Origin of the sequence: Corynebacterium limaceinasi, assembly GCF_046717465.1 — a bacterium.
Lineage (GTDB): Bacteria > Actinomycetota > Actinomycetes > Mycobacteriales > Mycobacteriaceae > Corynebacterium.
In genome coordinates this window covers 2,169,417-2,227,087 of record NZ_CP177100.1, presented here as the reverse complement: position 1 = coordinate 2,227,087, position 57,671 = coordinate 2,169,417, and the positions used below count along the sequence as shown (strand labels likewise).

Below are 57,671 nucleotides of genomic sequence, written 5' to 3'. Positions count from 1 at the left end.
TACAAGGATTTGGTCCCAGGGAAGCAATACACCCTGAATGCGGAATTGGTTAATAAGGCAGACGAGTCTGTAATTGGTAAGGGTGAGACGACCTTTACTCCGGAGAAGTCTGCTGGCAACGTTGACGTGGAAATCACTGTTGATAGTGATGTGACGGAGCCGGTTGAGGCTGCGGTTGCCTTTGAGGAGTTGACTTCTACTGAGGTTGACGCTGAGGGTGAGGGCACTCCGGATGCTGAGAAGCCAAATAAGGTTGCTGAGCACAAGGACATTAACGACGAAGACCAGACCGTAAACACTAAGAAGGACAACCAGCCTTCGGAGTCGTCTTCGTCGGAGACTTCAACGACTAGCTCGAAGCCAAGCGCCTCGGAGTCCAAGAGCTCTGAACCATCGACGGAGAGCAGTTCGGAATCTGAAACCTCGGAGCCGTCGGACTCGGAGACGTCCACTTCGAAGACTACGACCAGCACTGAGCCTTCGAGCACGACTTCTTCGGAAAAGCCGGAAGAGCCTGCTGATACTTCGGCAAAGCCGGAGATTTCGACGAATGCTGATTTTGCTCAGGGTTCGCATGAGGTTGTTGCTGGTGCTGAGATTGTTGATGAGGTCAGCTATGAGGGCTTGGTTCCTGGTAAGGAATACACGCTGCAGGCTGAGTTGATTAGCAAGGCCGATAAAGAGACTGTTTTGGGTAAGGGTGAGACGACCTTTACTCCGGAGAAGTCTGCTGGCAAGGTTGATGTGAAGATCACTGTTGATAGTGATGTGACGGAGCCGGTTGAGGCTGCGGTTGCCTTTGAGGAGTTGACTTCTACTGAGGTTGACGCTGAGGGTGAGGACACTCCGGATGCTGAGAAGCCGAATAAGGTTGCTGAGCACAAGGACATCAATGATGAGGATCAGACGGTAATCTCTGAGGATTCTAAGAAGGTTCTGAAGCCGGAGATTTCGACGAATGCTGATTTTGCTCAGGGTTCGCATGAGGTTGTTGCTGGTGCTGAGATTGTTGATGAGGTCAGCTATGAGGGCTTGGTTCCTGGTAAGGAATACACGCTGCAGGCTGAGTTGATTAGCAAGGCCGATAAAGAGACTGTTTTGGGTAAGGGTGAGACGACCTTTACTCCGGAGAAGTCTGCTGGCAAGGTTGATGTGAAGATCACTGTTGATAGTGATGTGACGGAGCCGGTTGAGGCTGCGGTTGCCTTTGAGGAGTTGACTTCTACTGAGGTTGACGCTGAGGGTGAGGACACTCCGGATGCTGAGAAGCCGAATAAGGTTGCTGAGCACAAGGACATCAATGATGAGGATCAGACGGTAATCTCTGAGGATTCTAAGAAGGTTCTGAAGCCGGAGATTTCGACGAATGCTGATTTTGCTCAGGGTTCGCATGAGGTTGTTGCTGGTGCTGAGATTGTTGATGAGGTCAGCTATGAGGGCTTGGTTCCTGGTAAGGAATACACGCTGCAGGCTGAGTTGATTAGCAAGGCCGATAAAGAGACTGTTTTGGGTAAGGGTGAGACGACCTTTACTCCGGAGAAGTCTGCTGGCAAGGTTGATGTGAAGATCACTGTTGATAGTGATGTGACGGAGCCGGTTGAGGCTGCGGTTGCCTTTGAGGAGTTGACTTCTACTGAGGTTGACGCTGAGGGTGAGGACACTCCGGATGCTGAGAAGCCGAATAAGGTTGCTGAGCACAAGGACATCAATGATGAGGATCAGACCGTAACCTCTGATGACTCCGATGTCCCAGGCAAGCCGTCCAAGGGCAAGATTCCTAAGTGGGCCATCCTGATTCCGGGCATTGGCTTGGGAATCGGCTTGGGCAAGATTATCTTCGGCCACCACGATCACGACCACGGCCACCATGATCACGACAAGCCGAAGGATCGTCCTGAGAAGGACACCGAGGGCCACGGTGAGCACCCAAGCACCGAGGTGAAGGGCCAGGATACGCCGGATAAGGTTGACCAGAACTCCAGCGAAGAGCCTCGCCCCACCGAGGTGAAGGGTCAGGATACGCCGGATAAGGTTGACCAGGGTACCGACAAGGACGATCGTCCGGTCGAGGTTATGGGCCAGGAGCCTGGAAAGACTGGTAAACCGCTACCGTCCGACGCAGGACGTACGAAGATCAAGTCCGTACCGTCCGGTGCGACCGAGCTTGACCCAGGTATGCAGGACTACATTAAGTAGTGTGAGCGTACTGGTCAGGTAACAGGCGATAGCGCCTGGGCACAACATGTCCCCCTTCAGGGTGTCACCGCACACGCTGGAGGGGGGCAACCCATCTGATAAACCATCGAGAAGACCACAATGAGGAGATTGGGCAATGTCTGAGGAGACAGGCCGCGAGGAACCCGTAAGCCGGGGTAAGAAGATCGGCTTTATCGTGCTGGTAGTGGCCGTAATTCTGATGTTGATCCAGCTGGCTCTCTACCTCACCACCGGTGGGGAAGATGATGAGGCTAGTGAGGGGGCATCGGAAAGCGTCTCGGCCGTTGACCCCCCGGACGATAAGGGCGATGCCTACGTCGATGATTCCGGTGCGCAGGAGCACGAATTCGAGCCGGCCCCGGGCCAATTCGAAGGCTTCGAAGGCATGTCCGTGGGCATCGACGGCGAGTACGCCGCCGTGGACCCAGTGCAGGTAACTGACCAGGGCGTGTTGCTGCCGCCACACGATGTCTCCCGCTTGGGCTGGTATTCCGCCTCGGCCGTGCCTGGCGATGCCGGCAATGTTGGCTCCAGCGTGATCACCGGCCACGTGAATTACCAGGGCCAGGGCACCGGCTATGCGGAGAAATTCACCCGGCTGCAGGAAAACCAGGAATTCACCGTGGTCATCGATGGTGAGGAGCGCACCTTCCGTGTGACGGAAAAGCCGTACCGCCTGCCCAAGGGCGGGGATTTCCCGGACGTGGTTAATGACACGGACGGTACCAACCGCCTGGTCCTTATCACCTGCGGCGGCAAGTTCGTCGGCGGTGCGCTGGGGTATGAGGACAACATTATTACCGTGGCAGAGCCAGTCGATGCCCCGGTTCCACCAGAGGCACCCCAGGCCTAGTAGCACGCTCTAGAGTCCAACGAGCGCCCGGTTCGAGGATGAAAATCCTTGGCCGGGCGCTTGCGTTTATGCACTTCACGCATGTGCGCCCGGGGTGCGCCGGGCATCTATGAAATAATTTGGGGAAGTATCTGCTGCTCGGAGCGGAATCAAAGGAGCAAAGTCATGGATATTCCAGGCAAAATCGCCGGTCATATCGGCACGCCGCTGACGGGCAATGCCACGAAGGTATTGCTGCTCGGCGCGGGCGAGTTGGGAAAGCAGCTGGCTATTTCCTTCCAGTCCCTGGGCCTTGAGGTCCACGCGGTGGATAAGTACCAGGGGGCGCCGGCGCATCAAGTGGCGCACTATAGCTATATCGCGGATATTACTGACTCCGCGCAGGTATCAGAATTGGTGCAGCAGATTCAGCCGCACTACGTGGTGCCGGAGGTGGAAATCGTTGCGGTGGAGGCCCTGGAGCAGGTTGAGCAGTCCACCGATGCCGTCGTCGTGCCCACGGCGCGTGCCTGCGCCCTTACCCAAGACCGCGAACGGGTGCGCGCGGTGGCAGAAGATATTGGGCTGCCGACCTCGGCCTACCGCTTTGCCTCTTCGGTGGAGGAGCTGGAGGAAGCGGCGACGGAGCTGGGGTTTCCGTGCATTGTGAAGCCGGACGTGTCCACCTCGGGCAAGGGCCACATGCTGGCACGGGACGTAGAAGACGTGCGCGAGGCGTGGGAGACGGTGCGCCGCGTTTCTTCGGATTCGCAGCGCGTGGTGGCGGAGCGCTTCGTGGACTTTGACCTTGAGGTCACGCTGCTGGCCATCCGGTCCATCGATCCGGCCACGGGCAAGCTGGCCACGTGGTTTAGCGAGCCCATTGGTCACCGCCACGAGAAGGGCGATCTGATTGAGGAGTGGCAGCCTACCGGCATGAGCGAGATTGCGCTGGAGAACGCGCGATCGGTTGCGGCGCGCATCTCCAATGAGCTAGGCGGGCGCGGCGTGTACGGCGTGGAGCTTTTCGTCGCCGGCGATGATGTTTACTTTTCTTCGGTCTCCCCGCGGCCTTCGGATACGGCGATGCTTACCGCCTATACGCAGCGCTTTTCCCAGTTTGATCTGCACGCCCGCGCCATTTTGGGCTATCCCATCGACGCCACGTTGATAACCCCGGGCGCCAGCATGTTCTTGCACGCGCAGGAGCCGCTTGCCGATGTCGCCTTTACCGGCATTGCCTCCGCCCTCCACTACGCCGAGACGGACGTGAAGCTCTTTGGCAAGCCCGATGCCTATAAGGGCCGGCGCATGGGGCTTGTGACCACGACGGCGGAAACGGTAGAAGAGGCCCGCGATCGCGCCGCACTGGCGGCGCATAAGGTGAGCGTGACCTCGACTCCTGGCCTGCTCGCGCAGGGCGGTGCGCGCGGCATCGACCCGCAAGCGGACAATGTGCCCGATATCGAGGTTGTTGAATACGAGGGTGGGGTCGAGCTCGACCCCAAGCTGACCTCAGGGGTGGACGATACCGACTAGCGCAGCGCTGGTTAGCGCTGCGGGGCACTGCCGACCGTGCCAGTCGGTGCCTAGTCAGGCCCGCAGTGCAGCGCTGGTTAGCGCTGTGGGCCGGCGTGCTTGACCATCTCGTCCCACTCGACGATCTTGATGCGCTCGCGGCCGTGCGGCTCGCCGGCGGCCTGCTCGGCGGAGTTGAGGCGGTGCCAGCCGTCCCAGGTGGTGACGGCGATATCGCGGCTGCTGAGCAGATCGAGGATATCCTGCGGATCGCGCTTGGTGGCGGACTCGAGCTCGCCTGCCTTGTAATCCTCTAGCAGCATGCCGGTGGTGTCCTTGGCGTCGGATTTAGTATTGCCAATCAAGCCCACCGGGCCGCGCTTGATCCAGCCGGTGGTGTAGAGGCCGGGAAGCTTTTCGCCGTCCACATCGGTCAGGACGTGGCCGCCGTCGTTGGGCATGGTGGCCGTGTCGTCATTGAAAGGAATGCCCTCGACGGACTGCGGGTGGTAGCCCACAGCGCGGTAGACCGATTGCACGGGCCACTCGGTGAACTTGCCGGTGCCGCTTACGGAACCATCGCCATTGAGCTCGGTGCGCTCGGTTTTGATGGCGGTGACGTGGCCGGCATCGCCAAGCACTTCTACTGGGGATTCAAAGAAGTGGATGTAGAGCTTGTGCGGGGCATCGCCAGGCTCGCGCATGGCGTAGGACTCTAGGGTCTGGCAGACCAAGTCGGTGGACTTGGCGGCGCGGCGGGCCTCCTCGGAAGCCTCGTCGTAGATGATGTCTTCTGGGTCCACGATGACCTCGATGGTGGGGGACTCATCGAGCTCCTTGAGCTCCTTCGGCGTGTACTTAGCCTGCGCCGGGCCGCGGCGACCAAAGACGTGGACCTCCTTGGCGCGGTTTTCCTTCAGGGAAGCGTAGACATTATCCGGGATCTCCGTCACCAGCAGCTCGTCTGCGGTCTTGGCCAAGATGCGGGATACGTCGAGCGAAACGTTGCCCACGCCCACGACGGCGACGGACTCCGCGGATAGGTCCCAATCGCGCTCGAAGTTGGGGTTGCCGTCATAAAAGCCCACGAATTCGCCGGCGCCGTAGTTGCCCTCGAGGTCCTCGCCGGGGATGCCCATTTCCTTATCGGCGGTGGCGCCGGTGGCGAAGATGATGGCGTCGTAGTACTCGCGCATCTCTTCGACGGTGATGTCCTTGCCCACTTCGATATTGCCCAGGAAGCGGATGTCTTCCTTCTCCATGATGTTGTGCAGCGACTGCACGATGCCCTTAATGCGTGGGTGATCCGGGGCGACGCCGTAGCGAATCAAGCCAAAGGGCGCAGGCATCTTTTCAAAGAGATCGATCTGCACGTCCACATCGGACTTTACGAGGAGGTCAGAGGCGTAAATGCCGGCCGGTCCGGAGCCGACCACGGCGACACGCATGGGGCTAGTCATCTGTTTAGGGTGTCCTTTCTTTAGGTTTTTCTCACATTCTACGCGGTGGCAGTGCGATAAATGCCACACTGCTCTGAGTTATCTACCCCCAGTTTAGGAGGTTGCGGAAGGGCGGGGGAGGGGGTGATTCACGTACAGTGGAGTCGTCACCACGTGCTAGTAACTGTGATGTACGGCATAATGTTACGGCGCGTGTTCCAAGTGTTCCCGTGACGGCAAAGGAAAGGTAATCCGCATGTCTGCATCCCAGTCCACAGTGTTAAGCTCCATCGGCCGCGGCTTCGACGGCCTCGATATTCCCGCCTTGGCGGATAGCCTTGGCGCTGAACTGCTCCGCTTAGAAGATTTCGACCCCACCGTGGCGGATGTATTGGCCAACGCGCCCACCGCCACTGCCGATGCCCTCCTGGTCCAAGGCACCGGCGAAATCTCCTTCGATGCGGAGGTCGCCGCCGCGCTGGGCCTGCCGCTGGTTATCATCTCCGGCGCCCCAGAGCGCGCGGCGGAGCTGGCACAGCGCAAGGCAGAATCCCTCGGCGCCACCGTGGCAGGCGTCTTCACCGACCTGGAGGCCGTGCCAGGTGCGTTAAGCGCGGCAGAGGAGACCGCGCCCGTCATGTCCGCAGACCTCTTCCAGAAGCAGCTCATTGACCAAGCCAAGACGACTGGATCTCACATCGTCTTGCCGGAGGGCGATGATGACCGCATCCTTGAAGCCGCCGATGCCCTGCTCCGCGATGAGGTCGCCCGGCTGACCATCCTGGGCAAGGAATCCGATATTAAGGCCCGCGCCAAGGATCTGGGGCTGGATATTTCGGGAGCCGATATCATCGACCACCTGGAATCGCCGCTTGCGGAGGAATTCGCCGCCGATTTCGCGGAACTGCGTAAGAAGAAGGGCGTGACCCTGGAGCAGGCCCGCGAGACCATGCAGGACATCTCCTACTTTGGCACCATGATGGTGCACAAGGGGCTTGCCGATGGCATGGTTTCCGGCGCCGCCCACACCACCGCCCACACCATTAAGCCGTCCTTCCAGATCATCAAGACCAAGCCGAATGCTTCGGTGGTCTCCTCCATCTTCTTGATGGTTATGCGCGGGCGCCTGTGGGCCTTCGGCGACTGCGCCGTGAACCCGAACCCAACTGCGGAACAGCTGGGCGAAATCGCCGTGGTGTCCGCGCAGACCGCGTCCCAGTTCGGCATCGACCCGCGCGTGGCCATGCTGTCCTACTCCACCGGCGCTTCCGGCACCGGCCCGGACGTCGAGCGCGCCATCGAGGCCGTCGAGGCCGCCAAGAAGCTGGACTCCTCGGTGAAGGTGGATGGCCCGCTGCAGTTCGACGCCGCCTGCGATCCCGGCGTTGCCGCGAAGAAGATGCCGGATTCTGATGTCGCGGGTAAGGCCAATGTCTTCGTCTTCCCCGATCTGGACGCCGGCAATATTGGCTATAAGACCGCACAGCGCACCGGCGGCGCCTTGGCCGTGGGCCCCATCCTGCAGGGCCTGAACAAGCCGGTCAATGACCTATCCCGCGGCGCTACCGTTCCAGACATCATCAATACCGTTGCCATTACCGCTATCCAGGCTGGAGAGAAATAAATGTCATACGTACTGGTCCTTAACTCGGGATCCTCGTCCATCAAGTTTCAGCTGGTGGACCCAACCGCTACTGCCACCGATGATCCACTCGTCTCCGGCCTGGTGGAACAGGTTGGCGAGCCGAGCGGTGCCATTACCATCAAGGTTGGCGGGGGAAAGGTCACCGAGGAACTGGAAGTTCCCGATCACTCCTTTGGCCTAAAACGCGCCTTTGACCTCATGGATGATCATCAGGTGGGCCCGAAGGACGTCGATATCATCGCCGTGGGACACCGCGTCGTACACGGCGGCCGCCTCTTCTCGGAACCGCAGCTCATCGAGGATCAAATTGAATCGATGATCGAGGACCTCATCCCGCTGGCCCCACTTCACAATCCCGCCAACCTGGACGGCATCCGCGTGGCGCGCAAGATCCTGCCGGATATTCCGCACGTGGCGGTCTTCGATACCGCGTTCTTCAATACCCTGCCGCCGGCCGCAGCGCTCTATGCCATCAATAGCGAGGTTGCTTCCAAGTACGATATCCGCCGCTACGGCTTCCACGGCACCTCCCACGAGTTCGTCTCCCAGCAGGTGCCGAAGATTTTGGACCGCGATCCGGAGCACACCCACCAGATCACGCTGCACCTGGGCAATGGTGCCTCCGCGGCCGCCATCCGCAATGGACGTGCCATCGATACCTCGATGGGCCTGACCCCGCTGGCCGGCCTCGCCATGGGTACGCGTACCGGCGATATCGATCCAGGCATCATCTTCCACCTGGTGCGCCAGGCGGGCATGAGCATCGACGAGATCGATAAGCTGCTCAATAAGCAATCCGGTGTCAAGGGCATTGCGGGCGTCAATGACTTCCGTACGCTGCGCGAGCACATCGATAACGGCGATGAAGACGCATGGCTGGCGTATAACATCTACATCCACCAGCTGCGCCGCTTCATCGGCTCCTACATGATTGCTCTGGGCCGCGTGGACGCCATTACCTTCACCGCCGGCGTGGGTGAAAACGACACCGAGGTGCGCCAGGACGCGCTGTACAACCTGGATATGTACGGCATCGACTTTGATAAGGAGCGCAACCTCGTCCGCTCCGATGAGCCGCGGGTCATCTCCACCGACGATTCCCCGGTCAAGGTCCTAGTGGTTCCCACCAATGAGGAGCTGGCTATTGCGCAGAAGTCTGCAGACGTTGCCGCCAAGGCGCGCGAGGAAGGCCTATTTAAGTAGGCCATGTAAGTAGGCCCTAGAAGGTGGTGATGGGCCGGACCTGGTTGGCCAAGTCCACCAGCGCGTAGCGGTGGCGGCTAAACGGGGCCTGGCGGGCAAGGGCCCGCAGGGTCTCGGCCAGGCCGGTGCGCAGGCCGCGCTGGGTAAAGGCGTACTCAAAGAGATCATTCGGCGAGGACGCCCGCGCGAGATCGGCGTTGCGCAGGAAGTTCAGGCCCGCGGAGATGACGGCGATCTTGATTTGGAGAAAGCGCGGCTCGTTGGTGGGGACTTCTTCGAGGCGTCGGGCAGCGCGACGAATGCGCGATTCCGATAGATCGTGCACGATGAGCTGCAGCACGGTGGTCAGCAGCGCCATGCGGAAGTGGCGCGAGGCATTGGGGACCTTATCCAAGGTGGCTACGGATAGCTCCACTTGGCTCTCCGCGCGCAATTGGCGTGCGAGCCCAAAGGCGGAGGACACCGTCGTGGGGTTGGTGGCCCAGACGATGCCGTATAGGCGCATGGAATTAAAGCGTAGCGCGCCCGGGTCTTGGGTGACGTGGGACCAGATTTCCGGCTGGCCCTCAAAGGCAGAAGAGGGGAGATCCGCCAAGGTGGTGTAGAGGTTGGAGCAGGCGCGGGCAACGGTGGCATCAATAAGCGATGTTTCACTGTAATCAATCTGCTGCAGGATGAGCTCATTGATGGCCGCGATGGCGAGCTTCGGGGCGGCCTCGCCGGGCAATAAATCGAGGACGGTGGCGAAGTACTCCTGGGCATCGACGTAATCATCGTGCAAGAGCTCCGTAATGCCGGCATACCACTGGTAACGCCAGTCGCGGCCGAGGCGGTCCTCGATGGAGCCTAGCCACTGGCGGGCCTCGTCGGTATAGCCCAAGTCGATCATGGAACGCACCACGCCGAGGGGAATCTCGGCGGAATGTTCGTATTCAGGGGTGCGCATGGCCTGGCGCAGGGTCTCGAGGGCTTCCTGCGGCTCGGCGTAGGATGTACCTTGCAGCAGGCTGGCGCCGACGTCATCGCGGTCTACCAGGGGCGTCGGCAAGGCGGAGACCACCTCGGGGGCGGTGATTTGGATGGTGCGGTCGATGCCATCGATAAGCTGATCCGTGCGAAAGACCAGGTGTTTGGTGCCAAAGGTGGTACGTTGCGGCGAGAAGAGCGAGTGCTGGGAGGGGTACTGGCGGCCGTCGCGGATGGCGAGCACCTCGCGCAGCACGCCGTAGAGCTGGGTGCGCAGCTCCTTGATGGAGCTAAACCGGCGCTGCGGGTCGCGGTGGGTCGCGCGCAGCAGCAGGCGGTAGAGGGAGAGGAAGCGGCGCAGCTCCGGCTCCTTGGAGGGGTTGGGGATGCCGGGAAGGAAGACGCCGTCCTCGCTGGGCAGCTTGAGGCACAGCGCCGCCAGGGTGCGGCCGATGGTATAGATATCGCTGGCGATGGACGGCCCCTTGGAGGCAACCTCCGGGGCCTGAAAGCCTTGGGTGCCGTAGATAAACCCGAAGGCTCCGATGCCGGAGACCGCGCCCAAGTCAATGAGCTTGACCTGGTCCTCGGTGACGATGATGTTATCGGGCTTCAGGTCGTTATAGACCACGCCGCGCGAGTGCAGGTACTCCAGCGCCGGCAGGATTTCCAGGATATAGCCAATGGCAATGTCAACGGGAAGCAGCTCGTTGGGCTGCTTGTTCCGCCTGCTTCTTAGCGATGGCCCGCCCACGTACTCCATGACGATGAATCCACCCGGCACGCGGTCATCGTCGATGAAGTTAAAAATCTTGACGATGCCCGGGTGGGTAATGTCTGCCAGAAACTCGCGCTCGGCTTCGGCAGCGGCCGTCTCATCGGCTGACTTTTGGGCCTGCATGCCCTTGAGCACGACCACGCGCCCGGAGACGTAATGGTCATTGGCCAGGTAAATCCAGCCCATGCCGCCGTGGGCGATGACGCCGAGGATTTCGTATTGCTCCGCGACCATATCGCCCGGTTCTAGCTGCGGCGGCGGGACCTTCTTGCCCTTGATCTTCTCTGAGGGATCGATGAGGGCAGCGGTGGGATTGGCCGGGGTGATAAACGGCAGGCGCACCATGCCATCAGCAACCGGCCGCTCGGTGCGCTGCGTGCCGCGGCGCTCGCGGAAGGTATCGATCGCCTGCCGGCGCGAACGCTCCGAGGATTTTTCCTGGGCCGTTTTTTCATCGCGTTCGCTCTCGCGCTGGGCGCGGATATTCTCTAGGTCCGCGAGCAGGCTGGAGAGGTGATCCGGGTCGATGGATCCATCGTCGTCTTCATCGTCATCGGCGAAGGGATCGAAGGCCACCGCCGAGGTTCCCGGATCCTCCCGGTGCTCGATGGGCTCGCTGGCGAACGGGTCATACGCCACGGCCGCCGTGCCCACTCCGCCGGTTTCGCTGGCATCGTCGCTCTCATCGGCGTCGTTGCCATTTCGTACGCCCTGAGCCGCGGTGCCCTGGCCCTCTGCGCCCGGGCCAGTCGTGCGCTGGCCAGCAGCGTTTTGGCCAGCCGTGCTGCCGCCCGCTGTGCGCCTACCCGTGGCCTCCGTATCCGGGAAGGCAGCCGCGGGAGCCGTGCCGGAAACCTGCGCCGCGGCGGTATCAACATCAGCTTCGCTAGCGCCTTTATTGCTAGTGCCAGCGTTATGAGTGGTGGCCGCCGTATCGGCGCCGACGTTGCTGTTTGCAGAGTTGGGGCGAGCAGCGGCGGTATCCGGACCAGCGGGGTCGGCGGCGTCACCTGTGTTGGCTGCGTCAGGGGAGTCGGCAGCGCCGAGGTTGCGGTCTTGGTCAGGGTCTTGGCCGTGGTCAGCGTCGCGGTAGGAAGCCTTGGTAGGCTTTCGGAATTGGCGCTGGGTATCGAGGTTTTCGGGCTCTAGGTATTCGAGCTCGTCTTCGCTGAAATTCGGGTTATGCTTCATGACTTATCTTCCTCGATGTATGTACCCGACGGCAGGGTGGGCTCGTCCAGGTAAGCACCTAGCCACCTGTCAAAGATGTCGGACCACGTCCCGTCGCGGCGGATGCGCTCCAAGGTGGAATTGACCTGGCGCAGCAGCGGGCGGGAGTCATGATCCTTGCTAGGGCGGCGCGCGGCAACGCCGTAGTTCTCGGTCTTTAGGGGCTCGCCCACGATGGAGGTATAGGAATCCTGCGCGGCCATGCCGGAAAGCAGGGCATCATCAACCACCACGCCATCGGCCTGGTTGAGCTGCAGCGCCATGAGGCAATCGCCCCAGGAGCGAGTGATGAGGATATCGGACTTGGGGGCGCGCTCGCGGATGGTATCCAGCGCGGTGGATCCGCGCACCCCGCACAGTCTTTTGTCTTCCGCATCATCGATGGAATTCATCCCGGAGCTGGTGAGCACCAGCATGCGGGTCTGCGTGGTCATATAGGGGATGGAAAAGGCCACTTCCTTCTCGCGTTCGGGGCTAATGGTCATGGTGCGCACGATGATATCGACGGTGCCATTATCCAGCGCGGCGGTGCGGTCAGAGGATTCAACGAAGCGGAAATCCACCTTATTGGGATCGCCGAAGATATCGCGGGCAATCTCGTGAGCGATATCGACCTCGAAGCCGCGGACATCGCCGGAGGCGGCATCGCGGTAGCTCAGCAGGTTATTGGAGCGGTCCACGCCCACGATAAGGCGCCCGCGCTTGACGATGTCCGGCACCCGCTCCTTCGCCGTTTCGCCATCCGGCCGGTAGGTGCCTCTGAGTTCGGTATCGTCTTCCTTCTTGGGCGCGGTGCTACCGGCTTCTTCTATGGTGGAGCCCTCCGGCAGCGGCGGGCCGGGGCTGGCATCGAGCGCCTGCTGTTCGGGCGATTCCAGCGGCGGGGCGGAGCGAATATCGCAGCCGGCCAGCGCGAGGACACTGCAGGTGGCAACGATGGCGGTCAGCGGTGCGGTAAGCCGTGCTCGGTAGCGCATTAGAGGTACTCCTGCAGTCGGGGACGAATGCCCAGCCACACCGCGAAGATGGCGCACAGGGTGAGCAGGAAGACGGCGGAGGAGACCGCGGTCATGGCGGTCAGCCCGCGCTCTAGGTAGGTGCGCATGGCGATGCGCGCCTGGCCAATGAGCTCCGAAAGCTCGCTATCGAGCTCGTTGAAGGACTGCGCGGCGGTGGTCTCGCCATTCTCGGGATCGGTGATGGTGGCCTGGTAGACCGCCTCATCGTAGTCGCCCTCGCTCAGCGCCTCCATGAGCTTTTCGTGCGAGTCTTGCCACTTTTCGGTGGCGGCGCGGGCGCTGTGGATGAGCTCGGGATCGTTGACCTCGACGTCATCATCATGCAGCGCGCTTTCATAGTCCCCCAGCGCCTTTTCAATGGAATCTACCGAGCCGGAAAAGCGCTCGAGCGTATCTTCCTCAGACGAGCGCAGCACCAGCGCGAGGGTTTCTGAGGTGCGCGCCTGCTGCGCCTCAATGCGCGAGGCCGTTAGCGAATCCCACGGGCGCGAGGCGGTTTCAAAGCCCTGATGGCCGGTGGACCAGGTGGCCAAGTTAGACAGGGCCACCCAAAAAATGGCCAAGAAGAGCAGCACCGTTGCGGTTAAAAAGCCGCGGTTAAACCGGCGGCGCGTCTGGCGCCACAGCCACCATTGCGCGACGATGAGGAAGAAGACCGCGGCCAAAAGGCCAGAGAGCGGCACCCACTGAGGCGAGGTGAGCTTTTGCTGTTGCTGGTTGACCTTTGCGGTGGTCAGCTGGAAGAGCTCGGAGGCCGCCGGCAGGATGTGCTCGCGCATGAGCGAGGAGGCATTGGACATATAGGAGTTAGCCACGGCATTGCCGGCGCGGTGGTTCGAGCGCGCCTTTTCAATCATCGCGGTATAAATGGGCAGCTCGCGCTGGATGAAGGTGACGAGATCGCGCACGCGGGCATCGTCAGGCGTGGTGCCCAGCACGGATTCGGTCGCGGCGATGGAGGCGGCATCGATGGCATCGTTATAGCGCTCGCGATTGCCCTCTGATTCCACGCCGGCCTGCACGAACCCGGTGGTGGCGATGGTATCGGCCACCGATAGCGAGCTATAGAGGTGGTGGGCCGCATTGGACATCGGCTCGGTGGTATTAAGCAGCTCGTCGAGGTCGGAGTGGCGGGCGGCGGAAGACTGGGACATCGATAAGCCGGCGGCTCCTAATGCCACCGTGAGGATCAGGGTGACGGTAAAAAGCTTGCCCGGGGTGGTGGAAGCGAAGTAATAAAATCGCCGCAGCAGGCGCGCCGGGCCCGCAAACCATTCCATGGCCCGGTGGGTCAGCCCGCTTAGGGCCGGGCGAGAGGGCGCGGTAACCTCATCCAGCCAGTGATCGCTGGGGTGAGCGTCCTCATCGCGCTCTGACTCTACCCGCACTGCCTGCTCAGTCATTTACTTAGAATAACGCCCGCAGTGTGCTGGGCGCCACCATTTACCCGCGTGTGTGGCTAGGATAGGAAATATGCATAACCCTCACAGTGGAGACGGCTGGGCGGCGGGCCCCAGTGGCATTCGCGTATGGGGAAAATTCGGTGCCGCCGGCCTCTTCCTCGTTGCCGGGCGCGAGGTGCTGCTGCAACACCGCGCTGCGTGGACCAATAATGGCAATACCTGGGGGATTCCCGGCGGCGCGCGGGACCTACAAGAAAGCCCCACTCAGGCCGCGCTGAGGGAAACGCACGAGGAATGCGCCATCGCGCCTGCCGATGTCGAGGTGCTCGACACCCAAGTAACGGCCGGGCCCTATCCTCCGGCGGGGGATTTGCCGGGGGAGTGGACCTATACCACCGTGTTAGCGCGCACCCGCAGCGGCCTGCGCCTGCCCACCACCGCTAACGAGGAATCTCACGAGCTGCGCTGGGTGGGGCTGGATGAAGTGGAAAACCTGCCGCTTATCGCGCCATTTCGCCACGCCTTTCCCGCCCTGCGGCAGCGGGTGGAAAAACTGTACCGGTAAAGTATTCAAAATTATGGCACTGTAGTGCTCATGATTGAAGTACAGGGACTGACTAAGGATTACGGGTCTGTCCGCGCCGTTGAGGATCTCACCTTTCAGGTAAAGCCCGGTGTGGTCACCGGCTTCTTGGGGCCCAATGGTGCCGGCAAATCCACTACCATGCGGATGATCGTGGGCTTGGACGAGCCCACGGCGGGTGAGATTCGCGTTAACGGCAAGCACTACCGCGACTTGGAGCACCCGCTGCGTGAGGTGGGCGCGCTTTTGGATGCGAAGGCGGTACACCCCAACCGCACGGCCGCGAATCACTTGAAGTGGATGGCGGCGTCCAATGGTATTCCCGCCTCCCGCGTGGATGAGGTGCTAGGGCTGGTGGGGCTTTCCGATGTCGCCGGTAAGAAAGCCGGCGGCTTTTCCCTCGGTATGGGCCAGCGCTTGGGCCTTGCTGGTGCTCTATTGGGTGATCCCGGAATCCTCATCCTGGATGAGCCGGTCAATGGCCTGGATCCAGAGGGCATCCGCTGGGTGCGTCAGCTCGTGCGCGCGCTGGCTGCAGAAGGCCGCACCATTTTGATTTCTTCCCACCTCTTGTCCGAGATGGCCCAGACCGCAGACCACCTCGTGGTCATTGGCAAGGGGAAGATGGTTGCGGATAAGCCCACCCACGAGTTCGTCCGCGGCCACTCGCAGTCCTTGGTGTATGTGCGCTCGAACCACCTCCCGGAATTCGGTGAGGCCCTAAAGAAGGAGGGCGTTTCCTTTACCGAATCCAAGGATGAGGAGGGCCGCCCGCGGCTAGAGGTCATCAACCAGACCACCGAGTTCGTAGGCGAGCTGGCCTATTCTACCGGGGTGCCGCTGCACGAGCTCACCCTGAAAAGCGCTTCGCTGGAGGATGCCTTCATGGATCTCACTGGCGATGCCGTGCAGTATCACGCAGGCACGCCTGGCGTGTCGGGTGCGCAGGTAGGTCAGTCAGGCCAATCCGGCCAGCCAGGCCAATCCGGTGGGTTCGCCCGCCCCAACGAGCAGGAGGTTTAATCCGCCATGTTGAATATCTTGAAATCCGAGTGGATTAAGCTGCGCACCACCCGCTCCTTCTGGTGGACCACCGCGCTATTCCTTCTATTTTCGTGGGGGTGGGCCGGTGTCACCGCTGCGTTTACTGAGCCGCTCGATCCGGAAGCCGTTGATATGGGCTTTCAGCCTATTGGAGCCGAGTTCACCGTCGTATTCCTGGTATCCCTGGGCCTGCCGGTGCTGATGATTCAGGCCATCATGCTGGTGACCACGGAATACCGCTTCGGCACCCAAGCCATTACCTTCATGGCCTCCCCGCGGCGTTGGAGCGTGGCCGTGGCCAAGCTGGTCTTATATGCGGTCATCGCGGCCGTACTGACCTTCATCGGTGTGGTGGGCGCGTACCTGCTTACGGAACTGCTTGCCGATAGCTCCATTTCCGCCACCTTTGACCCCTGGAACGATGAAGTCGGCCGCGAGCAGCTGTGGAAGTACCCACTGGCCGCGGTCCTCGTGGTGGCCTTTGCCCAAGGCATCGGCATGCTCATTCGCCAGACTGCGGGCTCTGTGGCGCTAGGCCTTATTTTGTACTTGGGCGTGGATCAAATCGTCAGCATGATGCCCGTGGTAGGCGATAAGATCGGTAGCTTTATGCCCTTTACCGCTTTCCAGAACTGGCTATTCAATGTCCCAGTGGATAACGCACTGTGGACGGAATCCGCAGGCAGCGGCATCGTATTCTTCATCTGGGCCGCAGTGCTGTGGGCCCTTGGCGTGCTGGTGCTGCACAAGCGCGATGCTTAGGCGAGGGTAGGTCTATTGTTTGAGACATGACTGGTAACCGGCTGATTGTGATCAGCCGGTTATTTTTATTGGTGGTTAATGGCTGCCTCAGCAAACAGCCTTTCCAGATGGGAGAATATTTGAGAGCCCTATGGATGCGCGCATATCGTAAGTTAAACTCTAAACGCCTTTAAATATAATTATATTTTATCGGAAATGCAGTTTAAATATTATTTATGTACTGACAATATTTTTCTTTTGCGTTAGGGTTGGGGGTGAAGAAAAAGAAATTGTGTAGAGTAATGTAGTCAAGTTTATCCGAGGGAGTGGTAAGTGTGTCCAATGAAATGCTTCCAGATTCTGTTGAAAAGTTTGTAGCCCCGACTATCGCGGGTGCCGCATTAGTGGGAGGTGGGGTAGCCGCAACTACCCCTCCAGCTAAGGCACAAGGACCTATCGGTAACGCTGCTGAAGTAGTTAGCCACATGAAGCCCGATGGGGCCCGTGCGCACTCTATTGTTAACGAAGTCAATGCAGCAAGGGCGGATCATGGTTTAAATCCCGTGACAGAAAACCCTGCGTTAAACAATATCGCTCAAGACTGGGCCGACCATTTGGTGGGAACAGGGGATTTGCAGCATCGGCCAAATCACTGGGAAACCTATCCGGATAGTATTCCTGCCGGTGGCGAAAACGTCCTTCAAGCATGGGACGATTTCGCAGATGCGAAGCTGGTAAATATGTGGCTGAATTCACCCAGCCACAGGAAGATTTTGCTGGACCCAGAAGCGAAAACGGTTGGCACGGGCATTGCCGTTGGCGCGAACGGTGAGCTTTTTGCCGTACAGAATTTTGGGCGTTAAAGAAGCGCCTTTTAATAATCCTCTTCGGAATAGCCGCGATATGATCACTCTTGTATTCCCTAAGCTTTTGATACGCTCTCGCGCATAAGCAATATCAAAGTCAGAATCAGGGTTTATAGTAAAAGCAATAGACAAGAGAGAAATCTGCGGAGGATTCGGCGTATCTTTCGCAATTAGTTCCAATAATTAACGCCGATCCGGAGTCAATTAAGTGGACTACACACTCATCTCTGCGGTGATACCGTGCGCGGTTCAACGCGGGAAGTTCTACTCTGGTTCTGCAAAAGAAAGCTTGTGTTTAGGTAGCCTATGAGCGGGCTATTGGGGCATCGGCAAGCAATGCTTATTGTAGGGCCGAAGTTAGCCGCATGACGTTATCGACGTAGCGGCGGACAAAACCGCGCTGGTTCCACTCCTCGAGGGTGAGCTCGTGGCACACCGCGCGGTAATTGGCGGCGAGCTGGTTGAACTGGGCGAGGAGATCGCCTTTGGCCACGAGCATGGTGGTCTCATAGTTGAGGCCGAAGGAGCGCGGATCCATATTGGACGAGCCGAACATGCACAGCGGATTGAACTCCTGGTCATCTGGATCCGTGATGATGAACTTGGAGTGCAAAACGTAGGGGTAGGGGAATTGGTAGATATGCACCCCGGCCTCAAGCAGCGCCTGGTAATACGAGGACTGGGCATGGTTGACCATGAATTGGTCTGCGGTATCGGAGACATAAAGCTCCACATCCACCCCGCGGTAGCAGGCGGTGGTCACGGCCTCTAAGAGGGATTCATCCGGCACGAAATACGGCGAGCACAGCACGAGGCGCTGCTTGGCGTGGTGCACCAGGGAGTTAAACATGCGCAGGTTCGGCTCGGTGGTATAGCCGGGGCCGGAGGGAATCATCTGCAGGTAGTTGGCATCGACGGTTTGGGCATCGTCATAGGGTAGCTCATCTAGCGGGAGATTCTCGCCGGATTCGGTGTACCAATCCACCGCGAAGACCGCGTTCATGGCGGTGACAATGGGGCCGGATAACTCCACCATGTAATCGATCCAAAAGCGGTCAGTGGTTTTATATTGGCGCTTGATCAAGTTGATGGAACCGATAAAACCTACCTCGCCATCGATAATGACGAGCTTTCGGTGGTTGCGCAGATCCGGGCGGCGGAAGCGGCCCTTGTGCAGCTGGATGGGCAGCATGAGGCGCCAATCCACGCCGATTTCTGTGAGCCTATTTCCCAGCGAGGAATAGCCCTTGTACTTAAAACTGCCGATCTGATCCAACAAAAGGCGGACCTTGACGCCGCGGGCGGTGGCGCGGGCAAGGGCCTGGAAAAATACATCCGTGGTCTCGTCCCAGGATTGGATATAGACCTCGATGGAGACGTACTTTTCGGCGCGGTCCACGGCGGCGGCGATGGCGCGAATGCATTCATCGTAATCCGCATGCAGGCCCAGGTTGTGGCCAATGAGCGCCGGAAAACCGGTCAGCTCGCGGTTGAGCTTGATGACGGATTCCACCTCCGCCGACAGGATGCCCTTCGGGTGATCCGGGGTGCGGGCGGAAATATCCTCGAGGCGCTCATTAGCCTCTTGCTGGATGCGGTGGCGGCGCCGGTTGATATACGGCGAGCCCATGAGCAAAAACAGCGGCAGGCCGATGACAGGCAGCACCAGAATGGCCAGCAACCACGCGGTGGAATTGGAGGGCCGACGGCCTTCTGGCACGAAGCCGACGGCGATGATCTTGATGGAATAATCAATGATGAGGAAGAACAGCTGCCAGAAGCTGAGATCGAGCGACCAGGTCATTTAACGCACGGAATCGAAATCGGGCAGATCGAAATCTGCATGAAGCGGGCAGTGATCGGAGGTCTTTTCGCCAGCGCGTTCTTCCATGTCTACGCGCGCGCCGGTGACGTGCTTGGCCAGCGGCGCCGAGGTGAGCTGGAAATCGATGCGCATGCCCTCGTTCTTGTGAAAGCGCATCCCCTTGTAATCAAAGTAGGTATAGCGCTGATCCTCGGTAAAACGGCGCGTGACCTCTTCGAGGCCGACCTCCTCGAGCATCTGGAAGGCGGCGCGCTCGGGCTCGGTGACATGCGTTTTGCCGCGGAAGGCCTCGATATCCCAGACGTCTTCATCGCGCGGGGCGATATTGAAATCGCCGGTTAATAGCAGCTTGGATTGGGCGCGGCCGGCGGCGTGGCGGGCGAGCTGGTAGAGAAAATCCAGCTTGTAGTCATAGTGACGGTCCGTGATCTCGCGGCCGTTGGGGATATACAGCGACCAGATTTCTACCCCGCGGATGCGCGCACCAAGCGCCCGGGCCTCGCGGTCCTGGGGCTTTTCTGGGTCCTTGGCAAAGCCGGGCTGGTGGGGGAATCCGGTAAAGACTTCTTCCGGTTCCTCCTTGGAAATGATGGCCACGCCATTCCACTGGTTCAGGCCATGGCAGGTGACGTGGTAGCCGGCGTCCTCGAAGGCCTCGCGGGGGAATTTATCGTCCTTGACCTTCGTCTCTTGTAAGCACAGCACGTCGATGTCGTGCGTGTGGAGAAGGTCCAGCGCCCGCTGGGCGCGGGTGCGAACGGAGTTGATATTCCACGTGGTGATGCGCATGGATAATACAGTACCGCGCGGGTATTGGCGCGGACTAGTCCAGGCAGTGGCCGGCGGGCTAGCTTAGCGGGGGCTAGTCGCGCAGCCGGGCGTAGATTTGGCGGTGCTGCTCGATGAACCCCAGCTTTTCGTACAGGCGAATGCCGGCGGTATTAGAAGCCAGGACATCGAGGTAGGCGTGCTTCGCGCCCTGCTCGCGCCCCCAGCGCAGCATGTGCTGGCCCAAAAGCGCTCCTAAGCCCTGGCGGCGGTGCGCGGGCGCTACCTCCACGGCGGAGTATCCCAGCCAGGCGGTGCCGTCGCCGGATTCGGTGATGGTGCCGCGGGTGATGGCGACGGTCTCGCCGTCAATAACGAGCCGCCCAAAGCCCATCGTGCCCTCGATGCGGGCGCGCAGGTACTCCAGGGCCTCGGCGGGCAGCGCCTGGCCGCGGAAGTGGTACATCTGCAGCCATGCGTCATCGGGCTGGGCATCGATGCGAAACTCCGCGCCGCTGGGGTGGGACCCCGGGGCCTCGGCGGAAAGGTCTGCGAGATCGCGCAGGACCATGACGAGGATTTCGGGTTCGGTGTGCCAGGTGGCATCGGCAAGCAGGCGCTCTGCAGGCTTGCCAATGCGCTCCGGGATAAGCAGGCGCACCGGGAGATCGTGGCGGCGGTAGAACTCCGTGATTTCCTCGACGGGCACCGGATTGAAGCCCGCGGAAGGCCCGAGCGGGACGGCGGAATTGGACCGGCCCGTCACACCATCGCCGGCGCGCATGAGCCAGGAACCGTCCGCGGTCCACGTGTGCTCCTTGCCGGGAAAGGCCTGGGCGGTGGCGTATTCGACGGCGCGAATATCGGAATTGCGCACCATGCGCGGCGAAAGGCGCTTGATGATCTTCAGCTGCTCGGGCGCGATCTCCACTGCCTCGAGGTCAGAGGGATAGCCGCCGACCTGCTGTGGGCGGATGACCAGCGGCTTAAGGCTGAGGACGTGGCCAATGACATCGCTGTGCACATCGCCAAAATCGCGCCGGGCCACGACGCGATCGCCTACCTGCACGTCATCGGAACGAAAGATGCGGGACATGATTAATCGTCGTGCCCGAAGGGATCTTCGTCTTCACCCGGCATCCAGGTGTAGCCCGGCTCGGTCCAGCCATTGCGCTTAATGGCCTTCTTGGCCTGGCGCTTGTAGCGGCCGATGAGGGTATCGGTATAGACGTAGCCATCGAGGTGGCCAGTTTCGTGCTGCAGGCAGCGGGCAAAAAAGCCGTAGCCCTCTACAGTGATGTCGTTGCCGTGCTCGTCCTTGCCGGTTACGCGCGCCCAATCGGCGCGGCCGGTGGGAAAGCCCTCGCCCGGCACGGACAGGCAGCCTTCGTCGTCGGAGCCGTCATCGGCAGGCATGGTTTCTGGAATCTCGGAGGTCTCCAGCACCGGGTTGATAACACAGCCCTTGCGCATGCCGGCCTTATCGGCGGGCAGCTCGGTGCCGTCTGGGCCTTCGGTATCGGGGCAGTGGTACACGAAGAGCCGCTTGCCGATGCCCACCTGGTTCGCAGCCAGGCCCACGCCGTGGGCGACCTCCATGGTCTCGTACATGTCCGCGATGAGCTGTTGCATCTCAGGGCTGGAAATCTCGGATTCTTCCACCGGCGTGGTGGGCTGATGAAGCACGGGGTCGCCGTGGATAACGATGGGGCGAATAGTCATGCTTTACAGTTTAGGCATGAACCCCTTGTCTGACCTAGACGCCGCCATCTTAGATTTTGAGGAAACCGCTCCGCGCAGCATTGGCCGCAAGGAAGAGGCCATTCGTGCGCAGCTGGATATCTCGCCGGTGCGCTATCACCAACGCCTCAACCTGCTTCTTGATGTCCCCGCTGCCGCCGAATCCCATCCCCTCTTGGTGGCCCGGCTAAAACGCCTGCGGGAGGAGCGCGAAAACACGCGGCGCGCCGCGCGGGGAAATACCCCACCGCGTTAGAACTAGCTACTAATGTTACTGAAGTGACTAAAGGGAATCCGGATAATCTATACGACCAGCAATTCGACGACGCCGCAGACGGTGCCGCCGCGGAGGATGCCGCCGCGACCGATTATGGCGATGCTTATTATGACGACGCCTACGAGGGCGCTTATGACGATGAGATAGGCGGCGAAAATGCTGCTGCCGCTGGCGCTGCAGGTGCCGGAGCGGGAGCCGCTGCGGCTGGAACTGGCGGTGGGGGAGGCGCCCACGCCAAGAAGGGCGGTTTACCGCTGCGCGGGCTCGCCATGGTGCTTATCGCCGTGGCCGTGATGCTCGGCCTGTGGGGCCTTTATGCCATGACTTCGGAGGATGATGACTCGACCGTCGCTTCCGATTCCGAGCAGTCGAAGTCAGACGGCTCCGCAAATGGCGGCCAAGAGGGCAATGGCGCGGGCGGTCCTGCCGCGGATGGCGCGCGCGGCGATGGCTCCCGCGACGGGGCTAATAACCAGCCGCCTCGCGAAGGCGAGGGCGATAACGCGCACCCGAACGGCGGTGCCGAGGGCGAGGCTAACCGCGATGCCGACGCGCGCGATCCGCACGAGGAAGGCCGCGCCGGGGATGAAGCCCGTGCCGGTGGCAACGATGCGCCGTCCGCTGCGCGCGACCGCAATGACATTAAGGTCAGCGTGCTCAATAACTCCGGTGAATCCGATAAGGCCAAGAACGAAGCCGATGTGTTGAAGGACGGCGGCTTCAAGGTGGGCTATGTGGGCAACCTGCCAGGCGACGTCCTGACCGTGCCCAAGACCACCGTCTTCTACCCAGAAGGCGATACCTCCGCGGAGTCCTTGGCTAAGGAAGTTGCCGCGCGCTACCAGGCGGAAATCAAGCCCATGAATAAGGACCTGCCCAAGGAAGCTACCGATGACGGCGCCGTTGTGGTCGCCCTCGCCGTCCCCCAGGCCTAAATAAAATTCATGGAATATTACCTGCCACCCGTTAAGCTGGACCAGTGAAGATTCCGGCAGAAGTATTCGCCCGTTCCCCCGAGCCCACGCTCGGGGTGGAATGGGAAGTCGCGCTCGTGGACCGCGACTCGCGCGATCTTGTCCCGCGCGGGGCTGAGCTTATTGATCTCGCCGCTGCCGCCCACCCAGATATTCACGTGGAAAAGGAATTCCTCCAGAATACGGTGGAACTAGTCACGGGCATTTGCACCACGGTGCCAGAAGCCATCGCGGAGCTAGAAACCTCGTTGGCTGCCGTGGAAGAAGCAGCTGCCAAGCTCGGCATCGATGTGTGGGCCTCTGGCGGGCACCCGTTTACGGATTTCCGGGAAAACCCGCTGTCAGATAAACCCAACTATCAAGAGATCATCGCCCGCACCCAGTATTGGGGAAAGCAGATGCTGCTGTGGGGCACCCACGTCCATGTTGGCATCAGTCACGAGGATCGCGTCTGGCCCATCATCAATGCGCTGATGACGAAGTACCCCCACCTTTTGGCTATCTCTGCGTGCTCGCCCGGGTGGGAAGGCCTCGATACGGGCTACGCCTCCAACCGCACGATGCTCTATCAACAGCTGCCTACCGCTGGCATGCCGTATCAATTCTTCACGTGGGACGAGTGGCAGTCCTATATGCGGGATCAGGCCATCTCCGGGGTTATCAATCACACCGGCTCGATGCACTTTGATATCCGCCCAGCCTCGAAGTGGGGCACCGTGGAGGTCCGCGTATCCGACGCCACCTCGAACCTGCGGGAGCTATCCGCCGTCGTCGCTCTCACGCACTGCTTGGTCGTGTACTATGACCGCATGATTGATGCGGGCGAGGAACTACCCGTCTTGCAGCCGTGGCACGTGGCGGAAAATAAGTGGCGCGGTGCGCGCTACGGCATGGATGCCCTCGTTATTACCTCGCGCGATACGGACGAGGCTTGGGTCAAAGATGAATTGGCCCAGATGATAGAAGAACTCACGCCCTTAGCCCGCGAGTTGGGCTGCGCGGAAGAGCTGGCCTTGGTGCACGAAATCATCGATGGCGGCGCCGGATACGAACGCCAACGCCGCCTTTTTCAAGAAACCGGCAGCTGGCGCGATGTCGTCGAAGAAACCTGCCGCGAGCTCCACACCTTCCGGCCGGTGCGCTAATTAGCTAACCGATCACCGACTAGGCGTGTGCTCAGTGATCGCACGCCTAGAGCCACACCGGAAGTAGCTGGGCGCGGCCGGCGCAGGGTGCGCAGATTGCTGCCGCGCCCCGCTGCTGCGTACCGCTTAGTCGTTATCTAGGGCGTGGCGGCCGCCGGGGGACGGGGGAACCGGAATATCGGTATAGCCCTCGGTGGAGGGAAACTCGCGGGTCTCAGGGTTAAATACTGGGAACTCTGCGGTTTCGTCGGTAGTGGCAGAACCCCGTGCGGTAGCGCCAGACGCGTGAGCTCCGGCTGTCTGAGTGCGTTGCGGCTGGGCGTGCTGGGGCTGCTGGGCGCGGTGCTGTTGGGCGTGCTGCGGCTGAGCAGCACGCTGTGCCGCGTGCCGGCCGCCGCGGGCGTCTTCCTCGCTGGGCTGGGTGCCGGGGATAAATCCCCAGAGGGCATAAAAGGCGATGTAGAGGATGCCGGAGGCGGTGAAAAGGAGCATGGCCCAGGGCTGGAAGTCCAACTGGTTCAAAGAGCGGTTGGAGCCTTCGAGCCAGAAGGCTGCGGAGACAAAGGGCAGCAGTACGACGCACATGGCCGCGAAGGAAATGAGTGCTGCTACTTGCGCACCGATGACGCCGTGCAGGCGCTTGCCCAGTGCCTGGTTGACGGAGATGAGGACAACGATGGCCAGCGGGAAGACCCAGACCCAGTGGTGGTACCAGGAAAAGGGAGAGACCAAGCACGCGCAAATGCCGGCAAGGGACATGGCGGCGGAGTTATTCTTGTGCTTCATCGCGGTGCGCAGGGCCAGGCAGGTCAGGACGAAGACCACCGCGACGGCGGCAAGCCACATCCAGCCGCCGTCGATGCCCCACGCGCGGACCATGAGCGAGCGAATTGACTGCGCGCCCGGGTTGGTGTGTTCACCCACGCGGGAGGAATTGAAGATGGCATCGGTCCAGAACACCCCGGCATCCGGAATGGTGACGAAACCAATCGCAACGGTCACCGCGAAGGTAAGGACGGAGATGACCGCCTGCCACCAGCGCTTCTGGAATAGGAGTACCAAGCCCATAAAGGCCGGGGTGAGCTTCAAGCCTGCGGCGAGGCCGATGCCAATTCCGGGCAGGGCCCTCTTTTTTGGAATGACGTCGAGGGCGACCAAGAACATCAAAAAGACGTTGATCTGGCCGTAGAACAAGGTGCCGTACATCGGCTCTACAGCCGGGGCGCACAGCACCAGTAGGATGGCAACAACCCAGGTCAAGGGCGAAAGTTTAAGGCCGCGCTCGTGGAAGACCATGAGGATGACGGCCAATAACGCAAGGATGGTGCCGCCTTGCCAGAGGATGATAAGGGGGTCATCGGCAAGCGAGGAAATCCACTTGAATAGCGTGCCGGCAAAGGGAGGGTAGGTAAAAGGCAGGTTGCCAATGTAGGCGTTGTCGTAGAGGTTGGCGCCATCGGCAACCTCGCCGCCGGCGAGCCAGTAAATCTTCAGATCCAACGGCACGCGCCAGATGAAGGCATTGGGGCCGTCGTATTGGCTATAGCGGGAGATGCTGAAAATAAAGAAGGCAACCAATAGAGCGGCCAGAGTAGGCAGTCCGTAGAGCTTTTTCACGGTTAAAGGTGCCTCCTATTTGCGGCGCAGCGAACGGCCGGCGGGGCGGTCATTGCGCGACATCGATTCCTCGGAACCATACAGGCCTTCACGGCGTGCAATGCGTGAGGTGCGCTGCGCGGTTACAGGGCTGGTAAACATCGCAAACAGTACCAGCAAAATAAGCATACCCAAATCACCACGCTCGGCCATGCTGAAAGATTCCGCGCCAGTAATGCGGATGAACGCACCCATGATGGTGAGGATGAGCCCGGTGGTCTGCGGCTTGCTCACGGCATGCACGCGGGACATCGTGTCCTTAAAGCGGGCTAGGCCAATGGCGGCGGCGAGGATGAGCAGGCTGCCGCTGATGACGAGGATGAGCGAGAGGATATCGGCGATTAGAGACCAGCTCATTGGTTATCCCTCTTCCTAAACCTGGTAACAGACACGGTGGAGATGAAACCGAGCAGCGCGATGACCAGCATGGCCGAGACCACGGAGGTATCAAGTGACCAGCACATGTAGGTCGCCAGCGCGCATTGGAACATGGCGGTAAAACCGTCCATGCCCACCAGCCGGTCGAGGGAGTTGGGCCCGGTGATAATGCGCCAGACGGTGATTAATACGGAGATCCACAGCAGGAATGCGGGAACCAGCAGGATGGCGTGATAGATCTGCGGATCCATTATGGGTGGCTCCTTTCAAAGATCTCGATCATGGAAGATTCTAGGCGGGATACGGCATCGATTTCGCGCTGGATCTGCGCCTCATCCCGGGCATCCAGGATGTGGATGGTGATCATGCGATTGGCGATGTCAATGTCTGTCACCGTTCCTCCCGGCTGCAGGTTGTACAGTGTCACCGCGAGGGAGAGGATGAACTCATTTTCCAGGCGCATCGGCAATTCCAGGATGGCGGTTTTAGGCAGCGGCTGCGGCCGGGAGGCCAGCCAGCCCACCTTGAGGGAGGCATAAAACAGCTCCCAGAACCAGCGCAGCATGTAGCGGAAGAATTTGCCCCACGCGACCTCGACGCCGGCAATGGGCATCGCCGGCAGTGGCAGGGCAAAGACGATGACCAGGGCGACGAGGAGGCCGCCGACGACATTGCCCACCGTGATTTCGCCCATGAGCATGCACCACATGACCGTGATCCAGACGGTAAACCACGGCCGGAAGCGGTAGCGCAGACCGGCAAAGCGGCTCTTAGTCATCGCGGGCCTCCTTCTTTAGTGGGGTAGGGCTTTCTGATGCCCCCGTCTTCGCCGGTGCCTTCGAGCTTGGCGTCTCCGAGCTCGCAGTCTCCTTGGCGGCGGATTCCGGATCGTGGGCCGGGCCGGGGTCCGGCAGCAGGTGGCTGCGCTCCTTGTAGGAGTCCGCGCCGCCTTCGTAGCGCTCCTTTTGGTCAAGGTGCCGGGTGGGGTTATCGGCGTTTTCGCCCAATACGGCGTATTGATAAATGGAGGTATCCTGCGCGGATTCGGCCGCGCGGGAGGTGACACCGGAAATCGGGCCGGCCAGGAAGGTGATCGAGGTCGAGGCAATGACCAGCAGTGCGGTGGCACCCACCATGCCGAACGGCACGCGGCCGACATCCTGGCGGGAGGAGAACTCGACCTCATCGGTGATATCGGAAAGCGGGGCGGGGCGGGCCAGGGCGACGTTGCCTTCGGGGGCATCGGCGCGATCGCGTTGGAAGCCCTTGGCCCACACCAGCATCATGACGTACAGGGTCAGCAGCGAGGTCACTAGCGCGCCGCCGATAAGCACCCACGCCAGCCAGGAGCCTTCGTTGGCGCCCGCCTGAATGAGGATGATCTTGCCCAGGAAGCCAGAGAATGGCGGCACGCCGCCCAGGTTGATGGCCGGGATGAAATACAGCACGGCGATAAGCGGGGCGGAATACATCAGCGAACCCAGGCGCCGCAGCGAGGAGGACCGGCCTGGCGCTCGATGAGGCCGACGACCAAGAAGAGCGCGGTCTGCACCAAAATGTGGTGGATGGCGTAGAAAATGGCGCCGGATAGCCCCTGGGCGGTACCCAAGGAGACGCCGAAGATCATATAGCCGATGTGGCTGACCAGGGTAAAGGACAGTAGACGCTTAATATCGGTCTGCGCGATGGCGCCCAAGATGCCCACCAGCATGGTGGCCAGCGCCACCCACATCAGCACGGTATCGAGCCCACCATTGGTAAAAATGGACGTGCGCGCGCGGATGATCGCATATACACCGACCTTGGTGAGCAGACCGGCGAATACGGCCGTGACCAGCGAAGGCGCGGTGGGGTAGGAGTCCGGCAGCCAGGCGGCCAGCGGCACCACCGCGGCCTTGATGCCAAAGGCCACGAGCAAGGTGGCGAAGATGGCGGTGCGGGTGCCCTCCGGGATGTCCTGCATGCGCTGGCCAATCTGCGCCATGTTCATGGTGCCGACGGAGGCATAGACATACGCTAGCGCCAGCAAGAAGATCATGGATGAGGCCATCGAGACCATCACATAACCCACGCCGGCGCGCACGCGGCCTGCCGATGCCCCCAAGGTCAACAGCACGTACGAGGCGACGAGGAAGACCTCGAAGCCGACGTAGAGGTTAAAGAGGTCGCCGGCCAAGAACGAGATATTCACGCCCATGGTCAGCAACATGTAGGTGGGCAAAAAGACCGCGACCGGTTCGTCCTTGGTGCCATCGCGCACACCCTGGGAAATGGCGTACCAGATGACGGAGAACAGCACCACAGACGAGGTAAAGAGGATCATCGTGGAGAGTCGATCCGCCACCAAGGTAATGCCCACCGGCGCATCCCAGCCGCCTATTTGCAGGGTCTGTATGCCATGGAAATCCACTATTATGATCAGGCTCGCGTTCACCGCAGCCGTAATCAGCAGGGAGAAAAAGGCGATCTGGCGCTGCACATTAGGCATGCGGGCAAACAGCAGCGAGAGAGCCGCGGCCACGGCCGGGATGATGACGGGCAGCGGAATGAGGGCACCGACGTACGGGTACATCGCCTCGGCCGCCTGGTGGAATGGCTCAGTCATCTTCGGCTCCCTTCACCGGCTCCTCGAAGGATTCGGGGCCGAAATTATCGCCTTCCTTAGTAGCGCGCCCGGTGGCGGGGTCATTGGAGGCATCATGATCCGCGCTCGCTGCGGCGTTGCCAGGCTTGGAGGCCTTGGCGGCAATCGCGGTATCTTCGGCGTCATCTTCAATGACGTCGGCGGTGCGGTAGCGGTACTGGCGGTAGGCCAAGGTGAGAATAAAGGCCGTCAGCGCCATGGAAATGACGATGGCGGTAAGGATCATCGCTTGGGTAAGAGGATCCGCAATATCGCTGCCATAAGGCTGGGCCTCGCGGCCATCGATGGGCGGCGAGCCCGCCGGGCCACCGGCCTGCAGCATAAAGAGGTTGGCGCCATTGCCCAGCAAAAGCAGCCCGAGCATCATCTTGGTCATGGCGCGGTCGAGCAAGAGGTAGATGCCCGCAGAAACCATTACTCCGGCGGCGAGCAGGAGGAAGAGGTTGGCTTGCATTTATTTCTCCTTTCCTGCGTTGTCCTCGGAACCTGTGCCGGAGGAGCTCGTTGCGGCTGGTATCTTTTCTTTTTTCTTCTCTTGTTTTTGCGCCCGTTGGGCCTTTTGCTTGGTGCTGCGCTCCCGGTTCTTCCGCGCCAGCGAGCGGGCGCGGTCGCGGGCGCGTTGCTTACGCATCTCTTCTTCCTCATCCAGCTTGGCGCCGAGCGAGCTGAGCACGTAGAGCGTGAGCCCCACGACGATGAGGTAGACGCCCAAGTCAAAGACCAGCGCCGAAGGCAGCGAGACCGCGCCGATAAGAGGGATCTCGGGCGAGGTATATCCGCTGGTAAGCGGTGGGTGGCCAAAGAACATCGGCACCACCACCGCCAAGGCAGAGAGGGAGAGGCCAGCGCCCATGGTGCGCCCGGCATCGATGGGCAGGGCCTCATCGAGCTCCGCGCGGCCACCGGCCAGGTAGCGCAGGATGAGCGCGAGTGCGGCCACAAGGCCACCGGCGAAGCCGCCGCCTGGCGCGTTGTGCCCGGCAAAGAAGAAATAGAAGGACAGCGCCATCATGGAGGGGAAGAGCACGCGGGTGGAGACATCGATCATCAGCGAGCGGTTGAGCGCCTGCTCTGATTCCGAGCCCGCGGCCAGCCAGCGCCGGCCCGTGACCTGCAGGGTAGGCCGGCGGCTATCCCTAGAGAAGGATTGGGTGCGATAAATCAGGGAGGCCACGCCGAGCGCGGCGATGATAATCACCGTGATCTCGCTAAAGGTATCCCAGGCGCGCAGGTCCACCAGCAAGACGTTGACGGCATTGGCGCCGTGGCCAATCTCCTTGGCCAGCTCCGGCATGTACTGCGAGATGGGCTCGGCAGACCGCGCGTTGATGGCAAACATGGCCACAATGGTGACGGTCAGGCCGGTGCCAACGGAGAGCCAGGCGCGCAGGCGGCCCATCTTCGGGTCCTGCTTCCACTCGGTAGACGCCGGGATGCGGCGCAGCACCAGCATGAATAGAACCATGATGATGGTTTCTGTCAGCAGCTGGGTCAGCGCCAAGTCCGGGGCACCGTGGATGGCAAAGACGAAGGACAAGGAATAACCGGTAATGCCGACGATGATGACGGCAGACAAGCGGTTATCGGTCACCGTGGCCGCAATGGCGGCCACCATCATGATGATGGCGGCGACGACCTGCCAGGGGTTTTCTGCAACCACCATGCGGATATCCGTGAGATCACCGGTAATCAGCATGGTCAGCGGCAGCACCATCAGGGTGGCGAAGATGACAGTCAGGTTGAGCTGCAGCGAACCGCGCTGGGTCACGGCCGTGGTGCGCAGGGAGAGCTTGCGCAGGGTGGAGATGACCTTGTCGTAGACGGCGTCGGCATCGCCAAGCGCGGGGTACGCAAACTGCCATTGCTCCAGGACCTGGCGGCGCCAGTGCACGATGATTCCGGCCACGATGATGATGGCGGAGACGCCCAAGGTCACCGACCACCCGTGCCAGAGGGCCAGGCCGTGGTGCTCGCCTGCCCCAAAGGTGGAATCGAGGTGCTGATCGATGGCCGCCGAAAGCGCCTGCGGCGCGAGGCCAAGCGCGATGGTCAGCGCGGTGAGCACGGCCGGAGCAAGCCACAGGCCCACGTTGACCTTGTGCATCGTGGCCACGGCCGCAGAAACGCCGTCCTTATCGTCCGGGAGGTTCTTGGAGGCAAAGGCGCCCCACAAAAAGCGCAGGGCATAGGCCATGGTGAGGATGGAACCTGCCACATAGGCCACCAGGATCATATTGCGCGGCATGCCAATGAGCAGTCCTTCGTGCATGGTGGATTCCAGCACGGCCTCCTTGGACACAAAACCAAAGAGCGGGGGAACGCCTGCCATGGATAGGGCGGAGATTAGGGCGATGCCGTAGAGGAAGGGCTGCCTGCGGCCGAGGCCGGATAGCTTCGTAATATCGCGCGTGCCTGAGCAGTGATCGATGGCGCCGACCACCATGAACAGTGCGGCCTTAAAGAGCGAGTGGGCAAAGGTCAGCGCCAAGCCCGCCTGCATGGCCTCCCGGGAGCCAACCGCCACGATGGAGGTAATAAAGCCCAGCTGGGAGACCGTGCCATAGGCCAAAATCAGCTTGAGGTCCTTTTGTTTCAGCGCCATCCAGCCGCCGAGCAGCATGGTAAAGACGCCTAAGGAAATGACCACGAGGTGCCAGGTGGCAACCTCGTACATATCCGGTGCCAGGCGCGCGACCAGGTAGATTCCGGCCTTGACCATGGCCGCGGAGTGCAGATATGCCGAGACCGGCGTTGGCGCTGCCATCGCGCCCGGCAGCCAGAAGTGCGCCGGCACGATGGCGGACTTGGTCAGCGCGCCGACCAAGATGAGCACGATGGCGACGGTGACGTATGGGGTTTGGGGGAAGTGATCGTAGGCGTGGATTTCACTAAACGTCCACGCCCCGGTCTGTCGGCCGAGCAGGCAGATACCCATCAGCATGGACAGGCCACCCAAGACGGTGACCATCAGAGCCTGCTGCGCGGCGCGGCGCGAGGAGGCGCGCTCGGCATAGTAGCTGACCAACAGGTACGACAAGAGGGAGGTAATTTCCCAGAAGACGTACATAAGCAGCAGGCTATCGGAGGCCACCAGCCCAAACATGGCGGTGGCAAAGCCCACCATTTGGCCGGCGAACATGGCAAGGCGGCGGCGCGTGGAATCGAAATAACCCCAGCAGTACAGCAGGACCAACGCGCCCATGCCCAGGATAATGAGGCTAAACAGCCCGCCTAGGGCATCCATGCGCAGATCCACGGCGAGGTGCGCGGCCGGCATCCACTCGATGGTGTAATTCAGCGTGCCGCCGTCGCGGAAGGTACCCCGGGCAAAGTGCGCGAGGGTCCACACGAAACCGACACCGGGAACTATTGCCAATAAACCAAAGGCTGGGCGGCCCACATTCATAATGAGCAGCGGTGCAACCACGGTGGCAACGATGAGGGCACCCAGAAGTATTAGCACGTTGGAATCTGCGCTCCTTAGGTTGTGTCAAGTTCTCAGACCCTCGGTGCCGTGGGGCGTGGCGATATGCGCCGGGAGCATATACACACCAAAACAGTTCGCACTCGGCCGAGTACGAACTGTCCCACTTGTGCAAGTAGCGTGGCCGGAAACGGGGTCAACTCGTCAAAAGTTTACCGGTTTTTCCACAACTTCGAAAGATTACTTTTCGTGCACAGTATTATATGCCGCCGTTGCGCGCTTTTTAAGCGTAGCGCTGCAAGAAAAGAGCCTCCGCGGCGGCGACGTGCTCGATCTCGGTGGGATCGACGGACTCATTGGCGGAGTGGATGGTGCACTTGGGCTCCTCCACGCCGTAGAGGGCGATTTCCGCGTTGGGGTGTGCCTCCTGCAGCTCGGTGGTCAGCGGGATAGATCCGCCCATGCCTTGCGCTGCGGTGTCCTTGCCATAGGCCTCGGAGAGGCACTGGCCCAACAGTGCCACGGCGGGCTTTTCCGGGTCGGTGGAGAAACCGGCATTGGCCTCCACGACCTCAGCCTTGACGTGCGCGCCCCACGGGGCGTGGTTCTTCACGTGCTCGCAGACGGCCTCGCCAATGGCGCGGGCATCGGTGCCGGCCGGAACGCGCAGGTTCAGCTTGGCGGCCGCGGTAGCGGGCACGGCGTTGACGGCCTCAGCCACCGGGGTAGAGGTAAAGCCGGTCACGGAAATGGCCGGGCGGGACCACACCATGTCTGCCACTGGGGTAGCACCCTCTGGGTCCTTGGAGCCCATGATCTCGGTGCCCTCGAGCAGCTGCGCATCGCCACGGAAGGCCTCGGCCGGGTATTCCTGGCCCTGCCAGTGGGCGCTGGTATCCACGCCATCGATGGTGGTGCGGCCGTATTCATCCGTCAGCGAATCCAGCGTACGCATCAGCGCCTTCACCGCATCCGGGGCCGCGCCGCCGAATTGGCCGGAGTGCACCGGCGCGGCCAGGGTATTGACCTCGACCTCAATCTGCGCGCCGCCGCGCAGGGAGGTGGTCAAGGTGGGCTGGCCCACCGCGGCATTGCCGGCATCTGCAATCAGGATGGCATCGGCAGCGAAAAGTTCCGGGCGGTCCTTGATGAGCTGGGACAGGCCCTCGCCGCCGCGCTCCTCGGAGCCTTCGATGAGGTACTTCAGGTTCACCTTGGTGCCGCCATTGGCCTCCAGTGCGCGCAGGGCCGCCAGGTGCATGGCTACATTGCCCTTGCAGTCTGCCGCGCCGCGGCCGTACCAGCGGGTGGTGCCCTCGGCATCGGCGCGCTCGGTCAGGGTGAAGGGATCGGATTCCCAGGCTGCGCGGTCTCCTGCGGGCACGACATCGTAGTGCGAGTACAACAGGACGGTCTTGGCGCCTTCTTCACCCTTGCGCTCGCCCAGAATGGCGGTGGAACCATCCGCGGTGGTGATGGTTTCTACCGTTGCCCCGGCTTCTTCCAGCGCGGCCTTCACCCACTGGCTCGCGCCCTGGGCCTGGTCCTCCAAGCCTGACTCATTGTGCACGGAGTTGAATCCAACGAGCTCGCTGAGCTGGCGGAAGATGGTGCCACGGTCGCTGCGTATGCTGTCAATTATATCTGTCATGCAATCCACGGTACCTTGAGCGCTTACACCGCAAGACAGATCCGCACGACATTTCCTTTGCATTCCTGCCCCGCGCTTGCCGATGCCCCCACCTGCCCCACCGCGCCACCTTCTGCCTCAGCCGTCCTTCCGAGGGGGAAATGTCACAGCGCGGTGTGCGGCGGGCAAAAGATCGCTATAGGCAAGCGCGTTGTTTCTTGCAGTAGGGGTAGGAGAGTGCCAGAATGGGCGTTAGCACTCGGACAGGATGAGTGCTAGATAAATCTCCATCGTTGTGGTTGAGGTTGGTCCACACTCACCAGCCATGCCGTCGCGGGCGTCCGCAGCGAGAAAGACGTGAGTGTCGTCCTCAATAAATCCAAGGAGCACAAACACTATGGCAAAGATTATCGCTTTTGATGAAGAGGCCCGCCGCAGCCTTGAGCGCGGCCTGAATACTCTGGCTGACGCAGTCAAGGTCACCCTCGGACCCAAGGGCCGCAACGTCGTCCTAGAAAAGTCCTGGGGCGCACCGACCATTACTAATGACGGCGTTTCCATCGCTCGCGAAATCGAGCTCGAGGATGCTTACGAAAAGATCGGCGCCGAGCTGGTCAAGGAAGTTGCCAAGAAGACCGATGACGTCGCCGGCGACGGCACCACCACCGCAACCGTTCTGGCACAGGCACTCGTTCGCGAAGGCCTGCGCAACGTAGCCGCTGGTTCCAACCCAATGGGCATCAAGCGCGGCATCGAGACCGCAACCAAGAAGGTTGTGGACTCCCTGCTGTCTTCCGCCAAGGAAGTAGAAACCCAGGAGCAGATCGCTACCACCGCTGGCATTTCCGCCGCGGACCCGGCAATCGGTGAAAAGATTGCCGAGGCTATGTACACCGTGGGTAACGGTTCCGTAAATAAGGACTCCGTTATTACCGTGGAAGAGTCCAATACCTTTGGCGTGGACCTCGAGGTTACTGAGGGTATGCGCTTTGATAAGGGCTACATCTCCGGCTACTTCGCTACCGATATGGAGCGCCAGGAGGCGGTCCTGGAGGATCCGTACATCCTGCTGGTCTCCTCCAAGATCTCCAACATCAAGGACCTCGTTCCGCTGCTGGAAAAGGTCATGCAGTCCGGCAAGCCGCTGCTGATCATTGCTGAGGACGTTGAAGGCGAAGCCCTGTCCACCCTCGTGGTCAACAAGATCCGCGGCACCTTCAAGTCCGTTGCCGTGAAGGCCCCGGGCTTCGGTGACCGCCGCAAGGCCACCCTGCAGGACATGGCCATCCTGACCGGCGGCCAGGTCATCTCCGAAGAGGTTGGCCTTTCCCTAGAGACCGCCGAGCTGGAGTACTTGGGCCAGGCACGCAAGGTCGTTGTCACCAAGGATGAGACCACCATCGTCCAGGGTGCTGGCACCCAGGAGCAGATCGATGGCCGCATCAAGCAGATCCGCGCTGAGATCGAGAGCTCCGATTCCGATTATGACCGCGAGAAGCTGCAGGAGCGCCTGGCTAAGCTTTCCGGCGGCGTGGCCGTGCTCAAGGTCGGTGCCGCTACCGAGGTTGAGCTCAAGGAGCGCAAGCACCGCATCGAGGATGCCGTGCGCAACGCCAAGGCAGCCGTGGAAGAAGGCATCGTTGCCGGCGGTGGCGTTGCCCTGCTGCAGGCCGCTACCGTTCTTGACTCCATCGAGGCCGAAGGCGACGAGGCAACCGGTGTAAAGATCGTCCGCGAGGCACTGTCTGCACCGCTGAAGCAGATCGCTCACAACGCCGGCCTGGAGCCTGGCGTCGTCGCAGATAAGGTCTCCGGCCTGCCCGCCGGCGAGGGCCTCAACGCCGCTACCGGCGAGTACGTCAACCTCATGGAATCCGGCATCAACGACCCGGTTAAGGTCACCCGCTCTGCACTGCAGAACGCCGCCTCCATTGCGGCACTGTTCCTGACCACCGAGGCTGTTGTGGCTGATAAGCCAGAGCCTGCCGACTCCAACAACGCTATGCCTGACGCTGACGCTATGGGTGGCATGGGCTTCTAAGCGCCCTCCACCACGCCTGGCGCATACTGAGCTCCCGCTCTTATATGCGCTTGAGTCTGGCGAAAGCTGCGCCCCTCACTGTGTGCTGAACGCACGCGGCGAGGGGCGCAGCGGTGTTTTATGCCCCTTCCGTGAGGCGGTGAGGCGGGGGTCCCTTTGAGGGGACAGGGGATACGAACGGATCCGTTTGTATAGCTTGGGATCTACTTTTCGTTACATCGGCAGCCTTCTCACTCGCCTTTAGTTACCGGAACTAACCCCGTATTAGGGTAAAAAGTGGGCAAAAACCGCGGTAATGAAAACTACTTCCATATAAATCTCCGGTACTGCATTGATAGGAAAATTCATCACCAATCTTTACGGTGTTAATTTTTTCTTAACCTTGCGGCGAGGCGGCGGCGCGGTAGTCCCAGTTCAGCGGCATACAGTTGTAATTACGGTAAACGATTGAAGTAAAAATCCAGTGTAAAATTTTTATGAAAACTTAAGGCGCTGAGAAGGTTTCTAGAAATCTGGGGTTGCTTCGCTGAAGCCCTATGGCAAAATACTCCTCGTAGCGCCCACCGAGGGTGCCTGCACATTGCACAGCCCTTTCGGGGTACAAGCTTCGGACCTATTCGAGGAGAAAAACATGAACGTGGATCTCGCCACCATCCAGATGCACCTAGACAACTTCGTAAACACCCAGGAAGGCTGGTACAAGGTACTGTCCGGCGTTACCGAGATTCTTTCCTTTGGTAACTTGAAGAACGCAGCTGAGACTGCTACTGAGGCAGCTTTGCCGGACGCAATCACCGAACTGTCTTCCTAGTAATCTAAACCGGATTACTTTCCATCCCATTTTAAGGAGACCATAATGGAAATCATCACTTTTTCCTCCAAGGCAAACGGCGTAGCTAACACCATCGTAGAAGCTGGCCACGACATTGTTAGCCCGTTCATCGACATTGCTAACGGTGCATCCCAGCTGATCGGCATGTTCGTCTAAGAGCATCCTCGGGTGAGCCTTAAGGCTTACTAAACAAGGAAGACCTACCGGTTTCGGTAGGTCTTTTTTCGTTTTTCTTTCCTTTATTTTTGGGGTGCCCCTGCGAAAAGTTAGCGCGCTAGATGTCTACATTCGGGTTACACTTGGTGCATGGCTGATATTAAAGACGACGACCTTCCTGAGATTGACCTTGCAAAAACCGACGGCTTCGTCGTTGACGGAACGGATGAGGATGATCCGTCGCTGATCATGCCGGATGGCTCTCCGGTGCAGACGTGGCGCGAGAATTACCCTTATGAAGAGCGTATGACTCGCAATGAATACGAGTCCATTAAGCGCGCACTTCAAATTGAGCTATTGAAGTGGCAGAACTGGACCAAGGAAACTGGCCAGCGCCACATCATTTTATTTGAGGGTCGCGATGCTGCCGGTAAGGGCGGAACCATCAAGCGTTTCAACGAGCACTTGAACCCGCGTGGTGCGCGCACCGTCGCGTTGGAAAAGCCATCCCCACGTGAGTCTACCTCTTGGTATTTCCAGCGCTATATCGAGCACTTCCCGGCTGCCGGCGAAATCGTCTTCTTTGACCGCTCGTGGTACAACCGCTCCGGCGTTGAGCGGGTGATGGGCTTTTGTACCGAGTCGCAGCACGCGGAGTTCCTGCGCGAGGTGCCCATGCTAGAAAACATGATCCTGGGATCGGGCATTTCGCTGACCAAGCTGTGGTTCTCTGTTACCCGGAAGGAACAGCGCACGCGCTTTGCTATCCGCCAGATTGATCCGGTGCGCCAGTGGAAGCTTTCGCCGATGGACCTGGCTTCTCTGGATAAGTGGGACGACTACACGCGTGCGAAGGAAGAGCAGTTCCGTTATACGGATACTGAGGAATCGCCGTGGATTACCATCAAGTCCAATGACAAGAAGCGCGCCCGCGTCAACGCGATGCGGTATGTCTTGTCCAAGTTTGAATACACCAATAAAGATTACGACGTGGTGGGTGAGCCGGACGGGAACATCGTCAAGCGCGGCCGCGACCAGATTGGTGATTAGTAGCGTTAATCCCTAGCGCCGTTGAGCGGGAAGATCGAGAGATCGGTCTTCCCGCTTTGCTATGTCTAAGGCCTCTGAGGTGGCTCAACCGCCTTTATAGCGGCAGCCTGAGGGCGCCTGATTATTCTCACAGCTATTTCTTAAAAAGTTGGCAGCCATAAATAAAAAATACTTGAATTACGTTCCCGGGGAAACTACTATCAAGGTGACCTAAAAGTCATCCTATCAATATGCGTGACACAAACCACTAAAAGGAGTACGTACATGATGAGGAAGAAACTGTGCGTTCTGGCTACCGCAACCGCTGTATCCATGGCGCCCATCGCAGTATCGGGGACGCTCACCGCTACCGCCTTTGCGGAAGGCGGCCAGCCAGTAGCAGAAGCAACGGCAGATAAGACCGACGTTCTCGGTCGCTCCACCGTTTCTGATAAGCAGATCGCCGATGAAGACGGCTACTTCGATAGCCACGACGGCGAGGGCGTGAAGATTTACTACCGCAAGCAGCTGGTAGAAAACCCACGCGGCAACGTCGTGTTGGCACATGGTGTTTCTGAGCACTCTGGCCGCTATGACTACGTGGCCAAGCGTCTGCTGGACGCTGGCTACAACGTCTACCGCCTGGACCACCGTGGACACGGTAAGTCTGCCTCCGGCAGCACGCCACTGGGGCACATCGATAACTTCCAGTACATCCTCAATGACTTCGACCGCGTCGTCGACATGGCTAAGGGTGAGCACCCCGATGTAAAGACCTTCCTTCTGGGCCACTCCATGGGCTCGTTGACCGTCCAGGCATACGGCATTCGTGAGCCTGGCAAGGTCGATGGCATCATCACCAATGGCGGTGGTGCACCGTTGAACCTGTCCGGTAAGAAGGCAACGGGCGAGACCATCACGCCGGACGAGATCTCTGAGGTGCAAAAGCAGCTCGACCCCACCCTGTTCGAGCGCCTGCCGTTGGCGGATATCACCAGCTTCAACGCCAACTACGCGCAGAACCTGATCCCGCACCGCACCTACATTGGTGCGCAGTCGCCGGAGTTCACGAAGAAGATCATGCTGTCCAACCCCTTCACGGAAGGCATTTCCACCAGCCAGGCCGTGAAGGACGAGTACGCGTCTAGCCCGCTCATCGCGCAAAAGACCAGCGCCGGTACCGCGCTGCAGCTGGGTGCTATCGCTACCTACGATGCTGTGAACGCGGACCTGTTTACCGCGCCGACGCTTATCATGCACGGCACCAAGGACGGCATCGTTCCGCCGTACTTCTCCCAGGACTGGTACAACTCCATTTCCTCTGATGACGTGGAATACATCAACTGGGAGGGCCAGAAGCACGAGGTCTTCAACGAGCCAGCCGCTGACCAGGCCCTCGACACCGTGGTGGACTGGCTGGACCGCCACGTGTAGCACAGTTCTTGTGACGCGTTTCTAGCTGAAACTCTTGGCATATCCACAGTGATTGCCAAGAGTTTACGCATATGTAACCCCTTCGTTGCCCGGGTTGGATACAAAAATAGTTATGAAACGTCAATTCTGTGCTTTCTCGTCTATCCTGGCCCTTTCTACAATTGCATGCGCACCGTATGCGGTGGCGCAGTCGCCGCTGAACGCGCTGTCCTCTGGCTCTTCACTCTCCTCACAAGGCCCCTTAGGCATGTCTTCGCGGTCACCTCATATGAAGGATGAGGCCGCAGAAGATGACAGTGGCGAGGAAGGGGAACACCTAGCATCGCCATCGCGAGTGTTATGGCAGGAAAGTTTTGACGAGATTGACACCCCAGCGTGGTTTACACACCGCGCACCGGATGGATGGAAGACGAATGTCGCGGGCGTTGATTCGGGCGAGGCTCGGTGGAAGGGCTGGACTTTTGGGGATATGCGCCACTGGACTTGGGCCTCAGGAACCGATATGCGCCACTATTTCACCCAAGCGCACGATAAGTTTGCCATTATCGATAATAAACAGCAGCGCTTGGCAGAGGGCGATTCGATGAATGCGGAGTTGACCAGCCCGGAGATTGCAGTTGCTGGTCAAGACCGCGTAAATGTGGAATTTGATCACCACTACCGCCAAGGCAAGGACAGGCAAAACGCCACGGTGCAGGTCTCCTTCGATGGCGGAAAGCCGCAGGAGATAGCGCTATTTGATAAGGATGTCTTTTCCAAGCACGAATCCATCGGGGTAGACGTACCTGCAGGAACCAAGAAGATGCAGGTGAGCTTTAAGTACAACCACGGCAACGATGATTGGTGGTGGGCGGTAGATAACGTAGGAGTTGTTAAACCGCTAGGCCAGGAGATCGGATCACCGCAAGCTGTTGTGGACGTACTCAGCGATATTCAGGGTGACCCGGAGGATTATAAAGATGCGGTGCGCCAACTCAACGGCATGGAGGATAAGGCTGGGGCGCTGGTCCTTAATGGCGATCTAGTAGACGATGGCTCGCAGGAACAGTGGGATACCTTCCTAGCCGCTCATGAGGAAGAACCTCATGATTCTGGGAAGGAATTGTGGACCATCGGTAATCATGAAATGTATGGCAAGGAAGGCTCCAAGGCATACATGGACCGCTTCCTTAAACACTCCGGGCAGGACAAGCCGTGGAAAGAAGAAATTGTTGATGGGGTACCGATGATTTCCATCAATACTGAGTTCTACTCCGATCTCCTGCGCCACGGCAAGGAGCCGTTCCAGCGTATTAGCAATGAACAGCTCAACTGGTTAGATGAGCGCCTAGCCTACTGGGACGCCAAAGGGATACCGGCACTGGTCTTTAGCCACCCGCTGCTTCCGCAAACGGTGTCCATGTCTCACTCGGCGTGGTACCAGAATGACTTTGAAGATCTTGAGGCGTTGTCCAATGTGGTCAATAAGTACAACAACATCGTCTGGTTTAGCAGCCATAGCCACTCTTCGCTGCGCCAGAATAACTGGTGGGGTACCCGCCGCTACGATGGTACCGGTGAGCCCGGCCGCACTGGTTTCCCAGTAGTTAATACCGGCGCCATCCTCAACGAGTACATGCCGGATGGCGATAATGACGAAAAAATCGTTAAAGAAAAGGAAGAAGCCTCTACCGGACTTCGGGTCAAGGTTTTTGCTGACCGCGTCCGAGTAGAGGCTTGGGATTTTAAGGCTGGCGAATTGATTAAGTATCAGGATTTCGCGCGGTAGCCTAACCCCACGGCTCAATGGGGTTACCCTGCCAGGTGGCGTTGGCGGGGACGCGGTCACCGCGCATGACCAGCGAACCGGGGCCGACGGTGCTGGATTCACCAATGAGCGAGGCGGGCAGCGCCACCGAATGAGAGGCGAGCGTGGAGCCGGCCTCGATGGTGACGGTATCCAGGCTCATCACGCGGTCCTGGAATAGGTGGGTCTGCACCACGGTACCGGGCCCCACGGAGGCGCCAGCGCCGACGTGGCACAGATCGGTTTCGGGGAACCAGTAGGAATCGATCCAGGAGCCCTTGCCGATGTCCACTCCCAGCCCCCGCAGGCCCAAGTTGATCTCTCCTGTGCCGTAGGTGTGCTGGAAGAACCACGGGGCGGCGACGACCTCCACGAAGGTGTCCTGTAGCTCGTTGAGCCAGACGAACACGCTCCACAACGGGTGGTCGGCTGCGCTGTGCGTGCCCACGCAGATCCACTTCACGGCGATGGTCACCGCCATAGCGATAGCGCCCATCGCCATGAGCACGAGGCCGGAAAGGGCCCAGGTGGTGAGGAAGCCGACATCGGCAAGCAGGTAATACAGCGTCCCCAGGGTCGCGGCGAGCAGCATGGCCGAGAACATCGGCGCGAGCAGGCGCATGGTTTCCACGACGCCGCGGGCGGCCTTGAGTTTGAAGCCCGGGTTATAGGTCAGGGCCTCGGCAGACTCGGCGGGGGCATCGATCTGCGCGGTAACGCGGCGCATGCGCTCTGGCGGGGAACCCCACCAGTTGGCGCCGGACTTCGTCTTCTTCGGCGTGGAGGACAGCACCGCGACCAGGGAGTTCTTGGAAAGTTTGCGCCCGGGTGCCGTAATACCGGAGTTACCCACGAAGGAGCGCTTGCCCACCTTGGCCTCCCCGGAGTGAATCCAGCCGCCGCCGAGCTCGTAGCCACCGATCATGGTGTCATCGGCAAGGAAGGCGCCGTCTTTGACGTCCGTGAGCGCGGGGATCATCACGGCGGTGGAAATCTCCACGTCCTTGCCAATGCGCGCGCCCAAAGCGCGCAGCCACCGCGGGGTCAGCTGCGAGGCATAGAGCGGGAAGAGCTGCGTGCGGGCCTCATCCATGAGGCGCTCGATGGCCCACAGGCGCCAGCCGGCGGCAGAGCGCACCGGGTTCACGCCGGGCGAGATGCCGATGGACAATATGCGCACGCCCAGCCAGGTCTGCAGCATGTAGGTGGCAAAGGCCGCAAGCGCCGCGAGGGGAGCGAAGAGCACCGCGCCGACGAAGCGGTTCCCGTCCGTGGAATGCACCAGCGCCAAATCCACGATGGCGCCGATAAGCACCGCGATGAGCGGCTGCGCGGCCAGGAACAGCGAGGTCGCACCGTAAATGGCCACCCACCAGGGGCGGCGCTTCGGCGGCTTGGAGGGGAAGCGGTGCTTGGAGCGGCCCACCTTCTTCGCAGGAGAGCCGGACCAACGCTGGCCGTCCTTGATCTTCTTGCGGCCGGTGACGGTGGAACCCGCCTCCACGTGGGCGTACTTGCCCACCACGGTGCCGGGCAGCAGGGTGGAGCGCGCGCCCACGCGGGCGCCCTCCTTGATGTCGATGGCGCCGACGTGGAGTACGTCGCCGTCGAGCCAGTAGCCGGTGAGATCGACCTCCGGTTCCACCGCGGCGTGCTTGCCCAGGGTAAGCAGGCCCGTTACCGGTGGCAGCGAGTGCAGATCCACGCCGCGCTTCATCTTCACGCCCAAGGCGCGGGCGTAGTTATTGACCCAGGTGGCGCCCGCAATGGAGCGCGAGCCAGAGGCATCGGCCCACCGTTCCGCGGCCCAGATGCGCAGGTGGGTCGAACCACCGCGCGGGTAATCGCCGGGCTTAATCCCGGCGGTAATGAGGCGCGCGCCAAAGCCACCGATGGGTATGCGGCCCAGCGGCGTGGCAAAGATGAGCACCAGGGCGATAACAAGCCACCAGGGGAAAGACTGCGCCCAGTCCACGCCCAGAGCGGAGGCCACCGTTGAGCCCAGCATGAGCCAGGCCAGCCAGGTGGTCGCCGCCAGCGTCATGGCGGGGATCTGCAGCAGCGTTTGCGCCACGCGGGTCTTCGCGCCGACCGGGGTGACCTCGCGCAGCGGTTTCTGTTGCTCCGCCTTAGGGCGCGGTTCGGCGCCGGCGATGAGCTCCGCCAGCGAACCTAGTCGCGGGTGGTCATAGAGATCGCGCACGGCCACGGTGGGGTAGCGATCGCGGATGTGTCCCACCAGCGTCGCCGCGGCCAGGGAGGTACCGCCGAGGTCGAAGAAATCGGCGTTCTCATCCTCCACGGATACGCCGAGGGTCTCGACCCAGAGCTCGGCTAGCCACTTCTCGGTCTCCGTCAGCGTGGTCGATTCCACGCCGACGCCGGGCAGCGGCCACGGCAGCGCCTTCTTATCCACCTTGCCGGAGGTGCGCACCGGCAACTCATCCATCACGCAGATGCGCGGGACCAGGGCCGCGGGCATGGTCTCCGCCAGCCGTTCGTGGGCCACGCCGTGGTTAAAACCGCGCGCCTCATCTTCCAGCGAGACGTATCCCACCAGCACGGATTCACCGCCCGGGGTCTTTTGCACGGCCACGGCGGAGTTATAGACGTTATCCAGCGCGGCGACGTTCGCATCGACCTCACCCAGCTCGATGCGGCGCCCGCCAATCTTTACCTGGTCATCCACGCGGCCCACAAAGTACAGGCCGTCTTCTTCCAGGCGCACGTGGTCGCCGGTGCGGTAGGCGCGCTGCCAGCCCATGGATTCCAGCGGCGCGTACTTCTCCGCATCCTTCTGCGGATCCAGGTAGCTGGCCAGGCCCACGCCGCCGATGACCAATTCGCCGGTTTCGCCCAGGCCAACGGGTTGCCCCTGCTTATCGATGACCACCAGGTCCCACCCATTCAGCGGCAAACCGATCGAAACCGCGCGCCCTGGAATCATCCTTTGCGCGCAGGCGACGACGGTGGCCTCCGTGGGGCCGTAGGTATTCCACATCTCGCGGTCCTCGGTGGCCAGGCGGTCCACCAATTCCTGGGAGCAGGCCTCGCCGCCGACGATGAGCAGGCGGATATTATCCAGTGCTTCCGCCGGCCACAGGCCCGCCAGGGTGGGAACCGTGGAGACGACGGTGATATCGCGGCGAATCAGCCACGGTCCGAGGTCCATGCCGGACCGCACCAAGGAACGCGGTGCCGGAACCAGACAGCCGCCGTGGCCCCAGGCCAGCCACATCTCCTCACAGGATGCGTCGAAGGCAACCGAAAGCCCGGCTAGCACGCGGTCTTCCGGGCCGAGCGGGCCATGGGGGTGATCGACGAGGAAGAGGCTGGCCTCCGCGTCCACAAAGGCGGCCGCCGAGCGGTGGCTTACGGCCACGCCCTTCGGCTTGCCCGTGGAACCGGAGGTAAAGATGATCCACGCGGTGTCTTCGGGCCGCGGGGCTTCGACGCCTTCGGCAGCGTGGCGCGGTTTTTCGCGCAGGAAGCGGAAGCCGTCATCGCTGAACATGCCATCGATATCGGCCTCGCCAAAGACCATCTCCGCGCGCTCATCCGGATCGTCCGCGTCCACCGGCACGTAGGCCGCGCCGGCGGCCAGAGTGGACAGGATAGCGAGGTAGAGATCCCGCTTGCCAGACGTCATCCGGATGCCGATGCGATCGCCGCGGCGCACGCCATTGACGTGCAGCTCTGTGGCCCACAGCTGGACCTCGTGGACGAGTTCGGCGTAGGTGATGATCTCGCCATCGTCAAGCGCGGCGGCTTCTGGATGAATCTCAGCGGTGGTCGTGATGATGTCCCACAGCGTGCGCGGGCGTGGGGCCAGATCGCGCAGGAGGTACTGCTGCGGGACGCTGGGAAGTTCTGTATTAGACCTACTACATTCTTCGGGTTCGTCCATGCTTATGCCTCGTCCTCGTCCGCAGCGATGATGGCCTTGGCCAGCTTGCGCAGGTGCTTGAGCTGCTTATTGGTGGATACGTCGAGCGCGTCATCCTCGGCGTTAGCGACGAGCTCCGCCAAGTCCTTGTGGGTCTTGGTGCCCTTCTTGGTGCACGCCACGATTTGGCGGCGGCGATCTTTGGGATCGCGCTCGCGCTTGGCCCAGCCGCGCTCCTCGAGGGCATCAATAAGCCGCACCATATCGGAGGCATCGATGGCCAAGGTGTCAGACAGGTAGGACTGGGAGGCGGCATCCGCCTCGACGAGGCAGGTAAGCACCCAGAACTCGCGGATGGTCGTCTGCTTGGTCTGCAGAGCCACCTCGACGCCATCGCGGGTGCGACGGCGCAGGCGCTCTAGCTGAAAGGACGGGGATTCGAGCAGGGAGGTTGGTATGCCAGAATTATTAGTGGAAGCCATACCATCATTATAATCTCAAAAGATGGGTAAAGGCCAATTAATCGCGAACGACGGGTAGGTCATCCGCCTCCCACTTATCGGTGCCGCCCTCGACATTAATAACGTCCCAGCCCAAGGAGTTCTCCAAATACTGGCAGACCTGCGCGCTGCGCCCGCCTAGGTGGCAAATCACATAAATATCGCGGTCCGGATCGATTTCCTGGATGCGACCCGTTATCTCGCTCATGGGAATATGGGTGGCGCCCTCCGCATGCACGGTGGCCCATTCGTCGTTTTCGCGCACATCGATAAGCTGCGCGCCTGCTGGAACTTCGGTTGGCTGTACGTTTTGCATACCCCGCAGTCTACGTGCCGCGCGCTAGCCGCCGTAGGTGGCCGCGGAGAGATACTGCAAGATCGCCTTCACGCGGCGGTTATCCTCGCTGGGATCCAGGCGCAGCTTGGTAAAGATATTGGAGACGTGCTTGGCCACGGCAGCATTGGAAAGCACCAGCTCGGCGGCCATGTCTTTATTGGACTTCCCGCGCGACATCAGCTCTAGGACCTCGCGCTCGCGGGGGCTGAGCTCACCCAACCCGCTGCGCCCAGAGCGCATGAGTGCCTGCGCCACCGTCGGATCGATGACCGTGCCGCCCTGGGCCACCACCTCCAGGCTGGCCAGGAAATCGCGCACCTCAGAGACGCGATCCTTAAGCAGGTACCCGGTGCCCGCATCCGGGGAATCAAAGAGTGCCACCGCATACGCCGGCGCCACGTACTGCGATAGCACCATCACCGGCAGGCCCGGATAGGCGCGGCGCAGTGCCACCGCCGCCTTCAGCCCATCATCGCCCATCTCCGGCGGCATGCGCACATCCGTTATCACCACATCCGGCAACTGGGCACTCAGCTTGCCGATGACCCCCTCCAGCTCCACCGCCGTTCCCGCCCTGCCCACGACCTCGTGGCCGCGGCGCTCCAACAGCCCGGCAAGGCCCTCGCGTAGGATCGCGGAGTCATCCGCAATCACAATCCTCAATCCACTCATGCTGATACTCCCGTCTGCCCGCGCTCCAAAAGGAGCGGAATCGTGCACTTTACCCGCGTCGGGCCTCCCTCCGGCGAGGACAGCGACAGCTCCCCGCCAAAGGCCGCCAGCCGCTCGGCCATGCCGGCCAGCCCGCGCCCGGGAACCATGCGCGCCCCGCCCGGGCCCTCATCCATGACCGAGATATGCAGGGCGGCATCCGAGGTGATGAGCACCGAGACCGGCGCGCCCGGCGCGTGCTTCGCGGCATTGGTCAGCGCCTCGGTACCGAAGAAATAAGCGCAGGCCAGCACGCTGGCGGAAAGCCTCGGCAACGGGTGTGGGGCGTAGACGCTGACGTGGGGGCCGTGGGCGGAGGCGGCATCGGCAAGCGCGGCCACCAAACCGTGATCCTGGAGGACCTGCGGGTGAATGCCGTGCACCGTCGCGCGCAGCGAACGCAGGCCGCGATCCACGTCCCGCTTCGCGGCGGTGAGCAATTCGGCCTCGGAGCCGGTCGCATCCAGCAGGGCCTCACCGAGCTTCATGCTTGCCGCCACCAAATATTGCTGCGCGCCATCGTGCAGATCCCGCTCGATGCGGGCGCGCTCCACCTCGTAGGCATCCGCAATCGCGCGGCGCGAGGCCGTCAGCTCCGCGATGACCCGCGCCTGCCGCTCCTCATTGCTGGTGGCCTGCTTCTTGCTGAAAAACACGCCCCCAAGCCTAATCGCGCGCGCCCCAGGCAGGGGTAAAGCTAGCACTACCCGGAAAGTATCCTTAGCGCTGTAGGAATAGCGCGCCCGGCACGGTGAAATGAACAGCATGACACAAACACTTTCCCTCCACGACATCACGAAGGACTTCGGCGGCGGCCCCGTGCTGGCCGGCATCACCCTGGACATCACCCCAGGCGAGCTCGTCGCCATCATGGGGCCCTCCGGCTCCGGCAAATCCACCCTGCTGCACTGCATGTCCGGCGTACTCACGCCCACCGACGGCAGCGTCCGCTTCGGCGACGAAGTCATCTCCACGCTTTCCGATGCCGCCCGCTCCCGCACCCGCCTCCGCCACTTCGGCTTCGTCTTCCAAGACGGCCAGCTTTTGCCGGAGCTGACCAACCTGGACAATGTGGCACTGCCCGCGATGCTCAACGGTCTAGGCCGACGTGCGGCCCGCGCAAAGGCGCTGTCGCTGCTCGACCAACTGGGGCTCGGCGATCTCGCGGACCGCCGGCCCGCCCAAGTCTCCGGCGGCCAGGCCCAGCGCGTGACCATCGCCCGCGCCCTCGTGGCCAACCCCGGCGTCATCTTTGCCGATGAACCCACCGGCGCCCTCGACCAAGCCACCGGCCACGAGGTCATGCAGATGCTGACCACCACCGTGCGCCAATCCGGCGCCAGCCTCGTCATGGTCACCCACGACCCCAAGGTGGCGGACTGGATGCAGCGCCGCGTGGAAATCCGCGACGGCATCATTCACGATGACCGCCGCCTGGGGGTGCAGCCATGAATACCGCGACCCTAGTCCTTGGCCTCCAGCGCGAATCCGTCCGCGCCCGCTCCGGTGCGGGCATTGTCAGCGTGCTGGCCATCGTGAGCCTGACGCTGGGTTCTGCCATCGCCTTTCTCGTCGCCGGCGGCACCTGGATGTTCTGGCAGCGCGCCCACCACCCAGAATCCGCCGTGCCCGCCCTGCGCGCCGCTGCCGGAGACACCCCGGAAGATTACTTCCTGCCCTGGTTCGTCCTCGCGCTCATGGCTTGCGCTTTCATCGTTCCCGCCCTGTTTAACCTGACCGCGCAGGCCGCCGTCCTCGGCGCCTCCGGCAGGGAACAGCGCCTGTCCACCCTCCGCCTTCTGGGCCTAAGCTCCCACCAAGTTGAGCGCATGGCCGCCGTCGAGACCGGCATCCAAGCCCTCATCGGCATTGTGCTCGGCTGGCTCGTCAGCGTGCTCATCGCCCCGGTCTTCACGCACGTGAAATTCCAGGACCGCCCCGTCGCCTTTGAGGAAATCATCCTGCCCTGGTGGGGATACCTCGCGGTGGCCGCAGTCCTCTTCCTCCTCGCCCTCGCCGCGGCCCTTGCCGGCATGCGGCGCGTGCGCGTCAGCCCCCTCGGCGTGGCCAAGCGCCAGATGCCCGCCGCTTTCAGATGGTGGCGCCTCATCGCCTTCCTCCTCATCGTCACCGTCGGCGGTGCCCTGCTCAAAGGCAAATCCGACGCACCCGAAATCTCCGTGGCCGTCGTGCTCTTCGCGGTGGTCATGAGCATCAACCTGGTCGCGCCCTACCTCCTGCAAATCGGCGCCCGCCTTTTGGCTTTGCTCCCCGGCACCGCACACCTCGTGGCCTGCCAGCGCGTCAACGCCAACGCCCGCCGCGCCTGGCGACAAAGCGCGGCCATCGGCTTCTTCGGCTTCCTCGCCGGCTTCCTCTTGGGCGCGCCCATGGGCACCGACGCCCTGACTACCGCTCTGAAGGAAGAACAAGAAACGGGCATCATGTTCCGGGACGTGTCCACCGGCGTCATCCTGACCTTGCTCTTCGGCTTCGCTTTGACCAGCATGTCCATTTTCTTGGGCCAAGTATCGTCCGCCTTCGAGGACAAGGAACTCATCCGCTCCCTCGACCTGATGGGCGTGCCGCGCCGCTTCCAATTCAGCACGAACGCCCGTGCTGTGATGGGCCCCATAGTTGCGCTCAGTCTCTTTGGCTTCCTCTTCGGCGGCAGCATCGCGGCGCTGATGTTCTTTAGCGCTCTCGAGGGCGAAGATATTGACCTCGCCGGGCGGTTCCTTATGTCCTTCGGTTTCCTCGCCCTGGGTTGGGCGGTAACCTTCCTCGCCATCGCGCTCGTCGAGCCCCTGCGCAGCCAGGTTCTCCGCAGCGGCCGCCGCAGGGAGTAGCCGGTTACCGGCGGCTGCGGTGAACCCTAGCCCAGACTCTGGCTCGGCTGGGCCTGGGCCCGGCCTTGGCCCTAGCCCCGCACGCCTTCATGCCGCCACAAGCGGTGCCATTGCCACGGCGGCCGCGCAAAGGGCCGCTTATTCTTGGCCGTAGCCATTACCTGCTGCACCACGAAATCCGGGTAGTGGTCAATCGTCGTCGCGGTGAAGTGGAGGGGCTTCCAGCCGCGATGGACGGCATCGTTAAGCTTGTGCCGGTCCAACTCAAACTGGCGGCGATTTTCTCCCCGGTGGTAGGCGTAGCCATCGACCTCGATGGCGATCTTATACTCCCTAATCACCAGATCCCAGTGGTAGGCGCCTATTTTTATATTGTTCTGGACCGCGAAATGCGGCGCGAGGGCGCGGGTTAACTGGCGCTCCGGCACGCTATCCGTGCCGATGATCGCCCTGTCCAAGGCGCGCTTTACCGGCCTCGGAAACCGCTGGTAGTCCAGCTTATTCAGCTCCAGCCGGCTAACCCCGTCCTTGCCGGAGTAGAAGTCCTCGAGGAAGGCGACCGCATCATCCTCCGGCATCGCCTCGACCGCCTGCAGTGGATTGCACACGGTGACGCCGTCCCAGGTCAACGCGCCCTTCGGCCGGGCGCGGCGGGAGGTGAAATACTTACTCGACGGCAGCGATGAGCTGCGCAGGAACTCCAGCGGAAAGCGCAGCGGCTTCTCGACGTGCTTGAGCGCGGCCGAGTAGCCGTCCAGCGCGCAATTCGGCCACTCCTTGCTCATGATGCGCGCGAGTTGGTTCGGCGTAGGCTCCTCTGACAGGCAGAAGCCGTTAGCGATCCGGACGGCGCCGTGGCGTACCGCTTGCTGAGCGGCACTTTTCCCCCGAAAAATTTCCATTCGTATCCCTCGATCCCCCGAAGCGAAGGTTGTGTGGCGCGTGTGGGCGCTTATTCAGCACGGTTGGGTGCTTGGTTGGAGCCTGGTTGGTGGGTTTTGGTGCCTGGTTGGTGCTCGTTTGATGCGTTTTAACAAATAGTGGCCCCAAACCTCACGGTTTCCATGGCCTATTTGCAAAAACGCATCAGGTGGCCGCCAAAAACGCATCAGCTGGGCCCCAAAACAGGCTTCATGGCCCTAAAACGCCAAGCTCGGCCCCGCAAACGCGCGGGCCGAGCCCTAAGAGCCCCCGCAGCCTACTTCAGGCGAGCCTTGGCCTCTTCCAGAATCTTCTCGGCCTCGGCCTTGTCTCCCCAGCCGGAGCCGGAAACTTCCTTGTTGGGCTCGAGGTCCTTGTAGTGGACGAAGAAGTGCTCGATTTCGTCCTTGATGTGCTGTTCCACATCATCGATGTCCTGGTAGCGCTCCCAGCGTGGGTCATCGATGACGGCAAGCAGCTTGTCGTCGCCGCCGGCCTCATCGGTCATCTTGAACACGCCGACGATGCGGGCTTCAACGATGACACCGGGGAAAACGGGCTCGGGGAGGATGACGAGGGCGTCGAGGGGGTCGCCGTCTTCGCCAAGCGTGTGGTCGATGAAGCCGTAGTCGGCGGGGTAGGCCATTGGGGTGAACAGGTAGCGGTCCAGGTAGACCTTGCCGGACTCGTGGTCCACCTCGTACTTATTGCGGGAGCCCTTTGGGATTTCAATGGTTACTTCAACGCTCACAGCGATGTCCTCCATGTGGGATTGGGTGTTAATTACCGTCAATAGTCTAGCGCGTCGCCCATCCGCGCTAGGGTTGGTGGCGATGAAAGCTAAGAAGGTTTGGTGGTCAGTAACCGCGCTGGTGGTCACGGCGGCGGTCGGGGGCACGGCTGCGCTGGGGGTTACCATCCAGCGCGAGTACGGCGATCTTTCGCATGGCGAGGCCGAAACGGTCCAGGCCCCGGAGAATCCCCTGCAGCCGGCTAAGGCGCAGGACGTGGATTTTGCGGCGCTCAGCGCGAAGCTCGATGAGCTGGGCAAGAACGAGGATTTGGCCACCTTTGGCGGGCAGGTCATCGATAGTGAGACCGGCTCGGTGGTCTGGGAGCGCGATGCGGATAAGGCGCTGACCCCGGCTTCCTCGACGAAGGTGTTGACCACCGCCGCGGCAACGCTGGCACTGGATGAGTCCAAGCGGATTACTACCAAGGTCTACCGCGGCAAGGATCCGAACAACGTGGTTATCAAGGCAGCTGGCGATGTCTGGATGACCAACGAGCAGCTCGATGACCTCGCGGACCAGATTGAAAAGACCGGCACCCAGGTGGCGGGCGTGTACATCGATACCTCCGCGTGGGCGGGCGAGCCGCAGGCGCCGGGCTGGGATCCGGAGAACGTGGATGAGGGCTTCGTCGCGCCCATGGAGCCGGCCATGCTGTACGGTGGTCGCATCGGCGCTACGGAGGGCGATGTCCCGCGCAGCCACACCCCGGCCCTCGACGTCGCGGGAGAGCTGGCCAAGCGCTTGGGCACGGATAAATTCGCCGCGGGCACGATGGCTGACGGTGCGGAGGAGCTGGCCAGCGTCGAGTCGGCGCCCCTGAGCGAGCGCGCGCTGGAGATGGTGCGGCATTCCGATAACGTCATGGCGGAGGCCATTGCCCGCGAGCTTGCCGATGCCCGCGGCAAACAGCCCAGCTTCCAGGTCGACACCCAAGCCACGCTGGATGTGCTGCGCGAGCACGGGTTCGACGTCAGCGGCGTGGATATCAAGGACAACTCGGGCCTTTCGGTAGATAACCGGTTGAGAGCGAGGGTGTTGGCGGAGATTGTCAACGGCGCGGTCGAGGAACCGCAGTTGCGCCCCTTGGCGGCGTATTTGCCGGTCGCAGGTGGCGACGGCACGCTGCACGAGCGCTACGGGGAGTCTGCGGCGCGGGGGTTTGTCCGCGCGAAGACCGGCACCTTGACGGGTGTTTCCGCGCTGGCGGGCACCGCGCAAGGCCAATCCGGGCGCGTATATTCCTTTGCCTTCTTGGTCAATGATGGCGAGATTATGGCGGCGCGCGCTGCCCAAGATGACCTCGCCGCGGCGCTGCACGAGTTTTAAATGAGCCCACAGCCTGGAGTAACGCTATTTTGGCCGCGGGTCTCGCCGCATTTTTTGGCCTGCCGGCGCGCGGTCCGCGCGGCGAAGATGGATCACACCGTGGCGGTAGGGCTATCCGGCGGCGCCGATTCTCTGGCGCTGTGCGCGGCGATGATAGCTGAGGGTCATGACGTGATCGCGCTGTGCGTCGACCACGGCTTACAAGACGGTTCGCGTGAGCAGGCCGAAAGGGCCGCTCGGCAAGCAGAAAGCTTGGGTGCGCGGGCGCGGGTGCTCGCAGTTCGGGTATCGGAGGAAGCGGGGAATTCGCTGGAAGCGGCGGCTCGGCAAGCGCGCTACCAAGCGATGTCCGCGGCCGTGTGCGAGGGGTGCGAGAGCCGCGAGAACGCAGCCTCGCGCCGGGCTGAGCCGCGCGAACGAGACGCGGGGCCTGGGGAGGAAGCTGCGCGCGGGAAAGCCCCGCGCGAAGACGGAGCTTCGCGCAGAGGAGAAAGGGCGCTGGAGATTGCCGTGGCGCATACGGCCGATGACCAGGCGGAAACGCTCCTCCTTGGTGCCCTGCGCGGCCGCGTGGCCGGCATGCCGGAGCGAGCAGTGGTGGAAGGCGCGCGGGTGGTGCGGCCTTTCCTGCAGGTGCGCCGTGCCGATACGGAGGGCGCGTGTGCGGAGCTGGGGCTTGAGGTGTGGCAGGACCCGCAGAACGCGGATACGGATTTTCGGCGGGTAGCGCTGCGCCGCGAAATCATCCCGGAGCTATCGCGGGTCATCGGCGGTGATGCGGTACCGGCGCTGGCGCAGGCGGCGATGGATACCGCGCGCGATGAAGAATACCTCGCCACGGCGGCCACCGCGGACTGTGCGGATTTGGCCGCGCTGCCGGAGCCGCGACGCCGGCGCGCTATTGCGGCCTGGCTCATCGAGCGGGGAGTGAAGGTGACGAGGGAGGGGATTGGGGGCATCGGCAAGCTGTGTACCAACTGGCACGGACAAGGGCCGGTGGCTGTGAGTTCGGTGCGGCAGGCGGGGCAGAGGTTGGAAGTAGCACGTATAGGTGGCAAACTGGCACTATTGTCTGGTCATTAAAGGAGCGCACACGTGCACGACAAGAAAGACTTCGCCGTCCCCGCAAACCGCTACGGAGACGATGTAGAAGCAATCCTCATCACGGAAGAGGAAATTAAAGACCGCGTCCAGCAGCTGGCGGATGCGGTATCTGAGAAATATGCCGACGCCGAGCAGGACCTGCTTTTGGTCTGCGTATTAAAGGGTGCGGCCTTTTTCCTGACGGACTTCGCGCGCAAGCTATCCATCCCCTCGGAGCTGGAGTTTATGGCCGTCTCCTCGTACGGCGTCTCCACGTCTTCTTCTGGGGTGGTGCGCATCTTGAAGGACTTGGACCGTGATATCGCCGGGCGCGATGTGGTCATCGTGGAAGACATCATCGACTCGGGCCTGACGCTATCCTGGCTCATTCGCAACCTGCGGGGGCGCAACCCGAAGTCGCTCAACGTGGTGACCTTGTTGCGCAAGCCGGAAGTGGTAAAAGCGCAGATCGATCTGCTCGATGTCGGCTTTGATATCCCCAATGAATTCGTCATTGGCTATGGCCTTGACTACGCGGAACGCTACCGCGACCTGCCCTTTGTGGGCACCCTTCACCCTGATGTCTATACCACCAACTAAAATCGCGCAGTAATGAAAAACAATAAACTCCTTCGCTACGGCGGCATTGCGGCACTGATCCTCGTAGCGCTGTACGCCTTTACGTTTTTTAGCAACGAGACCCGCGGATATGTGGACACGGATACCTCCGTGGCCCTGAAACAGCTGCAGGATAAAAACGTTGACGAGGTAGAAATTGATGACCGCGAGCAGCGCCTGCGCATCAAGCTCAAGGACGAAATCACGGTAGAAGAGCGCGAGGGCGTACAAGAGATCGTGTCTCAGTACCCCGCGCGCGCCTCCGAGCAGGTCTTTGATGCGGTCAAGGATTCGGGTGCGGAGAAGTATCAGACCAACGTCACCCAGGATTCGTTCTTGGGCTCCATGCTCAGCTTCCTGCTGCCGATGGTCATCCTCTTCGCCCTGCTGTTCTGGCTCATGTCCCGCATGCAGCAGGGTGCAGGCGGCATGTTCGGCATCGGCAGCTCCAAGGCCAAGGAGCTGACCAAGGATATGCCGACCAATACCTTCGAGGATGTTGCCGGCGCCGATGAGGCCGTGGATGAGCTGCAGGAAATCAAGGACTTCCTTGATGATCCTTCCCGTTATTACGAGCTCGGCGCGAAGATTCCGCGTGGCGTGCTGCTTTATGGCCCTCCGGGTACCGGTAAGACCCTGTTGGCCCGCGCCGTTGCGGGCGAGGCCGGCGTGCCTTTTTATTCCATCTCCGGTTCGGACTTCGTGGAGATGTTCGTCGGTGTGGGTGCCTCCCGCGTGCGTGACCTGTTCAAACAGGCCAAAGAGCACAGCCCGTGCATCATCTTCGTGGACGAGATCGACGCCGTGGGGCGCCAGCGCGGATCCGGAACCGGCGGCGGGCACGATGAGCGCGAGCAGACCCTGAACCAGCTGCTGGTGGAGATGGACGGCTTTGGCGATCGCGAGGGCGTTATCCTCATCGCGGCCACCAACCGCCCAGATATTTTGGACCCCGCATTGCTGCGCCCGGGCCGTTTCGACCGCCAGATTCCGGTCACCAACCCGGATCTGGCCGGCCGTGAGCAGATCCTGCGCGTCCACGCCAAGGACAAGCCTTTGGCGGAAGAGGTCGATGTGGCGCAGCTGGCCAAGCGCACCGCCGGCATGTCCGGTGCGGACCTTGCCAATGTGCTTAACGAGGCCGCGCTTCTCACCGCCCGCATCGGCGGCAACGTCATTACCTATGACGCGTTGGAAGAAGCCACCGACCGCGTGGTGGGCGGTCCACGGCGCCAAGGCAAGATCATCTCCGAGCACGAGAAGAAGGTCACCGCCTACCACGAGGGTGGCCACACCCTGTCCGCGTGGGCGCTCAAGGATATCGAGCGCGTGTACAAGGTCACCATCCTGGCCCGCGGCCGCACTGGTGGCCACGCCATGACCTCGCAGGAAGACGACAAGGGCATGTACACCCGCGACGAGCTGTTTTCCCGCTTGGTCTTTGCCATGGGTGGCCGCGCCGCCGAGGAATTGGTCTTCGGCGCTCCCACCACGGGTGCGTCCTCCGATATCGAGAACGCCACCAAGATCGCCCGCGCGATGCTGACGGAATACGGCTTTTCTCCTGACCTGGGCACCGTCAAGTACGGCCAGGAGCAGGGCGATCCGTTCAGCCAGATGGGCGGGGGTGGCGGCTCCATCGATTACTCGGATGACCTTGCCTCCAAGATCGATGAGCAGATGCGCTACCTCCTCGAGCGCGCGCACGAGCAGGCCTACGACATCCTGCGCACCAACCGCGAGTTCCTGGACAAGCTGGCCGAGGCCCTCCTGGAGAAGGAGACCCTGCGCCGACCGGACCTGGAGAGCATCTTCGACGGCATTGAGCCGCGCGATGCCTATGATGTCTTCCCCGGCGAAGACGATCGCTTCCCGCGCCAGATTGGTTACGCGCCGGTCAAGACCCCGGTTGAGCTGGCCAAGGAGCGCGGCGAGGAACTTCCTAAACGCATGACGCTTCTCGATGCCTCCCGGGCAGCCCGCGAGCGCCGCCTCGCCGGCGAAGAGATCAAGGGCGAGGTTGGCTTTAACTTCGGCCAGCACGCCGGCGACTACGTGAACCCCGAAACGGTGCGCGAGCTGCACGGCGGTGGCAGCAGCCACCGCGAAGACCGAACTGACCAGAGCGGCCGCAGCGATGGACGCAGCGGCCGAAACGACCAGAACGACCGCGCGGACCAGAGCGACCGCGGCGACCGCGCCGACCAGAGCGACCACGGCAGCAGCGACGGTGGGGAAGGTCGAACGGATTCGGCATCGGAAAGCAGGGGAAAGCACCACAAGCCAGAGGGAGAAACCAGCCAATGGTTTACCCCAGGGTGGAATGAGTCTTCCCGCCGCGATAATCCCTACGCGCGCGATGCGGAAAAGCCGCGCGATGACGAAGAGTAAGAAGTACGTGCATGTCTGAAAATCACACTGATCCCCAGCAGGTGCCCGCCCGCGCGCCGTATGACCACGAGCGGGCGGAGGCGGCCGTCCGCGAGCTGCTCCTTGCCGTTGGTGAGGATCCTGACCGCGAAGGCCTGCGCGAAACCCCGGCACGTGTGGCTCGCGCCTACCGTGAGGTCTTCGCCGGCCTGCACGAGGATCCGACGGAGGTGCTGCATAAGACCTTTGCTGAGGATCACCAGGAACTGGTCTTGGTGCGCGATATTCCCATCTACTCCACCTGCGAGCACCACCTCGTGCCGTTTTATGGCGTGGCGCATATTGGCTATATTCCCGGCAAGGACGGGCACGTCACCGGGCTGAGCAAGCTGGCCCGCCTGGCGGATTTGTATGCCAAGCGCCCGCAGGTCCAAGAGCGCCTGACCCAGCAGATTGCCGATGCGCTCGTTAATGTCCTCGAAGCCCAATCCGTCATCGTGGTCATCGAGTGCGAGCACTTGTGCATGGCCATGCGCGGTATCCGTAAGCCGGGCGCAACCACAACGACTTCCGCGGTACGCGGCGGGTTTAAAAATAACGCCGCCTCGCGCGCAGAAGTGCTCAGTTTTATTCGTACGTAGCGCGTACGCAGTCGAGTTTGTCGAGCGAAAAGGAGAACGCAGTGCACCCGGCTTCCTCAGTTGCAGAGTTGACCATCGCGAAGCGCACGCTCGTCATGGGCATCGTGAATGTTACAAAGGATTCCTTTTCCGATGGCGGGCGGTGGCTCGACTTTGACGCCGCCACCAATCATGCCCGCGAGCTGGTGGAACAGGGTGCGGACATGATCGATGTGGGCGGCGAATCCACCCGCCCGGGCGCGGTGCGCGTGGAAGCACAAGAAGAAGCCGACCGCGTGGTCCCGGTCATCCAAGCACTGCACGAGCAGGGCATTCGCACCTCGGTGGACACGATGCGCGCCTCGGTTGCCGCCGCGGCGGCCGCGGCCGGGGTGGACATGATTAACGATGTCTCCGGCGGCCTCGCAGACCC

General features: G+C 61.4%; 49 protein-coding genes and 1 pseudogene (2 of these 50 cut by a window edge). 26 read left to right on the top strand and 24 right to left on the bottom strand.

The features are described 5' to 3' along the window. The 3 genes from ACLI1Q_RS10800 to purT form a co-directional block, all read left to right on the top strand. A protein-coding gene (locus tag ACLI1Q_RS10800; RefSeq protein ID WP_411697149.1) for a VaFE repeat-containing surface-anchored protein crosses the window boundary here: on the top strand, positions 1–2,196 show its 3' portion. It extends 750 nt beyond the left edge of the window; only the last 2,196 of its 2,946 coding nucleotides appear in the window; its start codon lies beyond the left edge, outside the window; it ends in the stop codon at positions 2,194–2,196. 136 nt (positions 2,197–2,332) lie between these two features. Then, complete coding sequence (locus ACLI1Q_RS10795) at positions 2,333–3,070, top strand: class F sortase (protein ID WP_239268538.1); 738 nt, start codon at positions 2,333–2,335, stop codon at positions 3,068–3,070. Positions 3,071–3,235: 165 nt separating this feature from the next. Then, complete coding sequence (gene purT, locus ACLI1Q_RS10790) at positions 3,236–4,588, top strand: formate-dependent phosphoribosylglycinamide formyltransferase (protein WP_239268536.1); 1,353 nt, start codon at positions 3,236–3,238, stop codon at positions 4,586–4,588. Between the two features lie 77 nt (positions 4,589–4,665). On the opposite strand, the gene ACLI1Q_RS10785 is transcribed toward purT, so the two are convergent. Beyond that, positions 4,666–6,027: an FAD-dependent oxidoreductase gene (locus ACLI1Q_RS10785; protein WP_239268534.1), complete on the bottom strand. Its 1,362-nt coding sequence runs from the start codon at positions 6,025–6,027 to the stop codon at positions 4,666–4,668. Between the two features lie 235 nt (positions 6,028–6,262). Here ACLI1Q_RS10785 and pta point away from each other — a divergent pair, with 235 nt between their 5' ends. Both pta and ACLI1Q_RS10775 read left to right on the top strand, forming a co-directional pair. Next, positions 6,263–7,630: a phosphate acetyltransferase gene (gene pta / locus ACLI1Q_RS10780; RefSeq protein ID WP_284849522.1), complete on the top strand. Its 1,368-nt coding sequence runs from the start codon at positions 6,263–6,265 to the stop codon at positions 7,628–7,630. Next, positions 7,631–8,854, top strand: coding sequence for an acetate kinase (locus ACLI1Q_RS10775; protein ID WP_284849521.1), 1,224 nt, complete (start codon positions 7,631–7,633; stop codon positions 8,852–8,854). It begins immediately after the preceding gene. 16 nt (positions 8,855–8,870) lie between these two features. Here the strand turns inward: ACLI1Q_RS10775 and ACLI1Q_RS10770 are convergent, their stop codons facing one another. Genes ACLI1Q_RS10770 through ACLI1Q_RS10760 form a run of 3 tightly spaced genes read right to left on the bottom strand, consistent with a single transcriptional unit; the run spans position 8,871 to position 14,250 of the window. Then, positions 8,871–11,789, bottom strand: coding sequence for a tetratricopeptide repeat protein (locus ACLI1Q_RS10770; RefSeq protein ID WP_411696990.1), 2,919 nt, complete (start codon positions 11,787–11,789; stop codon positions 8,871–8,873). Further along, positions 11,786–12,805 carry a glutamate ABC transporter substrate-binding protein gene (locus ACLI1Q_RS10765; RefSeq protein ID WP_411696989.1) on the bottom strand — a complete coding sequence of 340 codons (1,020 nt, stop codon included), beginning with the start codon at positions 12,803–12,805 and terminating at the stop codon, positions 11,786–11,788. The genes ACLI1Q_RS10770 and ACLI1Q_RS10765 overlap by 4 nt, the downstream gene beginning before the upstream one ends. Beyond that, the gene (locus ACLI1Q_RS10760; protein WP_239268523.1) at positions 12,805–14,250 is read right to left on the bottom strand and encodes a hypothetical protein; all 1,446 of its coding nucleotides are present in this window, start codon (positions 14,248–14,250) and stop codon (positions 12,805–12,807) included. Before ACLI1Q_RS10760 ends, ACLI1Q_RS10765 begins: the two co-directional genes overlap by 1 nt. 70 nt (positions 14,251–14,320) lie before the next feature. Between ACLI1Q_RS10760 and ACLI1Q_RS10755 the strand changes: the two genes are divergently transcribed. The 4 genes from ACLI1Q_RS10755 (at position 14,321) to ACLI1Q_RS10740 (ending at position 17,481) form a co-directional block, all read left to right on the top strand. Further along, the gene (locus tag ACLI1Q_RS10755; protein ID WP_023024031.1) at positions 14,321–14,815 is read left to right on the top strand and encodes an NUDIX domain-containing protein; all 495 of its coding nucleotides are present in this window, start codon (positions 14,321–14,323) and stop codon (positions 14,813–14,815) included. Positions 14,816–14,845: 30 nt separating this feature from the next. Next, positions 14,846–15,856, top strand: a complete 1,011-nt coding sequence (locus ACLI1Q_RS10750; RefSeq protein WP_239268520.1) for an ABC transporter ATP-binding protein — start codon at positions 14,846–14,848, stop codon at positions 15,854–15,856. Between the two features lie 6 nt (positions 15,857–15,862). After that, positions 15,863–16,639 carry an ABC transporter permease gene (locus ACLI1Q_RS10745; RefSeq protein WP_239268518.1) on the top strand — a complete coding sequence of 259 codons (777 nt, stop codon included), beginning with the start codon at positions 15,863–15,865 and terminating at the stop codon, positions 16,637–16,639. 314 nt (positions 16,640–16,953) lie between these two features. Beyond that, complete coding sequence (locus tag ACLI1Q_RS10740) at positions 16,954–17,481, top strand: CAP domain-containing protein (protein WP_239268516.1); 528 nt, start codon at positions 16,954–16,956, stop codon at positions 17,479–17,481. A 343-nt stretch (positions 17,482–17,824) separates the two neighbouring features. Here ACLI1Q_RS10740 and ACLI1Q_RS10735 read toward each other — a convergent pair whose 3' ends face one another. The 4 genes from ACLI1Q_RS10735 to ACLI1Q_RS10720 all read right to left on the bottom strand — a co-directional run bounded on the left by ACLI1Q_RS10735 (position 17,825) and on the right by ACLI1Q_RS10720 (position 21,799). Then, positions 17,825–19,288 (bottom strand): phospholipase D-like domain-containing protein, encoded by a 1,464-nt coding sequence (locus tag ACLI1Q_RS10735; protein WP_239268513.1) that lies wholly within the window; start codon positions 19,286–19,288, stop codon positions 17,825–17,827. Next, entirely contained in the window at positions 19,289–20,098 is an 810-nt protein-coding gene (locus ACLI1Q_RS10730; RefSeq protein WP_239268511.1) for an exodeoxyribonuclease III, read from the bottom strand. It lies immediately after the preceding gene. A 73-nt stretch (positions 20,099–20,171) separates the two neighbouring features. Continuing rightward, positions 20,172–21,173, bottom strand: a complete 1,002-nt coding sequence (locus ACLI1Q_RS10725; RefSeq protein WP_239268509.1) for a GNAT family N-acetyltransferase — start codon at positions 21,171–21,173, stop codon at positions 20,172–20,174. A gap of 2 nt (positions 21,174–21,175) precedes the next feature. After that, a complete protein-coding gene (locus tag ACLI1Q_RS10720; RefSeq protein ID WP_239268507.1) occupies positions 21,176–21,799 on the bottom strand; it encodes a peptide deformylase in 624 nt (207 codons plus the stop codon). Between ACLI1Q_RS10720 and ACLI1Q_RS10715 the strand changes: the two genes are divergently transcribed. Genes ACLI1Q_RS10715 through ACLI1Q_RS10705 form a run of 3 tightly spaced genes read left to right on the top strand, consistent with a single transcriptional unit; the run spans position 21,798 to position 24,213 of the window. After that, a complete protein-coding gene (locus tag ACLI1Q_RS10715) occupies positions 21,798–22,073 on the top strand; it encodes a DUF3263 domain-containing protein (protein ID WP_239268504.1) in 276 nt (91 codons plus the stop codon). The genes ACLI1Q_RS10720 and ACLI1Q_RS10715 overlap by 2 nt on opposite strands. 23 nt (positions 22,074–22,096) lie before the next feature. Continuing rightward, the gene (locus tag ACLI1Q_RS10710) at positions 22,097–23,029 is read left to right on the top strand and encodes a LytR C-terminal domain-containing protein (RefSeq protein ID WP_239268502.1); all 933 of its coding nucleotides are present in this window, start codon (positions 22,097–22,099) and stop codon (positions 23,027–23,029) included. 44 nt (positions 23,030–23,073) lie between these two features. Further along, entirely contained in the window at positions 23,074–24,213 is a 1,140-nt protein-coding gene (locus ACLI1Q_RS10705; protein WP_411696988.1) for a glutamate--cysteine ligase, read from the top strand. A gap of 126 nt (positions 24,214–24,339) precedes the next feature. Here ACLI1Q_RS10705 and ACLI1Q_RS10700 read toward each other — a convergent pair whose 3' ends face one another. The 9 genes and pseudogenes from ACLI1Q_RS10700 to ACLI1Q_RS10660 form a co-directional block, all read right to left on the bottom strand. After that, entirely contained in the window at positions 24,340–25,830 is a 1,491-nt protein-coding gene (locus tag ACLI1Q_RS10700; RefSeq protein WP_239268496.1) for a glycosyltransferase 87 family protein, read from the bottom strand. A 15-nt stretch (positions 25,831–25,845) separates the two neighbouring features. Beyond that, positions 25,846–26,226: a monovalent cation/H(+) antiporter subunit G gene (locus ACLI1Q_RS10695; protein ID WP_005279458.1), complete on the bottom strand. Its 381-nt coding sequence runs from the start codon at positions 26,224–26,226 to the stop codon at positions 25,846–25,848. Beyond that, positions 26,223–26,498 (bottom strand): monovalent cation/H+ antiporter complex subunit F, encoded by a 276-nt coding sequence (locus ACLI1Q_RS10690; protein WP_239268494.1) that lies wholly within the window; start codon positions 26,496–26,498, stop codon positions 26,223–26,225. The genes ACLI1Q_RS10695 and ACLI1Q_RS10690 overlap by 4 nt, the downstream gene beginning before the upstream one ends. After that, entirely contained in the window at positions 26,498–27,025 is a 528-nt protein-coding gene (locus ACLI1Q_RS10685; protein WP_239268492.1) for a Na+/H+ antiporter subunit E, read from the bottom strand. Before ACLI1Q_RS10685 ends, ACLI1Q_RS10690 begins: the two co-directional genes overlap by 1 nt. Next, positions 27,018–28,852: pseudogene (locus tag ACLI1Q_RS10680) on the bottom strand (Na+/H+ antiporter subunit D). The gene ACLI1Q_RS10685 and the pseudogene ACLI1Q_RS10680 overlap by 8 nt, the downstream one beginning before the upstream one ends. After that, positions 28,845–29,345 carry a Na(+)/H(+) antiporter subunit C gene (locus tag ACLI1Q_RS10675; RefSeq protein WP_023024001.1) on the bottom strand — a complete coding sequence of 167 codons (501 nt, stop codon included), beginning with the start codon at positions 29,343–29,345 and terminating at the stop codon, positions 28,845–28,847. The pseudogene ACLI1Q_RS10680 and the gene ACLI1Q_RS10675 overlap by 8 nt, the downstream one beginning before the upstream one ends. Further along, the gene (locus ACLI1Q_RS10670; protein WP_411696987.1) at positions 29,346–32,354 is read right to left on the bottom strand and encodes a Na+/H+ antiporter subunit A; all 3,009 of its coding nucleotides are present in this window, start codon (positions 32,352–32,354) and stop codon (positions 29,346–29,348) included. It lies immediately after the preceding gene. 244 nt (positions 32,355–32,598) lie between these two features. Then, positions 32,599–33,966: a dipeptidase gene (locus tag ACLI1Q_RS10665; RefSeq protein WP_239268485.1), complete on the bottom strand. Its 1,368-nt coding sequence runs from the start codon at positions 33,964–33,966 to the stop codon at positions 32,599–32,601. A 231-nt stretch (positions 33,967–34,197) separates the two neighbouring features. Next, positions 34,198–34,341, bottom strand: coding sequence for a hypothetical protein (locus ACLI1Q_RS10660; protein WP_156904629.1), 144 nt, complete (start codon positions 34,339–34,341; stop codon positions 34,198–34,200). Position 34,342: 1 nt separating this feature from the next. On the opposite strand from ACLI1Q_RS10660, the gene groL reads away from it, so the two are divergent. From groL to ACLI1Q_RS10630, 6 genes are all read left to right on the top strand, one after another. Further along, complete coding sequence (gene groL / locus ACLI1Q_RS10655; protein ID WP_239275345.1) at positions 34,343–35,986, top strand: chaperonin GroEL; 1,644 nt, start codon at positions 34,343–34,345, stop codon at positions 35,984–35,986. 631 nt (positions 35,987–36,617) lie between these two features. Beyond that, positions 36,618–36,797: a hypothetical protein gene (locus ACLI1Q_RS10650; protein WP_023023993.1), complete on the top strand. Its 180-nt coding sequence runs from the start codon at positions 36,618–36,620 to the stop codon at positions 36,795–36,797. Positions 36,798–36,842: 45 nt separating this feature from the next. After that, a complete protein-coding gene (locus ACLI1Q_RS10645) occupies positions 36,843–36,974 on the top strand; it encodes a hypothetical protein (protein WP_023023991.1) in 132 nt (43 codons plus the stop codon). 150 nt (positions 36,975–37,124) lie between these two features. Further along, positions 37,125–38,024: a polyphosphate kinase 2 gene (ppk2, locus tag ACLI1Q_RS10640; RefSeq protein WP_023023989.1), complete on the top strand. Its 900-nt coding sequence runs from the start codon at positions 37,125–37,127 to the stop codon at positions 38,022–38,024. A 264-nt stretch (positions 38,025–38,288) separates the two neighbouring features. Continuing rightward, positions 38,289–39,437 (top strand): alpha/beta hydrolase, encoded by a 1,149-nt coding sequence (locus ACLI1Q_RS10635; RefSeq protein ID WP_239268481.1) that lies wholly within the window; start codon positions 38,289–38,291, stop codon positions 39,435–39,437. A gap of 247 nt (positions 39,438–39,684) precedes the next feature. Further along, entirely contained in the window at positions 39,685–41,205 is a 1,521-nt protein-coding gene (locus ACLI1Q_RS10630; RefSeq protein WP_239275347.1) for a metallophosphoesterase family protein, read from the top strand. A 1-nt stretch (position 41,206) separates the two neighbouring features. Here the strand turns inward: ACLI1Q_RS10630 and ACLI1Q_RS10625 are convergent, their stop codons facing one another. The 5 genes from ACLI1Q_RS10625 to ACLI1Q_RS10605 are packed head-to-tail and all read right to left on the bottom strand — an operon-like array spanning position 41,207 to position 47,424. Beyond that, complete coding sequence (locus ACLI1Q_RS10625) at positions 41,207–45,130, bottom strand: Pls/PosA family non-ribosomal peptide synthetase (RefSeq protein WP_239268476.1); 3,924 nt, start codon at positions 45,128–45,130, stop codon at positions 41,207–41,209. A 2-nt stretch (positions 45,131–45,132) separates the two neighbouring features. Continuing rightward, positions 45,133–45,591: a MarR family winged helix-turn-helix transcriptional regulator gene (locus ACLI1Q_RS10620; protein WP_239268474.1), complete on the bottom strand. Its 459-nt coding sequence runs from the start codon at positions 45,589–45,591 to the stop codon at positions 45,133–45,135. A 37-nt stretch (positions 45,592–45,628) separates the two neighbouring features. Then, positions 45,629–45,925 (bottom strand): rhodanese-like domain-containing protein, encoded by a 297-nt coding sequence (locus tag ACLI1Q_RS10615; protein WP_239268472.1) that lies wholly within the window; start codon positions 45,923–45,925, stop codon positions 45,629–45,631. Positions 45,926–45,949: 24 nt separating this feature from the next. After that, on the bottom strand, positions 45,950–46,618 hold the full coding sequence (locus ACLI1Q_RS10610; RefSeq protein WP_239268469.1) for a response regulator transcription factor: 669 nt from the start codon (positions 46,616–46,618) through the stop codon (positions 45,950–45,952). After that, positions 46,615–47,424: a sensor histidine kinase gene (locus ACLI1Q_RS10605; RefSeq protein ID WP_239268467.1), complete on the bottom strand. Its 810-nt coding sequence runs from the start codon at positions 47,422–47,424 to the stop codon at positions 46,615–46,617. Before ACLI1Q_RS10605 ends, ACLI1Q_RS10610 begins: the two co-directional genes overlap by 4 nt. Between ACLI1Q_RS10605 and ACLI1Q_RS10600 the strand changes: the two genes are divergently transcribed. Continuing rightward, entirely contained in the window at positions 47,423–48,109 is a 687-nt protein-coding gene (locus ACLI1Q_RS10600; RefSeq protein WP_239268465.1) for an ABC transporter ATP-binding protein, read from the top strand. The two genes, ACLI1Q_RS10605 and ACLI1Q_RS10600, sit on opposite strands and share 2 nt — an antisense overlap. Continuing rightward, complete coding sequence (locus ACLI1Q_RS10595) at positions 48,106–49,506, top strand: FtsX-like permease family protein (protein ID WP_239268463.1); 1,401 nt, start codon at positions 48,106–48,108, stop codon at positions 49,504–49,506. Before ACLI1Q_RS10600 ends, ACLI1Q_RS10595 begins: the two co-directional genes overlap by 4 nt. 71 nt (positions 49,507–49,577) lie before the next feature. Here the strand turns inward: ACLI1Q_RS10595 and ACLI1Q_RS10590 are convergent, their stop codons facing one another. After that, positions 49,578–50,291, bottom strand: coding sequence for a DUF559 domain-containing protein (locus tag ACLI1Q_RS10590; RefSeq protein WP_239268460.1), 714 nt, complete (start codon positions 50,289–50,291; stop codon positions 49,578–49,580). Between the two features lie 413 nt (positions 50,292–50,704). Continuing rightward, on the bottom strand, positions 50,705–51,178 hold the full coding sequence (locus tag ACLI1Q_RS10585) for an inorganic diphosphatase (protein WP_035108560.1): 474 nt from the start codon (positions 51,176–51,178) through the stop codon (positions 50,705–50,707). A gap of 82 nt (positions 51,179–51,260) precedes the next feature. Here ACLI1Q_RS10585 and dacB point away from each other — a divergent pair, with 82 nt between their 5' ends. The 6 genes in view from dacB to folP are tightly spaced (at most 41 nt apart) and all read left to right on the top strand, a layout consistent with a single transcriptional unit that may run on beyond the window. Further along, positions 51,261–52,547 carry a D-alanyl-D-alanine carboxypeptidase/D-alanyl-D-alanine-endopeptidase gene (gene dacB / locus ACLI1Q_RS10580; protein WP_239268456.1) on the top strand — a complete coding sequence of 429 codons (1,287 nt, stop codon included), beginning with the start codon at positions 51,261–51,263 and terminating at the stop codon, positions 52,545–52,547. Beyond that, positions 52,548–53,630 carry an ATP-binding protein gene (locus ACLI1Q_RS10575; RefSeq protein WP_239268453.1) on the top strand — a complete coding sequence of 361 codons (1,083 nt, stop codon included), beginning with the start codon at positions 52,548–52,550 and terminating at the stop codon, positions 53,628–53,630. Positions 53,631–53,642: 12 nt separating this feature from the next. Then, positions 53,643–54,230, top strand: a complete 588-nt coding sequence (gene hpt / locus ACLI1Q_RS10570) for a hypoxanthine phosphoribosyltransferase (protein ID WP_411696986.1) — start codon at positions 53,643–53,645, stop codon at positions 54,228–54,230. Between the two features lie 12 nt (positions 54,231–54,242). Continuing rightward, entirely contained in the window at positions 54,243–56,639 is a 2,397-nt protein-coding gene (ftsH, locus tag ACLI1Q_RS10565; RefSeq protein WP_239275353.1) for an ATP-dependent zinc metalloprotease FtsH, read from the top strand. An 11-nt stretch (positions 56,640–56,650) separates the two neighbouring features. Next, a complete protein-coding gene (folE, locus tag ACLI1Q_RS10560) occupies positions 56,651–57,259 on the top strand; it encodes a GTP cyclohydrolase I FolE (protein ID WP_237801155.1) in 609 nt (202 codons plus the stop codon). Positions 57,260–57,300: 41 nt separating this feature from the next. Next, on the top strand, positions 57,301–57,671 hold the beginning of the coding sequence (gene folP, locus ACLI1Q_RS10555; RefSeq protein ID WP_370657780.1) for a dihydropteroate synthase. It continues 589 nt past the right edge of the window; only the first 371 of its 960 coding nucleotides appear in the window; it begins with the start codon at positions 57,301–57,303; the stop codon falls past the right edge of the window.

Excerpts from the sequence above, each read along its gene's own strand:
- ACLI1Q_RS10605 (WP_239268467.1), bottom strand. The coding sequence starts at position 47,424 with ATGCTGTTCATTTCACCGTGCCGGGCGCGCTATTCCTACAGCGCTAAG.
- ACLI1Q_RS10720 (WP_239268507.1), bottom strand. The coding sequence starts at position 21,799 with ATGACTATTCGCCCCATCGTTATCCACGGCGACCCCGTGCTTCATCAG.
- pta (WP_284849522.1), top strand. The coding sequence starts at position 6,263 with ATGTCTGCATCCCAGTCCACAGTGTTAAGCTCCATCGGCCGCGGCTTC.
- ACLI1Q_RS10775 (WP_284849521.1), top strand. The coding sequence starts at position 7,631 with ATGTCATACGTACTGGTCCTTAACTCGGGATCCTCGTCCATCAAGTTT.
- ACLI1Q_RS10715 (WP_239268504.1), top strand. The coding sequence starts at position 21,798 with ATGCTTTACAGTTTAGGCATGAACCCCTTGTCTGACCTAGACGCCGCC.
- ACLI1Q_RS10590 (WP_239268460.1), bottom strand. The coding sequence starts at position 50,291 with ATGAGCAAGGAGTGGCCGAATTGCGCGCTGGACGGCTACTCGGCCGCG.
- ACLI1Q_RS10610 (WP_239268469.1), bottom strand. The coding sequence starts at position 46,618 with ATGAGTGGATTGAGGATTGTGATTGCGGATGACTCCGCGATCCTACGC.
- ACLI1Q_RS10625 (WP_239268476.1), bottom strand. The coding sequence starts at position 45,130 with ATGGACGAACCCGAAGAATGTAGTAGGTCTAATACAGAACTTCCCAGC.
- ACLI1Q_RS10645 (WP_023023991.1), top strand. The coding sequence starts at position 36,843 with ATGGAAATCATCACTTTTTCCTCCAAGGCAAACGGCGTAGCTAACACC.
- groL (WP_239275345.1), top strand. The coding sequence starts at position 34,343 with ATGGCAAAGATTATCGCTTTTGATGAAGAGGCCCGCCGCAGCCTTGAG.
- ACLI1Q_RS10750 (WP_239268520.1), top strand. The coding sequence starts at position 14,846 with ATGATTGAAGTACAGGGACTGACTAAGGATTACGGGTCTGTCCGCGCC.
- ftsH (WP_239275353.1), top strand. The coding sequence starts at position 54,243 with ATGAAAAACAATAAACTCCTTCGCTACGGCGGCATTGCGGCACTGATC.
- ACLI1Q_RS10785 (WP_239268534.1), bottom strand. The coding sequence starts at position 6,027 with ATGACTAGCCCCATGCGTGTCGCCGTGGTCGGCTCCGGACCGGCCGGC.
- ACLI1Q_RS10770 (WP_411696990.1), bottom strand. The coding sequence starts at position 11,789 with ATGAAGCATAACCCGAATTTCAGCGAAGACGAGCTCGAATACCTAGAG.
- ACLI1Q_RS10635 (WP_239268481.1), top strand. The coding sequence starts at position 38,289 with ATGATGAGGAAGAAACTGTGCGTTCTGGCTACCGCAACCGCTGTATCC.
- ACLI1Q_RS10735 (WP_239268513.1), bottom strand. The coding sequence starts at position 19,288 with ATGACCTGGTCGCTCGATCTCAGCTTCTGGCAGCTGTTCTTCCTCATC.
- ACLI1Q_RS10695 (WP_005279458.1), bottom strand. The coding sequence starts at position 26,226 with ATGAGCTGGTCTCTAATCGCCGATATCCTCTCGCTCATCCTCGTCATC.
- ACLI1Q_RS10675 (WP_023024001.1), bottom strand. The coding sequence starts at position 29,345 with ATGCAAGCCAACCTCTTCCTCCTGCTCGCCGCCGGAGTAATGGTTTCT.
- ACLI1Q_RS10595 (WP_239268463.1), top strand. The coding sequence starts at position 48,106 with ATGAATACCGCGACCCTAGTCCTTGGCCTCCAGCGCGAATCCGTCCGC.
- ACLI1Q_RS10725 (WP_239268509.1), bottom strand. The coding sequence starts at position 21,173 with ATGTCCCGCATCTTTCGTTCCGATGACGTGCAGGTAGGCGATCGCGTC.
- ACLI1Q_RS10575 (WP_239268453.1), top strand. The coding sequence starts at position 52,548 with ATGAGCCCACAGCCTGGAGTAACGCTATTTTGGCCGCGGGTCTCGCCG.
- ACLI1Q_RS10795 (WP_239268538.1), top strand. The coding sequence starts at position 2,333 with ATGTCTGAGGAGACAGGCCGCGAGGAACCCGTAAGCCGGGGTAAGAAG.
- ACLI1Q_RS10760 (WP_239268523.1), bottom strand. The coding sequence starts at position 14,250 with ATGACTGAGCAGGCAGTGCGGGTAGAGTCAGAGCGCGATGAGGACGCT.
- ACLI1Q_RS10685 (WP_239268492.1), bottom strand. The coding sequence starts at position 27,025 with ATGACTAAGAGCCGCTTTGCCGGTCTGCGCTACCGCTTCCGGCCGTGG.
- ACLI1Q_RS10765 (WP_411696989.1), bottom strand. The coding sequence starts at position 12,805 with ATGCGCTACCGAGCACGGCTTACCGCACCGCTGACCGCCATCGTTGCC.
- ppk2 (WP_023023989.1), top strand. The coding sequence starts at position 37,125 with ATGGCTGATATTAAAGACGACGACCTTCCTGAGATTGACCTTGCAAAA.
- ACLI1Q_RS10630 (WP_239275347.1), top strand. The coding sequence starts at position 39,685 with ATGTCTTCGCGGTCACCTCATATGAAGGATGAGGCCGCAGAAGATGAC.
- ACLI1Q_RS10755 (WP_023024031.1), top strand. The coding sequence starts at position 14,321 with ATGCATAACCCTCACAGTGGAGACGGCTGGGCGGCGGGCCCCAGTGGC.
- ACLI1Q_RS10615 (WP_239268472.1), bottom strand. The coding sequence starts at position 45,925 with ATGCAAAACGTACAGCCAACCGAAGTTCCAGCAGGCGCGCAGCTTATC.
- folE (WP_237801155.1), top strand. The coding sequence starts at position 56,651 with ATGTCTGAAAATCACACTGATCCCCAGCAGGTGCCCGCCCGCGCGCCG.
- ACLI1Q_RS10730 (WP_239268511.1), bottom strand. The coding sequence starts at position 20,098 with ATGCGCATCACCACGTGGAATATCAACTCCGTTCGCACCCGCGCCCAG.
- ACLI1Q_RS10650 (WP_023023993.1), top strand. The coding sequence starts at position 36,618 with ATGAACGTGGATCTCGCCACCATCCAGATGCACCTAGACAACTTCGTA.
- ACLI1Q_RS10745 (WP_239268518.1), top strand. The coding sequence starts at position 15,863 with ATGTTGAATATCTTGAAATCCGAGTGGATTAAGCTGCGCACCACCCGC.
- ACLI1Q_RS10600 (WP_239268465.1), top strand. The coding sequence starts at position 47,423 with ATGACACAAACACTTTCCCTCCACGACATCACGAAGGACTTCGGCGGC.
- dacB (WP_239268456.1), top strand. The coding sequence starts at position 51,261 with ATGAAAGCTAAGAAGGTTTGGTGGTCAGTAACCGCGCTGGTGGTCACG.
- purT (WP_239268536.1), top strand. The coding sequence starts at position 3,236 with ATGGATATTCCAGGCAAAATCGCCGGTCATATCGGCACGCCGCTGACG.
- ACLI1Q_RS10620 (WP_239268474.1), bottom strand. The coding sequence starts at position 45,591 with ATGGCTTCCACTAATAATTCTGGCATACCAACCTCCCTGCTCGAATCC.
- ACLI1Q_RS10690 (WP_239268494.1), bottom strand. The coding sequence starts at position 26,498 with ATGGATCCGCAGATCTATCACGCCATCCTGCTGGTTCCCGCATTCCTG.
- ACLI1Q_RS10665 (WP_239268485.1), bottom strand. The coding sequence starts at position 33,966 with ATGACAGATATAATTGACAGCATACGCAGCGACCGTGGCACCATCTTC.